This window comes from Aureibaculum koreense (genome assembly GCF_034296135.1).
Taxonomy (GTDB): Bacteria; Bacteroidota; Bacteroidia; order Flavobacteriales; family Flavobacteriaceae; genus Aureibaculum.
In genome coordinates, this window is sequence record NZ_JAXKVV010000009.1 from 57,672 (window position 1) to 115,342 (window position 57,671).

Genomic DNA, 57,671 nt, shown 5'->3' on the forward strand with positions numbered 1-57,671 from the left:
TATATGACATTATTCAATTGGAAAAACCCGAAGGTGTAATTGTACAATTGGGCGGACAAACCGCATTAAAATTGGCTGAAAAATTGGATAAATATGGTATCAAAATCATTGGGACTTCCTTTGAAGCTTTGGATTTAGCTGAAGATAGAGGTCGTTTCTCTACCTTATTAAAAGAACTGGACATTCCTTATCCCCGATTTGGAACTGCCACAACTGCGGATGAAGCATTAGCAGTTGCCGACGAATTGGACTTCCCTATTTTGGTAAGACCCTCTTACGTATTAGGCGGACAAGGTATGAAAATCGTTATCAACAAAGAAGAATTAGAAAATCACGTAGTTGATTTATTACGTAAAATTCCAAATAACGTATTGTTATTAGATCATTATCTTGACGGAGCTATTGAAGCAGAATCCGATTCCATTTGCGATGGCGAAGATGTTTACACCATAGGTATTATGGAACATATTGAACCGTGTGGCGTACACTCGGGCGATTCTAATGCTACTTTACCTGCTTTTAACTTAGGTGAATTTGTTTTGCAACAGATAAAAGACCATACCGTAAAAATCGCAAAAGCATTAAAGACAGTAGGCCTTATTAATATTCAATTTGCTATAAAAGACGATATTGTATATATTATTGAAGCCAATCCAAGAGCTTCGAGAACTGTACCGTTTATTGCCAAAGCTTATGGCGAACCTTACGTAAATTATGCTACTAAAGTTATGCTTGGCGATAAAAAAGTAAAAGACTTCACTTTTAACCCACAATTAAAAGGGTTTGCCATTAAACAGCCCGTATTCTCGTTTAATAAGTTCCCTAATGTAGATAAAAAACTAGGTCCTGAAATGAAATCTACCGGAGAGAGTATTTTGTTTATCGATAGCTTAAAAGACGACCAGTTTTATGAATTGTATGCCCGAAGGAAAATGTATTTGAGTAAGTAGGGAAAAAGTACGAGGGACGATTTTAGAGGTACGAGGGAAAAGATTAACGATTAACGAATATTGATTAACGATTTCTGAAATTAAAGTTCAAAAATCAAAATTCGTTAATCGTTGTTCGTTAATCAACTAAGGGATAATCAGTTCCTGCAAGGAACAGTCTAACATCTTTCAATTCCAGACTAATAAAATTATATCTTATATAGAATCTTCATTATCTCTCCTACTTTCTATATCTTCGCGTTATGCAACAAGAAAAAGCCTTGGCCATATTAAAATCGGGTAAAAATGTTTTTTTAACAGGTTCGGCAGGTACAGGAAAAACGTATGTGCTTAACGAATACATCAACTATTTACGAGCTAGAAAAGTGCCAGTTGCAGTAACCGCCTCCACTGGTATTGCAGCCACACACATGAACGGTATGACCATCCATTCTTGGTCCGGCATTGGCGTCAAAGAACATCTTACACAAGGGAATTTGGCAAGCATGAAATCCAAAAAATACCTTAAAAAGAACCTTGGTAAAGCAAAAATTCTGATTATTGACGAGATTTCCATGTTGCATAAAAACCAACTTAATCTTGTAGATAAAGTGCTACGGTATTTTAAGGAAAATCAAGAACCCTTTGGTGGTATTCAAGTGGTATTGAGCGGTGATTTTTTCCAACTTCCGCCAATTGGCAACTATGGAGAAAAAAGTAGGGATAAGTTTTCTTTTATGTCCGAAGCGTGGGTAAATGCTAATTTTAATGTGTGCTATTTAACGGAACAATACCGCCAAACCAATAATAGTTTAAACGTTATTTTAAATGAAATCCGTACCGGAAAGGTATCACAGCACAACTTGCAAACCTTAAAGGAAGCCACTGAACACAGCCTTAAAAACAAGGAAATACCCACCAAATTGTTTACACACAATATAGATGTGGATAGAATAAATACGGAACATTTGGTAGCATTAGAAGGTAGAACCAAAACTTTTAAAGCCTCATTCAAAGGAAACAAAAAATTAGTTGACACCTTAAAGAATTCCGTTTTGGCAAGCGAAAATCTACAATTGAAGATCGGTGCCAAAGTGATGTTCGTTAAAAACAATACCGAAAAGGGATTTGTTAACGGCACATTGGGAAAAGTAACTGGATTTAATGAAGATGGCTTTCCAAAAGTACAACTATCAAACGGTAGGATTATTACCGTAGAAAAAGAAGATTGGTCCATCCAAGACGACCACAACAAGGTGCTAGCCAGCTTTAGCCAGTTCCCATTGCGATTGGCTTGGGCAATTACCGTACATAAATGCCAAGGGATGACCTTGGACGAGGCTGAAATAAACCTTTCTAAAACCTTTGAACGCGGACAAGGTTACGTAGCGTTGTCGCGATTAAAACGAATAGAAAATTTACAACTAAAAGGTTTAAATGAAATGGCGTTAAAAGTTGATGCTTTAGCCCATAAAGCGGACGTTCGTTTTCAAGAACTCTCAAAAGAAGTGGACGAAAAATATACACTCGACGAATTAAAAAAAATGGCACCGCCATTTATTAGAAGTTGTGGAGGCACTACCAATGCAGAGGATATTGAAAAAAACAAGAAAAAAATAAAAGAGAAAAAGTCCACCAAACAATCTACCTATGAAGTTACATTGTCTTATTTAAGACAAAAGAAACCTCTTTTTAAAATCGCAAAAGAAAGGGGATTGACGGCAGGGACCATCTCAAGTCATGTCATTAGAATCCGCAAGGATTATCCCAAAGAAGATTTGAGTTTTTACAAACCCAAAAAGGCACTTTTTAACAAAGTAAAGAAAGTGTATGATCTGCAACCTAAAGATAAACCTTTAAGTTCAAAAACTATTTTTGATGCGTTGAACGGTGAAGTAGGTTATGAAGAAATTAAGTTATGTATTGCGTTTATGTAAAAATTATTTATCAATTATATAATTAAGTAAACCCATTTAACTCTCTCAAAATATGAATATTACTGATTTTATTGCTAACTTTCCCAAGTATTTCAATACAAATCAATACCCATGGAAATTGACCAGTAACTTAAATGAAATATTAGAAGCTATAATCCCTAAATTACAAGGAGATTTTAATATTAACAATGGAGTCGCCATACACAAATCAGTTACAATTGAAAGTAATGTTACTGTTAACAGACCATTTATAGCGATGGAAAATTGTCATATTGGTGCAAATACCTATTTTAGAGAAGGTGTTTTTTTAGACCAATCAGTTAAAATTGGTCCCTCAACTGAAATTAAAAGCAGTATTATCTGCTCAAATACGGCCATTGCTCATTTAAACTATATTGGAAATAGTATTATTGGTCAACATGTAAATTTTGAGGCAGGTTCTGTAGCAGCTAATCATTATAATGAAAAGATAGATAAGAAAATAATCGTCAAATTTAATAATCTACGCATTGAGACCGGTGTTATCAAATTTGGAGCTTTAGTTGGAGACAAATCAAAAATTGGGGCGAATGCGGTGTTGTCACCTGGGACTATTTTGGAAAAAAATTCAATTGTAAAAAGACTTCAATTAATTGAATAAAAAGCAGTTTTAAGTTTTTATATACAAAAAACGCACTTTTAATATAGATGAGCAAACGAAAAATAGAAATTACTAGAACTAAGCAATATGCCAATAAGGCAAGATCCATTGGAATCTATATTAACAATAAAAAGGTTGATACGATTAAAGATGGAGAAACAAAAACTTTTGAACTCGACGCTGAAGAGAATGATATTTATGCAAAAATAGATTGGTGTCAAACAGAACCACAAAAAATTATTACCAAAGAAAATGAAACGACAAGACTTGAATTGGGTTCAAACCTGTCAGGATGGAAATTATTATTGGCTTCTTATTATATAACCTTTAAGACTTCTGAATTTTTATATTTGAGAAAGAAATAAACAAATCGGGACAAGCATTAATCATTTCACTCTTTAACAACAATTTAAAACATAACAATCGCTTTTTTGTTTAGTTTTGCAACAAATAATTACCGTTGAAATATTTTTTGCTTTTAATTGTATTCATCACTTCATTCACTTTGCAGGCTCAGCAAAAGCGGATTCAGATTTTACATGCCGATAATTCCATTGAAGATCAAGATAAATACCCAAACCAAACCATTTTATTGGGCGACGTGGTTATTGAACACGAAGGTATAACCCTGCGTAGTAAAAAAGCGGTGCATTATAAACTTGAAAATTTAATTAGGGCTTATGGTAATGTAGTTTTAAATCAAGGTGATACCATTACCCAGACCAGTGATTACGTGCAATATGATGGTAAAACTAAAAAAGCAAAGTCTTGGGGAAAAGTTGTGTTGACCGACCCAGTAATGGTTTTAACTACCGATACCTTGGATTTTGATCGCGTCAAACAATTACTCTTCTACAAAAGTGGAGCAACCATTAAAGATACCGCCAATGTTCTAGTGAGCGAAAAAGGAAATTATTTTCTAAAAACTTCTAAATTTCAAGCACTTTCGGATGTTGTACTGACCAATCCTGATTATGTGCTTGAATCTGACCATTTGGATTATTTTACCAATAACGGTCAAGCATTTTTATATGGCCCTTCTACCATTACAGGAGAAGACAACCATATTTACACAGAAAATGGATTTTATGATACTCAAAAAGACATTTCGCACTTTACCAAAAATTCTGTAATAACCTATAAAAACAGATCCATTACCGCTGATAGTTTATATTATGATAGAAATTTAGCCTTTGCCTCCGCTACCAACAATATAAAAATGTTAGATACATTGAACAACGCCGTAGTACGTGGTAATTATGGTGAATTTTATCAAAAATTGGATTCTGCGTTTGTTATTAACAGAGCGGTTGCCATTACCGAAATTGAAAAAGATTCTATGTACGTCCATGGTGATACGTTATTGGTTACCGGAAAACCAGAAAATAGAATTGTTAGGGCCTATAACCGCGTAAAGTTTTTTAAAAGCAATTTAAGTGGAAAGTGCGATTCTATCCATTCCAATCAAAAAACGGGATTGACTCAATTGTTTAGAAATCCCGTATTATGGTCTCAAGAAAGTCAGATGACCGGAGACACCATTCATTTGCTTTCTAATCCCGAAACGGAAAAAATGGACAGTTTAAAAATTTTGAGAAATGCTTTTGTCATTCAAAAAGATTCAGCAGGCTACAATCAGATAAAAGGTAGAAATATTTTAGGGAAATTCATTGAAAATGAATTGGAAGATGTAAATGTAATCGGAAATTCCGAGAGTATATTTTATGCCAGAAACGATGAAGATGAATTGCTAGGCATAGATAAAAGCACATGTAGCAGGATAAATTTTAAAATAAAAGATAAAAAAATTAGAAACGTTACCTATTTTATTGATCCAGAAGGAAGTCTTTTTCCACCATCAAAATTATCCGAAAATGAACGAAAATTTCCAGGTTTTATATGGCGTGATGACGAACGACCTTATAAAATGGAAGATATCTTTATAAAAGATAGCGAAAATAAAGTCGATACAAAAGATAAACAATCTTTAGATGTAGAAAAGAATATTAAAAAAGTCGTTGAGTAACAAAAATAAAAGTCCTCTCCCCCCGCCCTCTCCCAAGGAGAGGGAGCTCGATTCTTGATATTTTTATATTTTTGTTAAATATTGCTATTTCGACTTTTAAAAAAGATGTCAATAGTAAAACAATTAAAATTTCATCATAAAAAATACATGCCAAAAGCTGATTTTTTTAAATATCAAGCACAAACTTCACCACATCCGTTAGCACTAGAAATTTCACATGCAGAAGGGTCTTATGTTTATGATACCAAAGGGAAAAAATATTTAGATTTTATAGCAGGAGTTTCCGCCAATAGTTTAGGGCATAATCATCCACAAGTTAGCAAAGCTATTGTAGAGCAAGTTAAAAAATATACCCATGTTATGGTGTATGGTGAGTTTGTTCAAAAACCTGCTGTTGAGCTTTGTAAATTGCTAACCGCTCAACTTCCAAGGCAAAAAGATTGGTCTGTATATTTAACAAATTCGGGTACGGAAGCTACCGAAGGAGCTTTAAAATTGGCTAAAAAGTTTACGGGCAGATCAGAAATTATTGCAGCCAACAATGCTTATCACGGTAATACGCAAGGTGCAATGAGCGTATGTGGCAACGAAAATCAGAACAGAGCATTTAGACCTTTAGTTCCGGGAATTAGATTTATCACCTTTAACGATGAGGATGAAATTAAAAAAATCACTTCAAAAACGGCCGCTGTTATTTTAGAAACGATACAAGGTGGTGCGGGATTTATTGTACCTCAAAATGATTATTTGGCAAAAGTAAAAAAGCGTTGTGAAGAAGTTGGAGCATTATTGATTTTAGACGAAATTCAAACTGGAATTGGAAGAACAGGTACTTTTTTTGGGTTTGAAAATTATAAAGTTACACCAGATATTATAATTACAGGAAAAGGATTGGGCGGCGGAATGCCCATTGGGGCTTTTATTGCTTCATTAAATATAATGGCGATTTTAAAAGAGAATCCGAAACTAGGACATATCACAACTTTTGGTGGACATCCTGTTATTGCAGCATCTGCATTGGCTACGGTTAAGGAAATTACTTCATCTAATATTATGGTCGATGTCTTGGAAAAAGAAAAATTGTTTAGAGAAAAACTCCAACATCCTTTAATCAAAGAAATTAGAGGGACAGGATTGTTATTAGCACTAATTGTTGAAACACCTGAATTGGCCTCACAAATTATTTTAAAATCGCTAGAAAAAGGCGTATTACTTTTTTGGTTACTTTATGAAGAGAGAGCCGTTAGAATTACACCTCCGTTAAATATTTCTGATGAAGAAATTAAAAAAGGTTGTGAAATTTTGCTTGATATTATGGATAATGTTAGTTCCTAAGGTTCATTTCGATGATCTTCATATCCTTCATTTTCAAAACCTTTTTCGAAATCATTTGTTTCAATATTATCTTTAGCTTCTTCTAAAATCTTCTGTTCATTCAACTTGTCTTCGGCTTCATTACGCTGAAGTACTTCCTCATCAATTTCATCTAACATCGTACCCATTTTCTTCTTATCCTTTATCATTGCCCATGTCATTAATAAACTGGTTGCAATAATTACAAAAAGTAAAATACCTGATTCAAAATTTTCAACTTGCCCCTCCACTGGAATATTATAAAATAACAAAATGGTAATCAGCCCACGAGGTGCGATAAACAATTGTGGAAAAATATCTTTACCAATAAAAACCCTTAAAATTAAAAAACGAATGATATAAATTGAGACAATAATTAAAAGACTTATACCAACTACGCTCAAACTTACTAAAGAGGCCAAAACAATAGTCAATCCAAAAATTACAAAGAAAAAAGTACGGACAACAAAAGCGGTTTCTAGAGTTATAATATGTAACTCATGGTAAATTTGATCGATTTTGCCCTTATCTAGAAATATTGCCGTTTTACCGGGGAAAAACAATTTTACATTGGCAATTACCAACCCAAAAATAAGGATAATGATTAATGAGGATAAATGGAATTTCTTTCCAATGGCATATAATAATAATAGTACCGCTATCAACAAAAACAACTTAGCTTGACTTTTAATTTTTTGAAAAATAAGGATGATGGCGTAACTGGCTACAAGAGCAATTATAATGGTTAAAACCGTAGTAAGTGCAAATTCTGTACCTCCAACAGCGTGTTCAGGATCCAATCCGCCAATCATAAAATAGAACATCATAATACCCATAATATCCGAAAAGGTACTTTCATAGATATGGAATTCTTTTTTCTTTTCGCCCAATCCGCTAACGCTAGGAATAATAATAGCACTTGATAAAATTGAAAGCGGAATAGCATATAACCACGCGGAAGCCATAGACATATTGTCAATGGTATTGTATAAAATTAAAGCCGCAACCCAAGCTGAGGCGACCAAGCCGAGCAACGCTATGGCCATTGACTTTAAAATAGGTATTATTTTTTCTCGTTTTAATTCCAACTCCAATGCGGCTTCGAGTACGATCATTATCAGACCGACCGTACCCAATATTTCTAGCGAAGGTTTAAAATCAACCTGATCGATTACAAAATAATCCATGGCAAATTTTAAAATTACACCAAGCATTATGAGCATTAAAACTGCGGGGATATTGGTTTTTTTTGATATTCCGGTAAACCAAAAAGATAAAATAATAATAATAGAAGCTTCAATAATTAAGTTGTACGAGGACAATATTTCCATAGAACAGGTTGGATTGATTATTTTTTAAAAATACTATTTAATCTTTTAATATTGAGCTTATTTTTACTTTTTGTGATACTTGTTTAAAGGTAAGACGATTACAAATAAAATAATAAAAATAAACAATAAAAGCATGCAAGTTTTTTAACCGATATGATATAAACTCGTTTAAATGTTAAAAATGTTAAGATTTGCTAAAATTTAGTTAAAATAAAATTTAAGAGTAACATTTCATTCTATTAAAAGTCTATTAGATGTAACATAAAAATTTAATCAAAAAAACACAATTATCATGAAAAAATTAAAATTAATCGCCCTGTCATTTGCACTTTTATTTGGTTCATTTGCTTTTGCCTCAACTATTGAACCAGATACTAAATCAGAAATCAGAAAACAAATTATTGATCTATTAAGTAAAACTGAAATTGACATTGATTCAAACGAATTAGTTGCTAAAGTTTCGTTTATGTTAAATGAAAAATCAGAACTCGTTATTATTTCGGTCAGATCAAAAAATGATTCAAAAAGCAATTCTGTAGTAGATAACTACATTAAAAAGCACTTAAATTATAAAAAAGTGAAGGTTAAAAAACTAAAAGCTGGTAAAGTTTATGAAATGCCTTTTAAAATTGTAAAATAAGTATGGATATATTAATAAAAGAGGTTGCATTTATATATGCAACCTCTTTTTTGTTTCTATTATGTTACTCTTTAATTAATTTATCCAATAAATTTCTAACTGCATCACTGTTCCAATTGGCAGCTCCGTATTCCAATAAAGCTACTTTTCCGTTTTTATCCAAAATATATGTTGTAGGAAGTGAAGCATAATCTATTTGTTGTGGAAGTTTTGAGATAGCATTATAGGTGGGAAAATCATAGTCGTGTTTTTTATAAAATCGAGCAACCTTAGTTTGATCTTCATTAGTTACAAAGAGGAATTCTATTTTATCTTTATAATCTCTATACAAACTTTTAATCATTGGCATTTCAGCAATACAAGGCGGGCACCAAGTTGCCCAGTAGTTTATAAAAACCACATTTCCTTTTAAAGATTCTAAATTTGTGTCATTTGCAGAAACTATACCTTTGAAACTGACATTATAAGTATCTAAAGAAGTTCTTTCTTCCAACTTTGCAACTGATGGTGTGAACATGAAACTTTTTACATAAGCAAAACCCTGTGTAAATTTGGCTCTAGTACCCAACCCAAATGGTGTAAAAAGGAAAATTATAAATCCGAAAAATAAAATATTAGATATTGTTTTTCTGTTGAACTTCATGTTTTTAATATTTACCTAGTTAGTTGTAAATCTAATGCAATCTTACAAAAACTAATAAAAAAGGTGCAACAAATGTTACACCTTTAAAAAACTTAAAACATTATACTAATTTTATCTAGTTACCGTTCCCGATGGAAATGAAGTATTATCAAAACTTAAATCGTAAGCTGTGGGAGCGGTTTCGTCACCCGCTGTACCTTTCAAAGGTTTTAATAAGAAAGGTGCGGGAGAATTGTCTGGTGATGGTTCAACCGAAATCACAACGGTCTTTCCTCTAATATCCAATGGAAATGTAAATCCTGTTGGAGCATTGTTAAAAAAATCTTCACCTGGTATTGGTGGTCCAGCATTTTCGGTTCCACTAAAAGAAGTGGCAGCACCAGCATTTTCATCAGCAACATCAAAGGCTGTAAATGTACCTGTTGATAATGGTCCTTGCCCGTCAATAACTACCCATCCTTCATATTTCCAACCCGCTTCAAGTGTTGGTAATGTAAATGCAGGGGAAGGTGGTGCACCGGGTGTACCAAACCAAATTCCGTTTTCGTCATTACCATTGTTACCTGTAGCCTCATCAGTTGGAGATCGCAAAAAGAATTTACCTGATGGTGTAGCTGTTGTAAAATCTCCTACCGTACCTACAGAGACTGTTGCTGAATTACCAGAAAAATCTCCAACAACCAATTTGGTATCAGATGGAGTTGCTGCAGCAGTACCTGTTTCACCCGCGGGCTCTATACTTAAAACAAATTTAGTTGCAGCATCAAGTTGTGCTGCATCCACAGCAAATGTTTGACCGGAATTAACTGCCGTAAAAGTTCCCGTACTTACCGGAGCTCCATTTACTATAATCCAACCTTCATAAACAAAATTTGAGCCCAAATCTTCTAAACCAGTTATATTAATTGTTAAATTTTTTGTTGAAGGGGAATTGTCATCATCTTTATCACATGATGTTAATAACAAACCAAAAGCTACTATAGCTAAAAATAAATTTTTTCTTGTCATAATTAAATTTTAATGTTAATAATGTCATCTAAAGCAATACCTGAACCTAAAGATATTCTTAAGACCTTTTTTTAAAATATTTATATGACAAATGTATAGTAGGTGTATTTTATAAAATGTTAGCTAGCTAACATTAAGCCACTTTTTTTTAGTATTCTTATTTCTTTTCTATGAAAACTCAAGAATTTTTCGTCTTTTAATTCATTAAGAATAATATTAAGTGTGGGTCTTGAAGTGCCGATTAATGAGGCAATATCTTTTTGAGTATAAGGATGCTCTATAATTTTGTCTCCGGTAGTTTCACAATCGCGACCATAATCTTCACAAAGTTCATTTAAAAATTCCAAGAGTCTGGTTTTGGTATCTTTAAACAGCAATAGTTGTATTCTACGTTCCAATCTTTTAATACGAAAGCCTATAAATTTATAAATTTTAAGGCTTATCGATATGTTTTCTCTCATTAATTCGAAAAGTGTATCTTTTGATACTGGGCAAATTGAAGTAGTATTATCTATAGATTGTGCAAACTCATTTCTTTTATCAATTCCTAAAATAGCTTTTTCTCCAAATATTTCCCCTTTAGTTAAAATTGCACTGATTATTTCCTCTCCATCTTCTGTATAGTGGCCAATCTTAACTTTTCCTTTATCAATCAAATAAATTTTATTAGCTGAGTCTTCCTCAAAGTAGATATAATCACTTTTTTTATAGGTGCTTAGTTTATGATTTGAAGTATAAGCCGGGTATTTATGAGGACATAAAATTTTAAAGAGATTTACGTCATCAAAAAACCAAATATTGGTATTCATAATTAATCTATTTTTTTGATTTATAAATATAGTCGGTAAGCTATACTATCACTTACATAAAAGAAAATAAAAAGTAGGCCATAAGCCGGATTCTGTATTTCAGTTGTCTGAAATCCTTATCATTTATCTACGTTATACATTACTGCATAACTTTAGCTGTTTACCCCTTGGAATTGGACGCGTAACCCTTACCCTTGCGGGACTCCAATATACGTAACATTGCATCTCATAGAGTTTACCTGATTTCACTACAGCCTAACTGTACTTGCTTTCTGTTGCACTTGTCCTTGGCTTACGCCAGACGGATGTTATCCGCTATGATACGCTGTGATGTCCGGACTTTCCTCCCCGAGTTCTCGGGGCGATAAGGTAGCCTACTTTGTTGCAAAAGTAGAACTAAATAAAATTATAATTATTGAAACTTAAAAAAAATCCCACCCTTTAATTAAAAAGAGTGGGAAAATTGCTATGAAAAAGAAATATTACTGAACTATTGCTCAGCAATACAAGTATAATAACGCGGTGTATTTATATTTATTGCAACTAACAAACAATTATTTAGAATATGTATAAATAATGTTTCAATTATCTAATAATCAGTAATATAAAGAATGTTAAAAAAGTAATTCCATAAAAAAACCCACTCTAAAATAGAGTGGGAAAATTGCTATGAAAAAGAAAAAGTGTCGAATTTTACAATCCGACAGCACAAATATATAAATTATATTAATAAAAACAGTAAATTTTTACCAAATAAATAATTTTATAACTTTGAGATTTATGAAAACATATCTTTTACCTTTTCAAAAAATGATTTATCCGAATTTGTAGGTATTGGTGCAAAGTGCTCATCATCTTTCATTGTTTCAAAAAATGCCTTTTGGTCTTTTGATAGACTTTTAGGCGTCCAAACATTTACGTGAATCAATATATCGCCTTTACCATAACCTTCTAAACTCGGCAGTCCTTTACCGCGTAAACGTAATATTTTTCCAGACTGCGTACCTGGTTCTATTTTAATTCTGACCTTACCGGTTAGGGTATCTATTTCTTTACTTTCGCCTAAGACCGCTTCGGGAATACTAACATACATATCATAGTGCAAATTATTACCTTCACGTTTTAGAAACTCATGTGGTATTTCTTGAATAACCACCAATAAATCCCCTGAAATACTATTTCCTGGGGCTTCATTTCCTTTACCTGAAACTTTTAACTGAACACCATCTACAACACCAGGTGGAATTTTAATAGAAACACTTTCTTCTTTTTCCACCAAACCTTGGGCATTAGACCCGCTTGGTCTGTTCTCTATCATTTCACCGGCACCTTGGCAAGTAGGACACGTAGTTGCCGTCTGCATTCTTCCCAATATGGTATTTGTAACTCTAGTAACCTGACCTTGGCCGTTACAAGTGTTACAAGTTTTATAGGTAACACCTTTGGCTTTTACCAAACGCTTTACTTTTACCTTTTTTTCAACGCCGTTTACAATTTCTTCTAAGGTTAACTTAACTCTTATTCTAAGATTACTTCCTTTTACTCTAGCTCCTCCTCTACTTCTACCTCCGCCACCAAAGCCAGAGAATCCGCCTCCACCGCCAAAAGCACCACCAAAAATATCTCCAAATTGGCTAAAAATATCTTCCATGTTCATTCCGCCGCCGCCAAAGCCACCTTGACCGCCTTCAAATGCTGAATGCCCAAATTGGTCGTAACGGGCTTTTTTATCGGCATTACCTAAAACCTCATAGGCTTCGGCCGCCTTTTTAAAGTTTTCTTCGGCAGTTTTATCTCCAGGATTTTTATCGGGATGATATTTAATAGCCATCTTACGATATGCCTTTTTTATTTCCGCATTTGATGCACTTTTATCAATGCCCAATATTTTATAATAATCTTCTTTCATCTGCTATTTTTTATCAATCTTTAAATGAATACCAAAGTTGAAACCAGTTATTGTCCTATAATCACTTTAGGAAAACGGATAATCTTATCTCCCAATTTATACCCCTTCTCAATGACTTCAATAATTTTACCCTTTAGTTTTTTAGACGGAGCTGGAATTTGGGTTATGGCTTCGTGAATTTCAGCATCAAATTTATCTCCTTGTTTAACTTCAACTTTGGTTAACCCTTTTTGCTCTAATGTTTTTACCAATTTTTGATAAATCAGTAGTACACCTTTTCGTAATTCTTCTGCCTCTTTATCATCTTCAATATGAGTCAAAGCACGTTCAAAGTCATCTAAAATTGGTAATAAAACTGTCATAACTTCCTCATTGGCAGTTCTAAACAATTCTATACGCTCTCTTGAAGTTCTCTTTTTATAATTTTCAAACTCGGCAAACAGACGTAAATATTTGTCCTTTTCTAGTTGGACTAATTCTTCAGTAGTAGGTTTTCCCTCCTCTCGTTCATCATTTTCGTTAATTTCTGACTGCTCCTCTTGTATTTGATCTGTATCTTGTATCTCTTCTTGATTTGTCTTTTCTTCTGTACTCATTGCTATGAATATTTAACATTAAAAAATTAGCTTGCAAAAGTACTGCCAATTTTTATGAAATGCCACAATGTCAGGGGAAAAGTTTGAAGACGGAAGCAAAAAAGGTGCGAGGTTAGAGGTACGAGGTACGAACGATTTTTTTAAGAATGGCTCTTGAGGCTGTCCGAAAATACAAGGTGCGAGATGCAAAACCATCAGAAACAAAAATTCCAATCTTAACTAAGTAAAACTGGAATTTTAAATATTTAATCTTAAATTTTTAATGAACTGGTTTAGACTTTTCGCATTTTAGCGAAAATTAGTCATTTTTTACCTAATTGAAGTCTTTTTTGAGTTACATAGCAGAGCTATGGAAGGAGAAAAAGGGAAAAAGTAGGTGGAAAAAGGCAATTTTTTAGCCAATGGAAAAAGTCTAAACCAGTTCAATTACTCCACACGAATAATTTTTGCACCAATAGCCTGTAAACGCTCGTCAATACGCTCATAACCTCTATCTATTTGCTCTATATTATGAATGGTTGATGTTCCTTTTGCAGAAAGTGCAGCAATTAATAAAGAAACTCCTGCTCTGATATCTGGAGACGTCATGGTTGTAGCTTGCAAATCATTTTTAAAGTTATGACCTATAACGGTAGCTCTGTGAGGATCACATAAAATAATTTTTGCTCCCATATCGATTAATTTATCCACAAAGAACAAACGACTTTCAAACATTTTTTGATGTATTAACAAACTACCGTTTGCTTGTGTTGCCACTACCAAAATAATACTCAATAAATCAGGAGTAAAACCAGGCCAAGGTGCGTCAGATACTGTTAGGATGGACCCGTCTATATAACTTTGAATGGTATAACCATTTTTATGCTCTGGTATATGAATGTCATCACCTTGACGCTCTACGGTAATTCCTAATTTTCTGAAAACGTTGGGTATAACCCCTAAATCGTCCCAGCTAACTCCCTTAATGGTCAATTCACTCTTGGTCATTGCAGCTAGACCAATCCAACTCCCAATTTCAATCATATCCGGCAACATTTTGTGCGTTGTTCCTTTCAATGATTTTACGCCTTCGATATGTAACATATTAGAACCCACACCAGTAATTTTGGCTCCCATTCTATTCAACATTTTACACAACTGCTGTAAATAAGGTTCACATGCAGCGTTATATATAGTGGTTTTGCCTTCCGCCAAAACCGCAGCCATAACGATATTTGCTGTACCTGTAACCGAGGCCTCATCAAGCAACATATATGTTCCTTTTAACTTTTTCGCCTCCACCCCATAAAAATGATCAGTTTTATTAAAGCGGAATTTCGCTCCTAATTTCATAAAACCTTCAAAATGGGTATCCAAACGTCTTCTGCCAATTTTATCGCCTCCAGGTTTCGGAATATATCCTTTACCAAAACGTGCCAATAATGGTCCTACAATCATTATGGAACCGCGTAAACCACTTCCATCTATCTTAAATCGCTCAGATTCCAAATATTTTAAGTTTACATCATCTGCTTGAAATGTATAAGAATTTTGTCCGTTTTTTTGAATTTTAACACCAAAGTTCTCTAGTAAATTAATCAATTTATTAACATCCACTATATCTGGAATGTTAGAAATTGTAACTTTTTCAGGTGTTAACAACACTGCACAAAGTATTTGCAATGCTTCGTTTTTTGCACCTTGTGGCGTTATTTCTCCTTTTAATTGATGTCCACCTTCTATTTTAAAAGTACCCATGTATTAGTTGTTGGTTATTCGTTATTGAGTTATTGGTTATTAGGTTTTTATGCTATTTCCAATTGAAGACTGGAAACTGAAAAACTACCTTTTCCTACGCCCCTTGTTTGATTTATTGCTTGAGTTGCTTTTACTCTTGTTTGAAGGTTTTTTTCTTAATAAATTTTTACTTTCAGATAAGGTTTCATCTTCAATTGATAAATTAATTTTTCCTCCTGATAATTCCTTTAAATGCTTAAAAATAATTACATCTTCAACCGTATCTTTATTCCAATTCAGATAACATTTTTTCATATGATTGGCAATAGTAAAAATAAGAGCATCTTTAAGTTCTCCATCTTCCCATGTTAATGCCGTATCTATCATGGTCTGAATATTATGACCGTAAAATTTATATTTCGAGGCTGCTTTTGGATAACTTAAACGCTCTGGATGGGCTGATAACTCTTCTTTAGAAGGTTTTGGGTATGGCGAATCTGCGTCTAGATTAAAATCGGACATGATAAAAAGTTGATCCCATAATTTATGTTTAAAATCGGGCACATCTCTTAAATGTGGCTGTAAATTCCCCATAACATCTATAATGGCATTTGCCATTTCGTTTCGTTTTTCTTTAGGTTCAAGTTGAATACAGTGGTTTACCAATTTTTGAACATGTCTACCATATTCTGGTATAATTAAGTGTTCCCTTTCGGAATTGTACTCTAAATCGTAATCAATCATTTTTTATTGTTGTTCGTTATTTTGTTAATGAGTTAATGAGTTAATGAGTTAATGAGTTAATGGAAAAAATGAATTAATTGGTGCTTCTCAATAATTATATAACAATTAACACAATAACTTATTGTTCATAGTGTATTCAGTTATTTCAGATTATTGAACATTTACCTAATAACCCAATAACTATTAACTTAACCATCAACCTAAAATCTTTAGTTTGGCAAATTGCAATAATAATTTTTTATTTCCAACAGAATCAAAGTTTATTTCAGCTTTTTTGTTTGAACCGACACCTTCAAGGTTAATTACCTCACCTTTTCCAAATTTTGTATGCTCAACGACATTACCTACCGTAATATTGCTATCAAATAAATTTTGATTAATGTTGCTTACCTTTTTTAGGTTCTTTGGTGTACTTATATGGATAGTATCAGGCGTTGATTTTTGTTTAGATTTAGGTTTTATTGTGTTTCTCTGCACCGGTTTCTTAAATCGAACTTTATCTTTAGGAACATCTCCAAAAATATCTTCATTTATAAATTTATTGATATTTGGTGACACTTTTGGCACCATAAAGTCGATATATTTATCGTCTATCTCTTCTAAAAATCGGCTTGGCTCACAATCCACTAATTTTCCCCAACGGTAACGAGAGTGAGCATATGACAAATAAGCTTGTTTCTCTGCTCTGGTTAAAGCTACGTAAAACAATCTCCGTTCTTCTTCCAGTTCACTTCGTGTGTTCATACTCATGGCCGAGGGGAACAAATTTTCTTCTAAACCGACAATATATACATATTGAAATTCCAAACCTTTTGCCATGTGTACCGTCATTAATGAAACAGTGTCCTTATGTTTGTCTTTTTCATTATCCAAATCAGTAGCTAGGGCAACATCCTCAAGAAAATAGGAAAGTGAAGTATCCGTTTTTCTTTCTTCTCCATCTTCTTTTTCCTCGTTTTGTTCGTCGATAAAATCCTTAACACCATTTAATAATTCTTGAACATTTTCTACCCTACTCACCGCTTCTGGTGCAGCATCTTTTTCAAGTTCCTTAATTATTTTGGTTTGTTTTACTACAAAATCGGCAATTTCAAAGGCGTTTTTTGTTTGTGCTTCAATTTGAAAACTTTTAATCATCGTTACAAAATTTTGTAACTTTAATTTTGTACCTCCATTAATTTTTACATCAACTTTATCGATATTTTCAATAATTTCAAAAATGGATTTTTTATAATGGTTGGCGGCAACACTCAATCTTTCAATAGTGGTTTGCCCCACTCCCCTTGCGGGATAATTGATTACACGTTTTAAAGCTTCTTCATCGTTCGGATTTACGATTAGACGCAAATAAGAAAGCACATCTTTAATTTCTTTACGTTGGTAAAAAGAGAGGCCACCATAAATTCGGTAGGCAATATCTTTTTTACGCAAGGCGTCTTCAATTGCCCTGGATTGAGAATTAGTTCTGTACAAAACCGCAAAAGATTCATTTTTAAGTTGATGATTCATCTTATTTTCAAAAATGGAATTCGCCACAAAACGACCTTCTTCCCCTTCGGAAAGCGTTCGCATTATTTTTACTTTTTCACCTTTGTCGTTATCTGTCCAAATTTCTTTGTCCAGTTTGGTTTTGTTTTTATCTATTACACTATTGGCTGCTTCTACAATATTACTTGTGGAACGGTAATTTTGTTCCAATTTAAAAATTTTAACCTCTTCATAATCACGTTGAAAGTTGAGGATGTTTTGAATATTTGCACCCCTGAACGCATAAATACTTTGAGAATCGTCGCCAACCACACAAATATTTTGAAAGCGATCCGCCAAAGCCCTAACAATTAAATATTGTGAGTGATTGGTATCTTGGTACTCATCAACCATAATGTACCTAAACCTATCCTGATATTTGGCCAGCACATCTGGAAAACGAGTCAATAACTCATTGGTTCTCAACAACAAATCGTCAAAATCCATTGCTCCGGCCTTAAAACAACGTTCCACATATTGATGGTAGATTTCACCAATTTTTGGGCGATTAGCCATCTTATCGGTTTCCTGTAATTCGGGATTGCTATAATAAGCCTTAACCGTAATCAGGCTGTTTTTAAAGGACGAAATACGACTAAAAACTTGTTTTGGTTTGTACCTATCCTTATCCAACTGCATTTCTTTGATGATAGCTGATATAAGACGTACCGAATCTTGTGTATCGTAAATGGTAAAATTTCTTGGGAAACCTAGTTTGTCAGCTTCAGAACGTAAAATCCTTGCAAAAACGGAATGGAAAGTCCCCATCCAAAGATTTTTTGCTTCGGTGTCACCCACCATTCTGGCAATTCTATTTTTCATTTCGCGGGCCGCCTTGTTGGTAAAAGTCAATGCCAAAATGCTAAAAGCGTCCACACCTTGTTTCATTAAATGAGCGATACGGTAGGTCAGCACGCGTGTTTTTCCAGAGCCTGCACCAGCAATAATAATCATAGCACCGTCTTTTTGTAAAACGGCTTCTCGCTGGGCTTCATTTAATTGTTCAAGGTAGTTTGTCACTAATGCAATTTTTTTGTGCATCAAAAATACGATTGTAATTGCGTTATCGCAATTTTATTGGGGAAAAAATTATGAGGATGGATTAATATGAGAATTGCAGTAAAAACATAAGTGCTATATAGCTTGAGTTTTACATAATATTTTTACTTTTCGTTGATTTTAAATCAAAAGAATTGACGACTTCTAAAATTCATTCAAACTTTCGATTTATATGCCTTTCATATCTGCTTTTCACATTGTAATGCACTGGCTTTTCTGTTCAGAATCTGATTTCAAGAACTTACTTTAATCAGTTTCAATTCTCTTTTTATTAATTCCAAAGCACCTAATTCAATTGGGTCAGGATTTTTGTCGGTATTCACAATATCAGTCGATAAATCTAAAATCTTAGTTTTATACTCAACCGTTTCTTTACTTACTTTTTTCAGTGAATCTCGAAAATCCTGACTTGGGCAATAAGTTCTCCGAATCTCGTTTTCTAATAATTTTTTGTCAAAATCCGCATTGGATTCGTCTATTATGAATTTCATAATTATTTCCCTTTCTTTTATTCTCAAATACCCGTCTGCTCTAGCAACAAAAGTTAATATCAATATTTCGGATTCTAATTCTTGGAAAATTTTTGTTATTCGTCCAATTGGTGAGTCTTGAAATCTTTCGGTAAAATACTGGCTTGGATTTTCAAAAATCTCTCCAGTTTCCATATCTGTCAATTGCTGTATTCTCGTTAATCTAAATGTCCTTTGGGCTTTTTTCTCGTGGCAATAACCCTTAATGACATAATCGTTGTTGGCTGTTTGGCTCACAGAATTCATTGTAATTCTTCTTTCGCTTTTCTGATCTTTTGAATCTATGTAAATGATTTGAGCCAAAGAATTTAATTTAATTGATGCAAAACCTTCAGGCAATTCAAAATCTTCTGTTGTTTCTTCTTCTGGAACATAAAAAGTGTTTTTGTCCGTTTTTGGTAGTGGTCTATTTTTTATTTCTCCATTTAGGATTTTTTGAACTTCGTCATCTTCAAATGAATACTTTCCCGTTTCTTTGCTGTGATTTCGTATTTTTTTAAAACAGCTTTTACAAGCACCATTCTCTTGTCCAAAACCCCAAAAAGAAACATTCTCTTTTGATAATTCTGTTTTGCATGTCGAACATTTTAAATCCTTATTGCTATTGAATTTAACTTGAAAATATTCGTTTGACATTTTTGAGAATCGAATACAATCGTAAAGTCCGACCAAAAATGGAATAATAGTCCAGCAGAACAATATTGATAAAATTCCTTTCCAATATTGTCCGAGATAAAATTTTTGAACTCCGATTCCGCCAAAGAGTAGGGATAATATTGTAGTTGTTTGTTTACTTCGCATTTGGTTGATTTTCAGTTTGTGCCTGATAAATATACAAACTCAGTATTTTTAGTAAATAAATTTATTACTCAAACTACCTCTCAACTTTATCAATCTTAAACGTCCAAGCATAGTTACTTTTGGGGTTATTTCGTAGTTTTTCAGGAATAATCACTTTAAAGCCTTTGCCCAGTTTTTTCCATTTTAACCTGGTTTTTGAGCCTAGCATGGTAATTTTTGTTCCTCTTTTTGGGGTAATCGATTCTACAATAATTTCAGTGGGCATAGCTGTTTCCTTCTCATCCGCCAAATAAAAGAAAAATACATTTTCTTTTTGGTTTTGAGTAAAACAGATATTTTTTTCCTTAAACGGTGCAATCGGTTTGGTGTTGTAAATGGCTGAACCATTTACATCCATCCAGTCTCCGTATTCTTTCAGCAAATCATAAGCTCCTTGTTGCCATTTTCCGTCAGGACCAGGGGCAACATTTAACAACAAATTACCTCCTTTGGCTACAATATCAACTAACATGTGAATACCCTCCCTTCCACTTTTATAAGTTGCATTAAACGTATGCGACCAACCACCGCCCGAAATAATACACGATTCCCACGGATAAGGCAATGTCTTTTCCGGCACTCTGTTTTCTGGTGTTAAATAATTTTGATTTTTACCGTGAACCGCTCTATCCACTACAATTAATCCCGGTTGCTTTTCTCTCGCTTTTACAACCAATTCGTCCATTTTAATATCTTGGTTTACAACACGGTGTTTGATAAAACCATTCCCTGATTTATTCTCATCAAATTTTGCTTTGTATGCCGCTTTAATTTCTTCATCAGACACTTTTGCAACCCAACCACCATCTAACCATAAAATATCTACTTTACCATAATCCGTCAAAAGTTCTAAAATTTGATTGTGGGTAAAATCAACATATTTTTGCCATTTTTCAGGGTATTCCTCTGGATCATAATTTACATTTCTATCCTGTGGAGGAAAATAAGGATCCCAATAGTTCTCATGATTCCAATCAGGTTTAGAAAAATAAGCTCCTATCCAAAAATCCTTTTCCCTAAAGGCATTAAAAACTTCTTTGGTAATATTTGCACGTGGATTTGTACTAAATGCACATTCAGGGTCTGTAACCTTATAATCCGTGTATTTAGAATCGAACATTGAAAAACCATCATGGTGCTTTGTGGTAAAAACCATATACTTCATTCCCGCGTCTTTAGCCGCGTTTGCCCATTTTTCAGGATTGAATTCCGTTGGGTTAAACGTCTTTTTTAGACCTTCGTACTCCTTTTTGTATTCAAAATAATTCTGAGGGTTTTCTCCTTTTTTGCGTTCGCACCAACCATAATCTTCAGGACAAAGCGACCAAGATTCAACAATGCCCCATTGACTGTAAGTACCCCAGTGCATTAACAATCCGAATTTTTTATCTTGCCATTCATCTAATTTCTCTAACACCAAAGGGTCGGTTTCTGGCACGTAGCGTTCATCTTCGTAAATAGCCTGCGAAAAGCCATACGTAGTAATAAGTAAAAACAATGTTATTAAGTTTAGTTTCATTTTATGCAGTTTAAGGGTTCTATATTTGTTTTTTATATTCATCGCTATGAGTTTAAAGAATTATATTTTCTACCACAAAAAGATTTCATCTACAAAAATCCATGCATCTTGTCCAGCACCTTCGTGCCAGCTTGGTAATTTTTTTGGGTTTTCGACAATTATTTTAAAGAATTGTGCCTCTGTATTTGGAATATTTACCGTGAACTTTTTTCTTTTAATCTCTCTATCTTGGTCTTCTCTAATAATTTTTAATTCTCCAACGGGTTTAAAGTTTCCATTTTTAGTATTAGATGCCAATACTTTTAACTTTGTGGGGAAAAGAATCCAACTACCAATATTTTCCAAGCAATTTACGGAAATATTATCCACTTTTTTTACCGATCCTAAATCTATAGTGGTGTTTACATCATATCCCAAATATCCAGTCCATTTACCGTCATTAAAAAGTGAGCTCGCTTCTTGAAGATCAAATAGTTTTCCAGCATCGGGATAGCGATTATCGGGACTTTTTTTAATAGTAAAATCCGTTACACGATGATTTATTTTAAAATAATCTTTTTGCAATACATTACTTGCCAGCCAACCTTTCTTAAAAGCTCTGGTCTTTAACGTTTTGGTTTCATCTATAATAATTGGTTTTTTAAAAATAGCAGATGTAGAATCCGGATCGTCTCCGTTAAGTGTATATCTAACGGTAACATTTTTAAATTTACTGTCAATATTTAGAGAAACCGTATCAACAAATAGCGTTTTTTCAGGAGTAACATTTGGCACATCCAATTGGCTCGTTTCTACAAAGCCCTCTTTGAGTCCACTATGAATAATTACGTCATATTCCATTTGTAGATTCATTGCCATTTCTTTGGTAACATCTGTTTTCCAAACATAAATGTTTTCGGGTTGTATTTCGGCTAATAATTCTTTTAACCCATTGTTGGTAACAGCTGTATTGAATAGATTTAGAACTTCTAAATTTTTAATATTCTTAATATTTTTGATGGATTTGTCGGTCACCTTAGTATTATCTAACCTGAGCATTTTTAAATTTTTCATTTTCTTAAAAACACTGGTCATGTCATCATTAATATTTACATTGCTAAAATCTAACTCTACAATTTGCTCTTTAAGTAATGATAAGCTATTTACTTGACTTTTAGTTATGTCATTATTTAAAGCTTTAACACTTAGTTTAGAATTTCCAGGCACTAATTCAAGGACTCTGAAACCTGCTTCCGAAACTTCAGCAATGTCAGCACTAGATGCCCTAGGAATAAACGTCTTGTCAAATACCAAATATTTGTTAAGTAGTTTACCGAGTGTATCATTTTCAGCAATATTATCATAAGTTCCACTAAATTTTAACCCACTATCAATCCAATGTTTTAGTAACCAAATTTCATCTTTAGTCAATTGCGGTTTACCTTCTGGTGGCATATGATCTTCGTCAGAAATGGGCAATAACAATTGTTTATATAGCAAACTTTCATGTGCGTTACCTGCAACCAAAACCTCTCCACTTTCACCACCCTTTAAAATAACATCTTTGGAAATCAATGAAAGTTCACCTTTAGTTTTTGTGGGATTATGGCATTGAATACATTTATCGTCTAAAATTTTATAAATTACATCATTAAATACTTGTAAACTATCAACTACTTCGATTGTAGGTTCTTTCTTCGCTGGGCCAGCATATTCGGTCAAAAAATTATCACCATGGGTTAACACACTGCCATAATGACCTGCTACGGTCAAACTAATCATTGTAGCTATAAAAAAAGGTAGTACCAATTTTTTAGCAACTAGGGTATTTTTTGCACTAACAAAAAAAAGTATAGATGCTAAAATTGCAGTTAGTATTCCAGTATAAAAGTGAATATCCAATACTTCTTGACCATAACCACCTTCTAGTGATAAAAAATAACCTAGAACACAGGTTAAAATTGCCGTGATAGCTGAAAAACCTAGGGCATAGGTAATGATTTGTTGTGGATAATCTTTTCTTACCCGACCAATTATATCCACAAAAAAAGTAAGTGCCAACGCTCCAATGGGCAGATGCAATAACACAGGGTGAAATCTACCAAGAAACAACAATATTCTCGGAGCTTCTTCACTTTGCTGGGCGTTTAGAAAAAATCCGCTAAGCAAAAAACAAGATAATAAAAAGTGTTTTTTATGTATCATTTGTTAATGCTTCAATTAAAAATCCATTCGTCCATAAATAACCACGCCTTGTTCCCATTACCTTCGTGCCAATCAGGAATTTGTTCCACATTTTTAATTGAAATATGTAGTGTACTTACTTCTTGATTAATTGGCACAGTAAAATTCATCATTTCCCTATCTGTTAAGGTTTTTAAAGGTTCTAATTGAAAAGTAAGTTTATCTTTCTCATTTACAATTACTTTAATTTCAGAAGGAGGAAAAATCCAAGAGCCAGGATCGTTTAAATAGCCAATATCGATCGATTTTAAATATGTTTTCTTATCAAATTTTACGGTCGCTTTGGCAATAGTATCAAAACCCATCCACTGCGAATTATTATATTCCAATGATGCTTTTTTACCATTAATTACAGTGGTATTTCCAGAACCTAAATATTTTTTATTCACGTTTGTAAACCATTCAATACTATTAGCCGAATGTCCTTTTTGATACAATTTGATGGATGCGGTTTCACTAGCTTTAAAATTGTTATGAAACGCTTTGAATTTAAGTTCTTTTGGTTCTTTAACCTTTATTTCTCCTGAAAATTTTGTTGATTCTTTTGTGGGTTCTGTGCCATCTTCAGTATAAAAAACGGTTGTACCGTCAATATTTCTATCCGCCTTTATGGTTACAAAAGAATCAATTACCGTATTTGAAGCGATTATTCTCGGTTGAACCAATTGTACTTCTTCTTGTTGTAAATAATTTATTTTGGTTTTTTCATTTTTACAACTAAATATAAATAGGTATAAAAATAACATTCCAACAATTTTCCGCATCATACTCTTGTCAATTTTATGGGATAAGTTTGTCCAGAATTCCATTGGGCAACATAAACATTTTCGTCCTCGTCTATACAAACATCATGTGGATATTGAAATAATCTGATAGTCTGATATAACTCATTTAATTCATTGTTTTTATAGGTTGGTGCAGTTGCTCCAGGGCAAGAAACTACTTCATTTTTTTCGTTCATAATCAATAAAAATCCTGAATCTGCATTCGGTGAGTCCTTCGATTTTAAAACAGCAAAATAAATATCGTTATTATGAATTACAGGCCGGCAAATTAATGCTCCTGGCACTTTAATGGATTCCAAAAACTTACCGTCCAGACTAAAACGTTTTAAAATATTCATTTCCCGTGCTGAAATCAATAAACTTGGATTTTTAGCATCTCTATTATCATAACAGATTCCGTGGGCATTTAAAAACTGACCATCTTCTGTACCTTTTCCTCCAAAAGAATTTAGGAGTTCTCCTTTATGGTTGTAATGCGTAATATATTGGTTTCCATAACCGTCTGCCACATAAAAATCACCATTTTCAACAACAGTTGTCTCGGTCGGTTTATATTCCTCTTTGCTTTTGTAGTTGCCGGTATCAACTGGATAATCTAATTCAAAAATCACTTTTCCGTCAATTGTGGTTTTAATAATTTGATGACGTTCGTAATCGGTAATCAACAAGAAATCCTCTCCGTTTTCTTTTACCAGTGTTAAACCATGAGCTCCAGGATATTCCGTTCCCCAAGTTTCTAACAACTTGCCAGATTTTTCATAAATAATAACATTATTCTTTGTGTGATTGGTCAACAACACAATTCTTCCTTTAGAATCTTGTACCATTTCATGACAATCTTGTACCGGGGTTTTTAACGGGTCTAGATTACCCCATTTCATATTCACTTTGTATTGGTGTGAATTGTGGCCAATAATTAAATCATCATATTTATCTGCGGTAAAAGCACTTGCAAATGTTGGGTAAGCCATTATGCCTAAAGATAAACAAGAGGATTGTTTTAGAAATTTTCTACGATTATAGGTGTTGGGCATTAAGATTTTGATTTTTATATACCTAAATTAAAGTTTAGAATTTTTATATTAATTTAATTAGAAACCTGCAAGGTTTTTGAAACCTTGCAGGTTAACGTAATTTTATTTTATTAGGCCAAAACATCATGCACTACATGACCGGAAACATCTGTCAATCTATATCTCCGTCCTTGATGTTTGTGCGTAAATTTAGTATGATCTATACCCATTAAGTGCATCATGGTAGCTTGTAAGTCATGTACATGCATAGGGTCTTTTACAATATTGTAACCAAAATCATCTGTTTCTCCGTAAGAGAATCCAGGTTTTACTCCTCCACCAGCCATAAACATGGTAAAACATTTAGGATGATGGTCTCTACCATAATTAGTGTCCGTCAACGTTCCTTGACTATAATTGGTACGGCCAAATTCGCCTCCCCAAACTACCAAGGTATCTTCTAACAAACCACGTTGTTTTAAATCCATAATCAAAGCTGCCGTAGCCTGATCCACGTCTTTAGCCTGACCTGTAATTTGAGTTGGTAAATTTTCATGTTGATCCCATCCCATGTGATATAATTGCACAAAACGAACATCACGTTCTATCAATCGTCTTGCCAAAAGACAATTGGCCGCGTATGTTCCCGGTACCATTGAGTTAGCACCGTACATTTGTATAATATGTTCTGGTTCATCATCAATATTCATTGTTCCTGGTACAGAAGTTTGCATTCTATATGCCATCTCGTATTGAGCAATTCTACTGTTAATCTCTGGATCGCCAAATTCTTCCTCTTGTTTTTGATTGAGTTCGCTAATATGATCTAGCATTTTCCTACGGTCTTCTCGCGACATTCCTTCAGGGTCTTTTAGGTACAGTACAGGATCTTTACCTGACCTGAATTGAACACCTTGATGTAACGAACTTAAAAAACCGTTACCCCAAAGTCTTGAATACAATGGCTGAGAAAATGGTCTTCCGGTACCTCTAGATAATAATACCGTGAACGTAGGCAAATTTTGGTTTAAGCTTCCTAAACCATAACTAAACCAAGAGCCCATACTAGGTCTGCCAGGTTGTTGCGAACCCGTTTGAAAGAATGTAATTGCAGGGTCGTGATTGATGGCTTCCGTATGCATGGATTTTACAAAGCACAGTTCATCAACTATCTTTGAAGTATATGGCATTAATTCACTAACCCAAGCTCTAGATTCACCATATTGTTTAAATTTAAAATTACCACCGACCAAAGGGAAATTGGCTTGACCAGAAGTCATTCCTGTTAATCGTTGTCCTTTACGAACAGAATCCGGTAGATCTTCGCCCCTCATTTTATTGAGTAAAGGTTTGTAGTCAAACAAATCCAACTGTGAGGGTCCTCCACTTTGGAATAAATAAATTACACGTTTAGCCTTTGGGGCAAAATGAGGTAAGTTCATTCCTGCCAAAGGTGAATCAGCCGCCTCAACAATAGAAGAAAAAGGGTCTAGCATAGACGCTGCGGCCAATCCGCCAATACCCAACCCCAACTTTTTGAGGAAATGCCTTCTATTATTATTTATAAAATGTTTAGAGAGTTCTTCCATAATATTATCCTTTTACAATGGCTTCATCAAGGTTAAAAACTAAACTAGTCATCATAGAAAGTCCATATAATTTTTCGGCCTTAATAGATTTATGCTCATTAACCAGTTCTTTTATTTTAGTTGCTTCATTAGCATCATAATTTTCTTCTGCATTATTTAAAAAAGTTATTAATTTTTCTTTTTCTTCAGCATCTGGTTTTCTTGATGTTAGTTTTCTGAAAATATGTTCAATACGCTGTTCGTCCGACAGATTATTTCCTTCTTTTAAGGTGTTTAGTGCCAACATTTGTGCGGCTTCGATCAAAACAGGATCGTTTAACATAACCAATGCTTGAAGAGGAGTACTTGTTTTTTGCCGTTTTACTTCGCATAAGTCGCGACCAGCAGCATCAAAAGTCATCATTGATGGCGGTGGAACAGTTCGTTTCCAGAATGTATAAAGACTTCTACGGTATTGGTTTCCGCCAGTATCCATAAAATATTTTGTTAGCCCTTGTCCAGAAGTGGTTTCTTCCCATATCCCCGGAGGTTGATAAGGTTTAACACTTGGTCCTCCAATTTTATTAACCAATAAACCGCTAACAGCCAAAGCATTATCCCTAATCATCTCAGCAGTTAATTTATCTCGTGAAGCTCTTGCCAAATATTTATTGTTAGGATCTATTTCTAGCAATTTACCATCGGTTTTTGAAGTTTGCTGATAGGCTCTAGAAAGTACCATTCGCCTCATCATTTTCTTCATATCCCAACCTTCTTCCCTAAAAGTTACTGCCAACCAATCCAGTAATTCGGGATGTGATGGTAGATCTCCTTGATTACCAAAATCGGCACTACTGGAAACAATTCCTATACCAAATATTTGTTGCCACATCCTATTTACGGCAACCCTTGCGGTCAAACTATTTTCTTCACTAAATAACCACTCCACCAGCCCTAGCCTGTTTTTTTGATATTTACCTTCAAACGGTGCAACCATTTCGGGTGCGGCCAATTGAACTTCATCGGTAGGAGCATCATAAGCACCACGGTTCAAAATATAAGTTTTCCGCTGCGGTTTATTATCCCGCATTACCATTGGCTTTGCTTCTTTAATGCTATCCGGCATATTTATAAAACTAAGTGCCTCTTTTATTTCCTTTGGAGTGATAGTAATATTAGGTTCGGGAATTTCGTCATATCCAATCAACCCTTTTTCATCAACTTGATTAAAAAAACCATAAAAACTATAATATTCTCTTTGAGATATCGGGTCATATTTATGATCGTGACATTGGGCACATTCCATCGTCAACCCTAACAAAGCTTTTGATGTGGTATTTGCCCTGTCCAACACATATTCCACACGGTATTCCTCATCAATAACACCACCTTCTTGTGTAATTTTATGATTTCTGTTGAAACCCGTAGCAAGTATTTGTTCCAAACTGGCATCTGGCAATAAATCTCCTGCCAATTGCCATTTTATAAAATCATCATAAGGTAAATTTCTATTAAAAGCACTGATAACCCAATCTCGCCAAGGCCACATAACACGTTCTAAATCATCTTGATAACCATGCGTATCAGCATATCTGGCAATATCTAACCAATTGGCAGCCATCCGCTCTCCATAAGCCGTAGAAGCTAATAATCTATCCACCACTTTTTCATAAGCATTGGGGCTATCATCGTTTAAAAAATTATCCAACTCCTCAATACTTGGTGGTAAGCCGGTTAAATCAAAAGAAACACGTCTTAACAGTTTTTCTTTACTTGCTTTTTCGGAGGGTTGCAATCCTTTTTGCTCCAAAGTTTTAAGAATAAAATTATCAATTTCATTTGTCACCAATTCTGTTTTGGCAACCTCAGGAACGTCTCTTTTTACAGGAGGCACAAATGCCCAATGGTCTTTCCATACAGCACCCTGTTGAATCCATTTGGTTAATACTTTACGTTCGTATTCAGTTAAAGATAAATTTGAAGTTACTGGTGGCATCCTTTTTTCAATATCAGGATTATTGATACGAAATACCATCTGGCTATTTACCGTATCACCAGGAATAATTGCATGTCTGTCCAAATCTTTACCAATAGCTGCAAAGGCAGTCTCTTTAAGGTCTAGCCGAAGTCCCGCTTCTCTTGTGCCCTCATCTGGGCCATGACATAAATAACATCTATCCGATAAAATCGGTTTTACATCAAAAATATAGTCAACAGTTTCTGGGACTTTCATCTCAGCAGTTGTGTAGTTGTTTTCCGTTGTATTGTTTAATGTGCTATAACCTTCACTGTTATCTTTTGTTATAAATTTAAAAAGTAAAACGAGCAAGAACGGCACTATAAAATACAGCACCCATTTTAAATATCTATTTCTCTTTTTATTGGACATACTTTAGGAATTTGATAGCAGTTTAGTGAAAAAATTCTATACGTCATTATTTTTTCGACCAACGTATTAATTTTCAGTCCTTAAAGATATAAAATATTGGTTAATTTAGATGGTGGTATAAATTTTTAAATAATAGTTGTTTTGTAGCTTTACTTTCAAGATTATTAATTTAATTTAGAAAAAATAAAACTCAACTATTAATTGTAAGATTCTCAGCAAGAAAAGACCATCAAATTTTGGACAAACTCATCGATAAAAAATAAAATCTCATTAACCAACACAAAAAACCATGTACACTAAAAAAGTATTTCCAGCTAAAGAAATGATAAAATGGACGAAATTCGAATCGTTCCTTTTTTTGGTCATAGGAACCATTTTTGTAATACTTATAAAATATTTAGGATTAACTTGGCTAAAAATACCTTGGGCACCCATCGCTGTAATAGGTTCTGCAGTTGCATTTGTAATCGGTTTTCAAAACAATTCGGCTTATGGTCGTATTTGGGAAGCACGTAAAATTTGGGGTGGTATTGTGAATACTTCGCGTACGTTTGGTGTGTATGTACAGGATATGGTAACAAACGAACATTCAGTAGTTAAACATACAGAAGAAGAATTACAGCATGAAATAAAAACATTAACTTATAGACACATTGCTTGGATGACCGCCTTACGCCATGCCATGCGACAGCCCAAACCTTGGGAAACGGCGAATACTGATAAGGGCAATAAAAAATGGACAGATATGATTGGGGCACCTGAAAAAAGGTCCACATTGCAAGATGATTTAAAACCCTACTTATCGGCTGGTGATTTAGCATACACTTTATCTAAAAATAATAAGCAAACCGCATTACTTTACTTACAGTCGCATCACTTAAAAAAATTAAAAGAACAAGGTGTTGTTTGGGAATTTTCATTTTTAGAACTGGAAAGTCTAGTACAAGAACAGTTTACACTGCAAGGCCAAAGTGAACGTATTAAAAACTTTCCATACCCAAGACAATTTGCCACTTTGAACCATTATTTTATGTGGATTTTTGTAATGCTTCTTCCCTTGGGTATTGTTCCTCAATTTGCCGAAATTGGCAATGACATTGCGACCAACTTTCCAATAATGAGCAAATACTTTATTTGGTTTTCAATACCCGTTTATGTTCTAGTTGCTTGGGTTTTCCATACTATGGAACGTATTGGGCGAACTGGCGAGAGCCCTTTCGAAGGTTTAGTGAACGATGTGCCTATTTCAACCATTGCTAGAGGTATTGAAATTGATTTGCGTCAAAATTTAGGAGAAAGCGAAGAAGAAATTCCAGAACAATTTCCTGTAATTTACGATACTCAGATGTAGTTGGAAATACTAAATTTATTCAACCAATTTATTTCAAAATTCTTAAGTGAACGGTTAGATAACTATTATAATTTTGAAATGTCAATAGATTTCGTTGGATAGAAGATGTTTAATAAATATTTTTTTACAAATTTTCACACCACTTACAACCAATAAAATCTTGCTAAAAATCCCGATAAGGTGCTTCCAACAAAGCATTTACCTCCTCTTCTGCAAATTTAGCATTCTCACTGTCCCAATTCAAGGTTTTATTTGGGAAACGACCCGCAATAACACCTAATAAAATAGTTTCTGTTAACCTTGAAGCATAAGAAAATGGTGCTGAACATTCAGTTTCTCCCAAACAGGCATCTACAAATTCATGATAATGTTTTTTCCCTTCTGATGCGTAGTCCCTAATGGGTTTACCCATATTATGTTCTTTTTCTATTGCAGCAATTTCTTCAGATATATCTACATATTTACCGTCCACAATTTTTCTTGGCAATTCCATAAAGTGAGGTAATAGTAAACGTCCTTTTTCACCAATAAACATAGCTCCTTGTCCTGGTAATTTGCCTTCGGCCGTGGCTTTTGTTTCTAGTGACATTTTCTCATCCAACGAAGCCTCTTTTTCTTTGTCTGCTTTACCTTTTATGGTATTATCTCCTGGCAATTTGAAATCTTCGTGGTCTTTTGGTGCTCCAGATCCGTCATACCAGACCCATTTTAGCGTTTCTGCAGTATGTTTTGTTTGTGGGAATTCATAAGTCACAATATTGTTTTCGGGAAATCCAAAACCATTAGGCTCCCTGCATTCATTCATAACCGTTTTAGGAACGTCCAATTCCAGTGCATTGTACGGGGTATCAAAAATATGAACACCCATATCACCTAAAGTTCCGCAACCATAATCTAATAATTTTCTCCAATTACCGGGATGGTAAAAACCTTCTTTATAAGGTCTTTCTGCCGAGGTACCCAACCACAGGTTCCAATCTAAGGTCTCAGGAACTGGATCTGAACCTTTGGGTTCAGGGCCGTTATAACCCCAATTTTTCGGTGACCATGCACGTACTGTATGCACTTTACCAATAATACCCGATTGAATAAGCAATGTTGCCAATTTGTAATCATAAAACGAATGGACTTGAATTCCCATTTGCGTAATCAAGTTGTTGTCTTCAGCTTTTTTCCGCATTGCCCTTGCTTCTGAAACATGATGCGTCAGCGGTTTTTGGCAATAAACGGCTTTACCTTTATCCATTGCCAACATTGAAGCGGGAGCATGTGTATGATCTGGTGTTGATACAATAACGGCATCTATTTCATCAGCCATTTCTTTAAACATTACCCTATAATCTGCATATGTTTTTGCATTTGGATGTAATTTTTTAGCGGCTTCCAAATAATTGGTGTCAACATCGCACAAAGCAACAACATCTACTTTATCATGGGATGAAATATCAGCTAAATCTGCCGCACCCATATTCCCTACACCTATATGGGCGGTCCGTAAGCGTTCCAATTTATTTAATACAACCTCTTCACCTTTGTTTTCCGCTTTTGTTTTACACATCACTAAAGATGGTGATATGGCCAAGCCCATTGCACTTAAACTACTTATTTTTAAAAATTCTCTTTTATCCATGATGTGTAATTTTGATGTGTAATTTTACAATTTTTTTATTTTAATGTTTCGTAACCATAAGGGACTATCGTGATCTTGAACAACGATGTAGCCAGACTTAAAAGTGCCATATTTTGGAGAATCTTTCCACTTACCCTCTTCTTTTCGCTTTTCCCAATCTTCTGACCAAGGCACAAACTCAAGCAGTTTTTTACCATTTAACCAATGTTCTACTTTTTCTGGTGTAAAAATGATACGAGAAGTATTCCATTCCATAGCTGGTTTTACTATTTTTTGACTCAAATCTGGTACATGCATGGCATAGTCAGCTCCCGTCTTCTGCCATTCTTCTAGTTTCGCGTTATTAATTTCTTCCCATTTTAAATCATCTAGCATTTGATATTCTGGTGACACCTCGTATGGCGGCCAATCACCTTCTTTTACATGATACATAATTCCACTATTTCCGCCTTCAGGAATCTTCCATTCCCAATACAGCTCAAAATTTTCAAACTCTTCGTCTCCATAAAGAATATCTTTGCCGCCCTTGTAATCTTGTTCCAATCCCAATTCGGTATCAAAAGTTAGAACACTATCCTTTACTATCCAGCCCGGAGGCATAGCATCACCATTATAGGCTCGCCATCCTTTTGTACTTACACCGTCAAAAAGATGGATCCATTCTTCGGATGCTTGGGTTTCTGACGTTTCGACTTCATTGTTTGATTCATCTTTTTTAGCCTCTTTTTTACAAGAATAGGCTATAAAAAGGATTAATAAAATTGTTGTTAGTTTTTTCATTTTTTATTTAGATTTAGTTCTAAATTTTAAAAATACACCCCTAGCTCCTTTGAAGAGGGAAACTACTAGGTGTATTATTAAAGTTTAATTATACATTTATATTTAACCTTTAATCAAAGAACATTACTCCACCAAAACCTCATCAATAAACAACCAGACGCTTCCGCCAGTTGGAGTTTTATTTAAATTAGTTGCTTTCACTTTTACATATTGTGTTCGTTGCTCTTCAAAGTTTACAATAAAATTTTTAAGTTCAGAATCAGCATTTTTGGCATAATTTCTTTCCCTTTTACCTACAAATTTAAAATTTTTCCCGTCGTTTGAAGTAAATACTTCAATTTTTGTAGGATAATAGATTCCTGGGCCTTGATTTTCCATTGCACCGACCGAAACTTTACCAACCATGGTCGGTTCTTCCAATTCTATTATTACTTCCATATTGTCTTCTAACCATGCCTGCCATTGTCCGTCGTGGAAATTTTTTGAACCTCGCAATGCATTTACCAATGTGAACTCGCCTATTCCTTTATAGCTATCGCTATACGGAATTAAATAATTCACTTTTTTTGCTACTGCTTTATGAAATTTAATAGTATCTGTAAATATCTTGCCTATAGGTTTGCCATCTTCGAACATGGATGCTTTTATGGCGGTGGTCTCTTTAATTTCAATAGGATCTTTATACAGTTTCGCGTCATTACTTATTACTTCATCTCCCAGTACGTATCTTATATCAGAATTTGGAAATTCATTTTTTAGCACCATATTCACGGATTTATTTTCCAAATCTACCTTCATATCGGCCGTTACCAAATATGCACTTTTAGCGTAATTTATGTTTAAGGCTTCGTAACGTTTAAATTGAATTTTTAATCTCTTGGTAAAGTCGTTCCAATCCAATGATGCCTTAGGAGACCAAATAGTTTCGGATAACGCAGCCAATCTTGGAAATATCATATATTCAGAATGGGAAGTAGTGGGAATATATTCCGACCACAAATTGGCTTGGGCACCCAATATATGCTGGGATGCTTCCTTGGGCATATTTTCAGGAACTGGATCAAATTTATATACTTTATTTAAAGGTACATATCCGCCCTGAGCAATTGGTTCAACGCTTTGTGGGCCTTGATAATGGTCAAAATAGCAATGTGAACCCGGTGTCATAATTACATCATGCCCTTGTTCTGCCGCTTCAATACCGCCCTTGAAGCCTCTCCAGCTCATTACGGTAGCTTCAGGAGCTAATCCGCCTTCTAAAATTTCATCCCAACCAATTAGTTTTTTGCCTTTGCTATTTATAAATTTTTCCATACGTTTTACAAAATAGCTTTGTAATTCATGGACATCTTTCAAGCCTTCGGTTTTCATTCTTTTTTTACAATTGGAACATTTTTCCCATTCCGTTTTTGTAGCTTCATCTCCACCAATATGTATATATTTTGATGGAAAAACTTCTATTACCTCTAATAAAACATCTTCTAAAAACTCGAAAGTGGTTTCCTTGCCAGCACAATAAATATCGGTAATTGGCCAAACACCACCCGATGGTACTGCTACTGGTTTTCCGTGGCAGGTTAAATGCGGATAAGCTGCCATAACGGAAGTAACATGAGCTGGCATTTCAATTTCGGGAATTACCTCAATATTATTTTGAGCAGCATACGCTACAATTTCCTTAAGTTCTTTTTGAGTTAAAAATCCACCATAAGTTCCTTTTTCATTCGGGTCATTATCATCTCTTGCATTCCAATGTTTATCTTCTTGTTCAACCCGCCAAGCACCAACTTCGGTCAGTTTTGGATATTTTTTTATTTCCATCCGCCAACCTTGGTCATCAACCAAATGTAGGTGCAATACATTCATTTTGTGCATTGCCAAACGGTCAATGGTTTTTAAAATGTATTCTTTAGGGAAGAAATGTCTAGACAAATCGAGCATTAAGCCTCTATGGCCAAACCGTGGTTTGTCTTTTATTTCAAGTGCTGGTAAAATTAAATCCACACTTTTCTCACTGTAAACTTCAGCGGGCAACAGTTGTAATATAGTTTGTGTACTGTATAAAAATCCACCAAGACTACTGGCTGAAATGGTTACTTTATTATTGTTAATAGAAACTTCGTAAGCTTCGTTTTCCAGACCTTCTTTTAATGCAAATTCAATACTATTTTCCGTAGAAGTTTCACCAAAAGTTACTTTATTTCCGGAAGATTTAAGTTTGTCCATCAACACATTAGCCACAATTTTTAAACTATCATGAGCAACAATTTTTGTGTTATTGTCAATACTGAACGAACCTTCATTTAAAGTTAGCTCAACTGGTTTTGGAATAATATTGATATCATTGTCCGTAAAATTTTTGTTTTTTTTACTTTCTGCACATGAGAATATGCTTATTACAAAAATTATAATTAAAAAGTGTTTCATTATCACATATTATTTTAATTAAATTTAAAACCCTTGTCTAATCTTTAACAATTATTTTACCATCTTCTTTAATGATAATTGTTTTATCCGAAAAGGGACTTTTAGCACTAATATTATAACCTGTTAAATGAATATCAATAGCAAATTCAATATTCTCATTATTTACGGTAAAACTTGAAAAATCTAAACTCTCTAGTGAATTAGCCCATTTGCCATTTTTACTATAATATGATTTTTGTGCTCTATACAATTCTGCCAATTTCCATTTAATATGTTCATCCGCTGGGATTGTAAATTCATCCTTTTCTCCAGCTTTTTTGGTAGAAAAATAAACATAGCCCCATTTTTCTGGTTCGTGCATATTTATTACGCCCATTGGTGACCATACCCAATTGTACTCATGTAAAAAATCGCCTTTTTTGTCTTTTTTACGATAATATCTGTTTTCGATTAAATCAAAATCCCAATTGACACGTGAAAAGTTAACCCTCCAAAAATCATCACGAGGCACATTATCCTCAAAATAGGATTTTCTAAATGTTTTCCATGGGATTGCTATTTCCACCGTCCAACCTTTATCCGTATCGTTAGGATTATTTAAAGTTCCATCAATTTGAACCGCTGTTTTTAAACCTGTAATATTCCAATCGTTAAGTACGGGCTGATGTTGTTCTCTATAAGGTTTGGTAACAAATAATTCCCAAACCGTATTTAGGGCATTGAGTTCAATTTCAAAATAGTTATGTGTATCACCATCAGGATCGACAAACACCTCAAAATCATTATTATAAAAGATGATAGTATCTCGTTGTTTTAAGTTTGCCCAAACGTGTGGTTCTTCTATTTTGGCAAAAATGTAATAATACTCTTCGTCCCATAACATTTTTACATTGGTTTTGTAGGTTGGTTTTTTAATACCTTCAATATCAATAAAATTTTCCGACCAAGGTACGTTTTCCCAAACTTTTTCATTTGCCAGGCCATCTATTGACATTTTGTCGTTGGTTTTATAAGCAATATGAGTTCGTGGTACTAATTGTTCGGTTTGAGCACAGCTGGTAAGTATTCCGATAAAAACGAAAAGAGTAAATATTTTAAATTGTAGTTTGTTCATAATGTAAGAAGCCCCTCCCTAGCCCTCCACTCAAGGGAGGGAACGCATTGGTGCTATAATTTATATTTCTATTATTTATTCTAATTCTCTGCGTATCTGTTAAACTCTGTGCAATGAACTTTCGATTTAGACCTACAAGGTTTTGGAAACCTTGCAGGTCCCAACTAAAGACTGTTGTCTTTAGTAAACTGAACTACTTCGCTCAATTTACCAAAAGCCAATGCTACTGAGGTATCCGCGGCACCATAATATACTGCTAATTTATCCGATTCACTGTCATGTAAAGCTGCACAAGGGAAAACAACGTTGGACACATCGCCAACCATTTCATAATCCATTGCTGGACCTAACAAGTAATCTCTTGTTCTATATTTTACTTTGTCCGGATTGTCTTTTTCTATAATTGCCGAGCCCATGGCATATCTAAATCCGTTACAGGTATTAATAACACCATGATAAATCATTAGCCAACCTTCATCCGTTAAAATAGGTATTGGCCCTGCTCCTATTTTGGTACATTGCCAAGCACTTTCTTCAAAAGGGGTTGCCTTCATGACAATTCTATGTTCGCCCCAGTATTTCATGTCGGGACTGTAACTAATATAAATATCGCCAAAAGGCGTATGGCCATTATCACTTGGGCGGCTTAACATGGCAAATTTTCCATCAATTTTTTGTGGAAATAAAACACCATTTCGGTTAAATGGCAAAAAGGCATTTTCGCATTGAAAAAACTCTTTGAAATCGAATGTGTAACCGATTCCGATTGTTGGTCCGTGATAGCCATTGCACCAAGTAATCCAATATCTATCTTCAATAAAAACGACACGTGGATCATATTTATAGGAAGATTCTATCATTTGGGTATTCCCCGCTTTAAAATCTATTTTATCGTGATTAATGTCCCAATTTATGCCATCTTTACTAAAACCGGCAAAAATATTCATTTGTACAGCTTTGTTATCACATCTAAAAACACCTGCGTATCCGTCTTCAAAAGGTACTACAGCACTGTTAAAAATACTGTTGGAACTAGGAATATCGTACCTGTTTATAATTGGGTTTTCTGAGTATCTCCAAATAATATCATTGCTCCCAGCAGGTTTGTCTTGCCAAGGAATGATACATTTCGGATTAATGGTTTCGGATTTTGTATTCAATACTTTTAATATTTATTGTTATTATTTATTGCACTAAACAGGGCAATTATCTTCTTTTATAAAAATAAGATTAGGTCAGATTTTAATCTTTAATTTTCCTTACTTTATCTAACCATGTAAATTTAAGGATTATACTTGTAATAACGAAGATTAACAGAGCAATTAATGCTTTAGGATAATCTCGTATTAAAAAATAAATCGGTAGTACAATCATACTTGATTGCCAGATAATTCCGACAGCACAATTCATCATATCTAATCCAAAATGATTATTCTTTACAGTAGCTTCATCATCCTTTTTTAATTCATTTAAGACAGGCTTCCATAAGCCCCATGGCCTTACATTTTTGTAAAATGCTTTAAGTACTTTCATATCTGTAGGCTTACTTAAATAAGTACCTAAAAACGAACCTAACAAAGACACTCCGAAAATTATTGGGAATAGGTAAATTGCATGTACATGAGCCATATCGAACAGTAATGTTCCTTCAGAGAAATTATCTTTATTTTGATCCATGAAGAATTGTAAACTAGCCACAATTAAGCCAGATAACATTCCCCAAAAGTAACCCCATCCGTTAAAACGCCACCAGACCCATTTTAAGAAATTAGCCGCCACATAACCGCCAAATAACGCACTGGTAATCCACAAAGTTAATGAATTAATAGAATCAGCAAAAAAGCCCATAAAAACACCAAGAGCCACAACCGCGAACGAGGCAATATGACTGGCCTTTATATAATGTTTTGGAGTGGCTTTGGGCTTAAAATATTTTTTATAAATATCATTAACTATATATGCTGGACCCGCATTTACAAAAGCTGAAAATGTAGACATAAAAGCAGCTAACAACCCAGCCAACAACAAGCCTTTTATACCAACAGGGACATGGAAATTAATTACTTTGGGCAATATAACCTCTAAATCAGCTCCTGTAAAATTTGGATTAGCTACCATCTCCGGAGCTAACACAACTAAAGCAATCACCGCTATACCTCCAATTAACAAATACCTTGGTATAAATAGTATTAAATTGGTAAAACCTGCCATATAAGCGGCCTCTTTTACTGTTTTAGTGGACAAAATCCGTTGCATGTCAAAACTAGGTACTGGACCAGCAATACTGGCAAAAAATCCTTTGAAAAGACTCATACCGATTAACGCTCCGAACATTTTATAGCCTTCGGAATCAATTAAATTATTAAATTCCTGAAATTTTCCATCCCAATGTGAGCCTAGCTCCCAATCGAAAAATACATTTTTCCATTCAGGGGTTATTACACTAGCAATTTCCAAATCGGAAAATGCGAAAAATGCATATCCTGCTACCAAGATACCCGCAATTACCATAATCCCATATTGCAACACTTCGGTAGCTACAACAGAAAACATACCTCCTTTTATGGTATAAATAGTAGTTAGCACAATTATAATCAATGCGTAGGATTGTTCTGAATTGAACAAAACGGTGTTGCCAATTTGTAGGGTCATATCCCATGGCAAAATCACGGTCATAAACTTACCTACACCCTCAAAAAAGTAAGCTATAAAACCTACTGCTGCCACAATTGCAAATATGGCAACAATTAAATGTGAGGCCCTGCCAGGCCTATCATCACCAAAACGTGTTAAAATCCATTCAGAGCCAGTCATTATATTAGACCTCCTTATCCAAACTGCAAGGAACATCATTACAAAAATCTGATTCCATATAGGCCATAGCCACATAAACATAAAGCTTTTTACCCCATAAAGAAACAAAATACCCACCATCCACGCAGTACCGGAAACATCGAACATTCCCGATCCATTACTTAATCCTAAGAAATACCATTTGATATTATTGCCCCCTAAAAAGTAGGAATCTAAACCCTTTGAGGCTTTTTTGCTTACCCATATACCCACAAACAAGGTTAGTAGAATATAGGCAATTATAATGCTTACATCGATTATATCCATTAGTTATTTAGCCATTTTATTAGGTTTTATACCCTTTTCTAGTTCCAATTTACCACTAGCCATAAGCTCTTTGTGGATTATATCTTCCGGTATCCTTTTTAGATCGGAAAACTTTAAGTAAAAGAGATTGTCTAAAATTTATTTGATCAAGATCAAGAATAAAAATATAGATTTAAGATGCCTCATTGTTAATATTAATTATATTTATCATTTCTGAAAAAATAATAATTGCTATATATAGTATAAAAATGTACAAGTTTATCCTTATCAGAAATAAAATTAGACGGATAACATAACAACTACGTTAAACATCACAAAAGATTAAAAGAATGTCCTTGATTAATTTGAACAATATTTCCAATTCACCCTATCACACAAGAATTACTTGGAAATACCATGTTGTTTTTTGGTTGGCTTATTTTACCGTAAATACATTACGCTGGGGGAGTTATTACGATGATTACCTATATTCTTTACGCTCCAATTTAGTTGGTTTTCCCATACACATGACACTGTGCTATTTGAATGTTTATGTATTAATGCCTTTTTTAGTATTCCGTAGAAAATACTTAATGTATATATTAGCGATATTTGCATCCATTTTTATTATGGTTACAATAAAATTTAACCTAACTTATTATTTTTTAAATACAAATGTTTGGCCAGAAGGCCCTGTAGTTACCAATTCTTTGACTTTTAATTATGTTGTGGATATGATGATAGGCGAATTGTACGTAATAACATTTGTAACGGCAATTAAAATAACCATGGATTGGTTAACTGAACATAAAAGGCTGACCGATCTTGAAAAATTACAGTTGGAAACGGAATTATTGTTTTTAAAAACACAAGTCTCCCCACATTTCTTTTTTAACACACTCAACAACATCTATTCCCTATCAATAGAAAAATCGGAAAAGACCCCAAAGATTATTCTAAAACTTTCAGAGCTGATGCGTTATTTACTTTACGAAACGAAGAAGAAAAGGCAAAGTTTAGAAAAAGAAATAATTTGCCTTCAAAACTATTTAGAAATTGAACGCATACGTCATGGAGAAGGTTTAGAAGTGAATATGGAAATTAGCGGAGATATTTCGGGTAAAAAAATTGCACCAATCTTGTTGCTTTCTTTTGTTGAAAATGCTTTTAAGCATGGAGCAAATAAAAATATTGGAAAAGTTAAAATTGATATTGATTTTAAAATTAAAGAAGATTTTCTTTTCTTTACCATCACCAATCCAACTCCTGCATATTCCGAATATGAACAACGCATGAATACCTCTGGCGGAATAGGTTTGAAAAATGTGAAAAAAAGATTAGCTTTAGGTTACAAAAAAGATCAATACGATTTAAAGATCAAAAACGATCAAAATTTATTTACAGTAAAATTAAAAATTAAAGTACAATGAAGGTAAAATGTTTGATTATTGATGATGAGCCTTTGGCAATAAATGTTATTAAGAATTATTTGTCACAGATTAATGACGTAATTTTAATTGATACTTTTAATAACGCCGTTGATGCACTTAACTTTTTAAAAAACAATGACGTAGATCTTATTTTCTTGGACATTAATATGCCATTATTAGATGGCTTAAGTTTTATTAAAAGTTTAGAAACCAAACCACAAATTATAATAACTACCGCACATGAAGAATTTGCGGTAGAATCTTTTGAACTTGATGTTTTGGATTATTTAGTAAAGCCAATATCATTTCCAAGATTTTTAAAAGCTATGAACAAAGTTTTTAAAATTTTTAGTGATAAGACTTCTCCTAATTTATTACAAGATAGACCCTATCTTTTTATAAAAATAGACAAGAAAAAGTTAAAAAAAATATATTTGGATGAACTTTTGGTTATTGAAAGTCTTAAAGATTACCTGAAAATAACTACCCAAACAGATAGATATATTATACACCAAACACTAAGTAGTTTTACCGATCAGCTTCCTTCGGACAACTTCATTAGGATACACAGGTCTTACACTATTGCTATAGACAAAGTTGATACTATTGAAGGCAATAGTGTTGAAATTGCCGGTATTAGATACACAATTGGAAGAACCTATATTGACGAGGTTAAAAGTAAAATATTAAATTTATAACACTAAAACATATAACGTTTAAAGGCTTCAATCGCTGCATAATCTGCCAAGCCAAGATCGTTATATTTTTGTGCGGTCAATTTATTTCTATCTTCCACCCTTACCCAAAACTCCCTGGAATCATCGCCTTGAAACATAACGCCATCCTTTTGAGATTGATGATAAAAAATAGCCGTTCTCTTTTTTAGTACTTGATCAGGGCTCATAGGTACAGCCATTTCAATCTCGTACGTTTCCCATTCGTGCCAAGCACCTCTATACAACCACACCCAACAATCATCCATAAACTTTTTTGGCTTTAACTTATCAAGTGCCATAAACAGAGCATCCAAACAAACTTTATGTGTACCATGAGGATCCGCTAAGTCTCCGGCAGCATATATTTGATGTGGCTTTACTTCTTCAATTAAAGAGGTCATAATTTTAACATCTTCCTTAGAAAGTTTGTTCTTTTTAATTGTACCCGTTTCGTAAAAAGGAAGGTCTAAAAAGTGAACATTTTCATCTGGTACATCTAAATAACGTGTGGCTGCAATTGATTCTGCCCTTCTGATCATACCTTTTAATTTTCTGACTTCTAAGGTATCAATACTATTTTTTTCTTTATTGTTAATACTGGTTATTACACTTTCAACATCATTAGACAACTTTGACATAAACTTACAGACCTCGGCAAATTTTAAAGCCTCCGTATCCGCAACCGCTATGTTACCCGAAGTTTGGTAAGCAACGTGTACTTCGTGACCTTGCTCAACCAATCTATCAAAAGTACCACCCATAGAAATGACATCATCATCGGGATGAGGACTAAAAATGATAACCCGTTTTTTTGCTGGATTTGCCCTTTCAGGCCTGTTAGTATCATCTGCATTTGGTTTTCCTCCTGGCCATCCCGTAATACTATGTTGCAAAATATTAAACATCTTGATATTAAGGTCATAAGCTGCTCCTTCTTCTACCAATAGGTTAGACATTCCGTTGTCATTATAATCCTTGTCCGTAAGCTTTAAAATTGATTTGCCCAACAATTCACTTAACCAAACCACGGCTTTTCTTTTCAAATGCTCGTTCCAAGTTAACGAAGTTACCAACCAAGGTGTCTTAACACGTGTTAATTCAGAAGATGCATCTGTATCTAAAACAAAAGTGGTATTATGATGAGTTTGTAAATAAGTTGCAGGTATTTGAGAGGACATTTCGCCTTCTATGGCTTTTTTAATAACACTTGCTTTGTTTATGCCCCAAGCCAGTAACACTATCCTTTTTGCTTTTCTAATAGTAGCTATGCCCATGGTTATTGCTTTTCTGGGTACTTTGTCTATACCTAAAAAAGCGGGAGCAGCATCAGCTCTAGTTACGTAATCTAAAGTAATAGTTCTTGTTCCTGAATTAAAATGTGAACCTGGCTCGTTAAAACCAACATGCCCGGTTCTGCCAATACCTAGCAATTGAAAATCCAAACCTCCAACATCATCTATTTTCTTATCATAAGACATACAATATTTGTATATATCATTTTCTATGGTTCCATCAGGAATATGTACGTTTTCGGGCAAAATATCTATGTGATTGAAAAGGTGCTCGTGCATAAAGTAGTGGTAGCTTTGGATGTTTTCCTTTTCCATAGGATAATATTCATCCAAATTAAAAGTAACCACATTTTTAAAACTTAAACCCTCTTCTTTGTGCATTCTAACCAATTCGTCATAAACATTAATTGGGGAAGAGCCCGTGGCCAAACCCAATACACATTTCTTGTTTTGTGACTGTTTGTTTTTAATTAAATCAGCAATTTCTCTTGCAACTAAAATTGAAGCATCGTTTGAACTTTCAAAAATTACATTATGGATTTTCTCAAACCTGGTTTCTTCAAATTTACCTGCTTCTTGATGATTGATAGATTTTTTTTGCATCTATAGATGATTTTTAGTTAGTTTGTAAAATTAAAAATATATTATAATCTTATATTCAAAATTCGACGAACTGCTTATTAATATCGTTTAAAATGGTTTAACAGAATTTTTTTATACACTAAGGTGTATTTAAATATTAGATGAAATATTTTTATAACTATCATTTTAATTCAACTATAATTTGCCAAGAAGTTTAAAACAAGAGCCTAGTTATAAGGTCAATTGACGAACTGGAAGATATAATATAGTTCTATTTATTACAGAAAATTGGATTTCTCTAACCTGTACAAATTTGGATTAGTTTAGATCAAAAATCTCGATCGAATCCATTGTACATTTAGCCGATTTCCTTTAAATTTATTAAATATTGTAATGGTATCGCTAAAAATTTATTTAAAAAAGGCTTATGTTTGCCTTACGGTTCTGGTTTATCAGAGCCTGAGTTTGAAAAAATAATGTTAACAATTAAGAATAATTTGCTTTTATAAAATGCTAGTAATTAATTCTTTCATAAGATAATAATATGTTAATAACTAACGTTAATTAATAGCAGAAAAAAATTAATATCATAGTAAATAACTCTTATTTTTGCAAAAAAAAATATAATGATAAAAAAATCGAATTTATCCAACCTAAAAAAAAGTGGATTAATAATCGCTCTTACATTATTAATCTCTTCTTGTGGTAGTAAACAAGACATTGTCTATTTTCAAGATGCGGATCTTGCAGCAATAAGTAGGCCTATTGAAAATTATAGTCCAATTATCAAACCTGATGACGCTTTAACTATTACCGTTTCCTCCTTAGATATACAAGGGGTAAGACCCTTTAATTTAACCGCTGTTTCTTATACAGGCAATGACGGTGATATTGACAGAACTACTTTACAAAGTTATTTGGTTGATGCCAATGGTAACATAGACTTTCCTGTTTTAGGTACTTTAAAATTAGCTGGTCTAAATAGAATTCAAGCTACAGCAATGATAAAAGATATGCTAAAGGAGTATTTAAATGATCCAATTGTAATTATAAGAAATGTAAATTTTAAAGTATCTGTTTTGGGCGAGGTAAGAAATCCTGGCGTATTTACAATTCAAAATGATAGAATTACTATTTTAGAAGCTTTAGCATTAGCTGGAGATTTAACTATACAAGCTGAACGCCATAATGTAATGGTTATTAGGGAAGAAGGAAATAAAAAAACATATAATAGAGTTAATTTAACTTCGGAAGAATTGTTTAATTCACCAATGTACTATCTTACGCAGAATGATGTTATTTATGTTACACCTAATGACTCTAGGGTAAGAGGGGCTACAATTGGACCGAGTACAAACACAACTTTGTCGGCAATTAGTATTTTATTAACAGCCGCTGCCATTGTAGTCAGCATTACCAAATAATTTATTTAATTTTTTGTAAATGGAATTTGAAAAAATCAATGGTATCCATGATGATGATGGGAATGAAAATAACCTAGATCTTAGAGAACAAATAGAAAAATATCTAAGACACTGGAAATGGTTTGCTTTAGCCGTACTACTTTCTTTTATTTATACATTTTATACTCTAAACTTTACAAGGCCTAGTTATGAAGCTATTTCTAAGATAAAAATTAAAGATGAAAGTGGAGGTGATAAATCTACCCTTTCCGTTTTTAGAGATATGGGTGTCATGGGCAGTGCTACAAAAGATAAAGTTGAAGACGAAATAGAAATTATTAAATCTAAAACTTTAGTATCTGAGGCTATAGCATCGTTAAAGTTAAATATTCAGTTTTTTACTGAAAAGAATAAACTCAGCAACTTTTTGGATAATAACTTAGGATTTCATACTGAATTTTATGAAAAAGAAAATTATGAAAATCCACCTTTAGCACTTAATTTCTTTATTAGTGATTCTGCTCTAAGTAAAGTTGCTGCTAATTTTATAATTAAGATTAATTCTGCAAATCAATATACGTTTAGCACTACAGATAAATCAATAGTAAAAACACAATCATTCGGAGAGAAAATAACCACTAATTTTGGAGATTTAATTATATTACCAATTGTTGACTTACTAGAGAATAATCTTATAGGTTCTAATATACTCGTAAATATTACCCCTATAAAAGATTTAACTAATGCTTACCTTGAGGGTTTAGTAGTTGAACCCGTTGCAGAATTTTCAAATGTTTTAAGTCTAGCCGTAATTAGTAGTCACAAAAAGAAAGCAGAAGATTTTTTAAATGAGTTAGTACATAGATATAACCTTAGAGCTATTAGACTAAAAGAAGAACTCTCTGAAAAGACTTCAGAGTTTGTTAGTGAAAGGTTACAAAAAATTTCAGAAGAATTAGCTGATGTTGACGAAAATGTTGAAAGTGTAAAATCTAAATACGGAGCATCATCCGTAGCTTCAAGTGCAGGATTAAATATGGAGTTTGCGAAACAGATAGAACAACAAAAGAATCAAACTAGTACACAGCTAGATCAAATAAAGCAAGTAAAAGAAATTGTTGCTACAAAAGGTGAAAACGAAATGATTCCGAGTGTTGGCATTAATGATCCCAACGTATCTACTAGTGTCGCAAAGTATAATGAATTATTAACTGCCAAAAAAGCTAGACTTAAAGGTGGTAATACGGAAAGAAACCCTATTGTTGTTGCCTTAGACGATCAACTTAAATCTCTTGAAGCTTCTATAAATAAAGGGTTGAGTAATGCTGAATCATCAACTAAAATTGCCTTAGACAATTACAATCAACAATATAGTATTGCTCAAAGTAGAATTTATGGAACTCCTGTTCAAGAAACGCAAATTAGAGATGTAACACGTAAGCAACAAACAAAAGAGCAGCTATATTTGTATTTATTGCAAAAAAGAGAAGAAACTGCAATCACTTTAGGAGTTGCTGATCCGAACGCCAAAATTATTGACAAAGCCGAAAGCTTACCAAATAGAGTTGCACCAAAAAAGAAGACTGCCTTTTTATTTGCCTTATTGGTCGGGCTATTAATTCCATTTGCCATTTTTTACGTCAGAGACATTCTCGATTCTAAAATACATACAAGAGAAGATATTGAAAAAACTTTAAGCATTCCTATTATTGCAGACATTCCCAAACTTGAAGGTAAAAAAACCAGATATTTAATTAAAAAAGAAGATCATTCCGGTATTGCTGAAGCATTCAGAATTCTTAGGACCAATATAAGCTTTATATTACCAAAAACCGCCGATAATAGTGATGGTAGGGTTGTTTTTGTAACATCATCAATTGCTCATGAAGGAAAGTCTTTGGTCGCTACAAACTTAGCCACAGCTCTTTCACATGCCAATAAAAAAACATTAATCTTAGGATTGGACATTAGAGCTCCAAAAATTGAACCTTATTTAGGTGTAAGGAGTAAACAGGGGGTTACAAATTATATTATAAACTCTGATATTATACCCGAAGACATAATAGTTTCAGCACCTGATAACGAAAATCTTGATATTATTACATCTGGAGATTTAGCTCCAAACCCTGCTGAACTATTGATGAACAAGAGAATAAAAGAATTATTTGATTTTGCCAAAGAGAATTATGAATACGTAATAGTAGATACTGCCGCGTTTAGCATGGTAACCGATACCTTGTTATTAAGTAAATTTGCAGATGCTTTTATATATGTAATTAGAGCCAATTATCTAGACAAAAGAATGTTAAAATACATAAGCTTCTTGCACAAAGAAAAAAGACTGCCCAATATGGCTTTATTGCTAAACGGTGTTGACCACAAGAAAACTTATGGCTACGGTTATGGCTATGGTTATGGAACAGCTTTTGAAAATTCCCAAAAGAAATGGTGGCAATTTGGTAAATCTTAACACCAAATAAAAAAGCTGGAAGTTATAAATAACTTCCAGCTTTTTTATTGCTTTTGAAAAGTTGTTTTAAATTTTTAAATTTTTGTCATAGGGTATAGCTGATAATATATACTGTATAGCATTTACTCTAGCAATGGTTTTTCTATTAGCTTTTATAACTTTAAATGGAATTCCACCATTTTCGGTATTTTCGAACATCAATTTTTTATACTTTGTATAAACATCCCAAAGCTCTTGTGCTTTTTCATCTACCGCAGTCATTTTCCAGTGTTTTAAAGGGTCGGCCTTTATTTCTTCAAAACGTTCTGCTTGTTCGGATTTTGATATTGACATATATATTTTCACCAATATAATACCAGATTCGGTTATCATACGCTCGAAATCATTAACTTGATTCATAAATATATGATATTCCTCTTCGGTACAAAATCCGTTGACAGGTTCAACAACTGCCCTATTGTACCAGCTTCTATCAAAAAAAACCATTTGTCCGGCTTTTGGAAACTGGTTTACGTAACGTTGAAAATACCATTGTGTTTTTTCTTCTTCCGTCGGTTTGGGTAAAGCAATTATCCTTATATGTCTTGGATTTATCCGTTCCGTAATCCTTCTTATGGCTCCACCTTTGCCAGCAGCATCTCTTCCTTCAAATACAACAATTATCCGTTCGTTATTTTGAATTGCCCAAGTTTGTAATTTAACCAGTTCAACTTGAAGCTTTTTTAATTTTCTCTCATAATTAATAAACCGTAATGCCTTAGAAACATTGTAAGGTTCTTTGGCCAATAAGGCCCTCAAACCTTTTTTCGAGTTTAGTTTTTTTACATCGGCCTCTTTTAAGTTTAGTTTTTCCATAAGTTGTTAGTAGTCAATTTGTTCTGCAGACCTGTAATATCTCATAATAATATTTGGGTCTGGCCATAATGTGGTTAGAGCCTTATCTTTATCGGGATAATCAAATTGTGACAGTACATACCTCATACTTTCCAATCTTGCCGTTTTTTTATCATTGGCTTTCACAATAATCCAAGGACAATAGGTGGTGTGTGTTTTACTGAACATTTGTTCTTTGTAAACTGTATATTTATCCCACAGCTCTTGTCCTTTTTGATCAACGGGACTAAATTTCCATCTTTTTAACGGGGTTTTTAATCTTGAATCGAATCTTGCTTTTTGTTCTTCTTTAGATATTGAAAACCAAAATTTAATAATCTTTACACCGTCTTCATACAGCATGTGCTCAAATTCTGGAACTTGTAGCATAAACTTTCTATACTGTTCATCTGTACAAAACCCCATAACAGGCTCTACTACCGCTCTATTGTACCAACTTCTATCGAAAAAAACAATTTCCCCAGGGTTAGATAATTCTTTAATATACCTTCTAAAATACCATTGTCCGCGTTCTACTTCTGTAGGCTTTGTTAAAGCCACCAAATTCATGGAACGAGGATTTAAATGCTCCGTAAAGCGTCTAATATTACCTCCTTTTCCAGCAGCATCTCTACCTTCAAAAATAACGACAACACGTTTTTTATTTGTAGACACCCATTGTTGCAGTTTAACCAATTCTATTTGCAATTTTCTTAATTCATCTTCATATTTTAAATTTTTTAAAATTGAATCAATATTTTTACCTTTCTTATTGATCAATGCCAGCAATTCCTCATTTGAGGAAACACTTTCAAAATCTTCTTTAGTCAGTTGCACTTCGGTGTTGTCCATGTATTTTATTTATTACAATCTTGTTTTCTTCTGGTATCAATTATATAAAATATTTTCCAATTTCCCTCACTTTTAAATAATTGAAATGAATTTACGCCACAATGGCTAAATTCGTCATTTACATAAAATTCATAGGGTGTCCAAGCATTGGCCATATTTCCATCAACTTTAATATCATAAGACAGTATTTTTTCTTGAATTTTAGTTGTTTCTGGGTTAATGGTAGCAATGCTTTTTAAAAAATCGCTAAATTTTACTGACTTAACTTCGGTCTTGCCAATAGTTTGCATAATAATGTTGTCCTTTGCAGTTCCTTTTATCATTAAAGTATCACCTGCATGCAATCCATCAAAAAAGGTATGTATTACTTCCCTAATTTTATCACTATCATTGGATTGAGCTATAATTGGTTTACAAAAAGACAATAAAGCTAATAGGCTTAGAAATAATTTATTCGAAATCATCTCTTATTTTTTAAAGCTTACTATTGTTTCACTAATTATTGAAATACAATCGTTAAGTTGCTCTTTCGTAATAACTAATGGTGGTGCAAACCTTATAATGTTTCCGTGCGTTGGCTTAGCCAATAAGCCATTCTCTTTTAAGGCTATACAAATGTCCCAAGCGGTTGAACTGTCTTCACTATCGTTAATTACAATAGCATTTAAAAGTCCCTTGCCTCTGACCAGCTTCACTAAATCTGTCTTTTCAATTAATTCTTCCATCCCTTTTCTGAAAACCTCTCCCAATTTGAAAGCGTTTTCAGCTAGGTTTTCTTCTTTTACTACTTCTAATGCCGCCATAGCAACAGCACAAGCCAAAGGATTGCCACCAAAGGTAGAACCATGATTCCCTGGTCTGATTACTTCCATAATATGATTATCAGCCAATACGGCCGAAACTGGAAAAACACCTCCAGAAATGGCTTTACCTAAAATTAAAATATCAGGTTTTACATTATCATGATTTACAGCTAAGAGTTTTCCTGTACGGGCAATTCCGGTTTGAACCTCATCTGCTACAAAAAGTACATTATTCGCTTTACACAATTCATAAGCATTTTTAATATAATTTTCATCTGGTACATAAACGCCAGCCTCGCCTTGAATGGGCTCTACCAAAAATGCGGCTACATTGCTATCTTTTAAAACTTCTGCTAAAGCGTCGATGTCATTATAAGCTATAGATACAATCCCTGGAGTAAATGGTCCAAAATTTTCTATTGCCACAGGATCATTGGAAGCAGAAATAATAGTTACCGTTCTACCATGAAAATTATTTTGACAAACGATTATTTTAGCTTTGTTCGATGGAATTCCCTTTTTTTCATAACCCCATTTTCTTGCAATTTTTATAGCGGTTTCTACTGCTTCAGCACCCGTATTCATAGGTAATACTTTATCAAAACCAAAATACTCTGTTACATACTTTTCGTAAGGCCCTAATTGATCATTATAAAATGCCCTTGAAGTTAATGTAAGTGTTTTTGCTTGTTCAGTTAATGCTTTTATAATTTTTGGGTGACAATGACCCTGATTTACTGCCGAATATGCAGATAAAAAATCGTAATATTTCTTTCCTTCTACATCCCATACATATACACCTTCTCCTCTATTTAGCACAACAGGCAAAGGGTGATAGTTGTGTGCTCCATATTTGTCTTCTAACTCAATTGCTTGTTGCGAAGAAATCTGCTCTTCTACTACCATTTCTTTTAAATTTTAAATTTAACACTCAAAATTCCTTCTTTTGGGAGAGAAATCATCCATTCGGAATAAATTATGTTGTTTTTACTGGTCTAAACATAAAAAATAAACCGATTATAACCAAAGGAATACTCAACAATTGACCTGTATTTAGGTTTACATTGAACAAAGTTTCTATACCTCCCTGCCATTCTTTATAAAATTCGATTATAAATCGGAGAGACCACAACATAACCATAAAGACACCAAAAATGTATCCTAATTTTTGTTTCTTATCAGTTTTCCAGTAGATATACCAAAGGATTAAAAAAGTAATCAAATACCCTACGGCTTCATAAATCTGGGTGGGGTACCTATTGGGTACCTCTGCCAAGGTTTCTTTAAAACGAGAACTGTTAGCTATTAAATCATAAGCTTTTTCAACACTCTTGGTTTGTGTAATTGCCATTGCCTTATATTCGCTGATATCGTTTCTAATAAATTTAAAGCCAAAATCCGTTCCTGTTTCTTTACCAACAATTTCAGAATTGAACAAGTTTCCTAATCTTACGAACATTGCACCCAATGCAGTTGGGATAACCAACCTGTCCAATGTCCACAATAACGGTTTTTTTACGACCTTTTTACTATAAAAAAACATAGCAATAATAATACCTATTGCTGCACCATGACTTGCTAAACCTTGAAAACCTGTATATTCAAAAGGGTTTAACTTAAAAGGTAAAAAAACCTCGGTCAACGTGTAATCTTCTTCATAAAAAAGATAATGACCTATTCTCGCTCCTAAAAGCATGGCAATAACCGTATAAATAAAAATAGAGTCTAACTTATCTAATGAAATGTTGTCTTTTATATAGATCCGTTTCATCAATTGAAGCCCAACAACAAATGCCAACACATACATTAAGCTATAATATTTAACAGGAAAAGAACCTATTTTAAAAATATCGGGATTAAAATTCCAGTCAACGGCAAGAGAAAATAGCATACATTAAATTTTGACCGTAAATATAGGTATTGTTGAATAATTAAATGATTGAAAAATCAGATAATTAAATGAGGACAAGATTTTTAACTCTTAATCTTATTAAATTAGAATCTTTTTCTGGAAAATCAGAAAAATATGTAGCATTTTTCAGGAAATGTTTGAATAATCTACATTCAAATGTTAATTTTTAGTTAAAAAAATAGTTATAATGCAACATAATTAAACTTTAAACGTCTTACTGATTCAAATTAAAAGCAAAAAATTATGAAAACTTTAAAATTAAGTTTAGAAAACACAAATGGAACTGTTTGGAACAGAAAAAGACGTTATAGATAAATTGTATTTATCTATCACCAAACGTAAAAAGGGATAAGTCTAGATGTTGACTTATCCCTTTCTTTTTTTATTTACTAGTATTAATTCGACCTAATACTGCCTGACCCGCTTACTTTGCTATTTGTTTTAGGATTGCCTTTATAACTTACATTACCAGAACCTGAAACTTTGGCATCCAGCTCTTCTTTTACGTGAACGGATACATCGCCAGAACCTGCTATGCGAACCGAAGCGTTGTCAGTAACCAAATCATTGGCATCTACATCTCCAGAACCAGAAATGGCACAGTCAAAATTCGTAGCAGAGCCGCTTAGATTCATATCGCCAGAACCTGAAATTGCCGATTTCAACGAGTTTACCTTTAGTTTTAAGGTAAAATCACCTGCTCCTGATAAAGCTGCTTTAAAATTATCGGCCTCAATAATATCATTGGAAATGACATCTCCCGAACCAGCTAATGCTACTTCTTCAATATCCTTAAATGGAATTGTAATTAATATCTTTTTTGTGGTTCTAACATTAATTCCTTTTTCCCATTTAATTTTCAAATGGTCACCATCAACTTCGGTAATTAAATATTCCAATAAATTGTCCTCAGCTTCAATGGTTATTTTACCTTCTGCACCTGCTACCAATTTAACATCAAAAGAGCCTGAAATTCCTATTTTGTCATAGTCTGATACTGTTCTTGTAGTATTAGTTACATTACCGTTACCTTTAACCTTTTTCAATTGAGCATGAGAAGGCATTGCAAACAATACAATTGCGAATAAAATGATTAATTTCTTCATTGTTTTGAGTTTTTTAGATTTAATGTTTTAGTTGTTAATTCAAGTTTTTAACCCTTCCGCCCTTAAAAATTCTTCAATCTTAAAAACGGCATTTAGGCACCTCCCCTTTTTCAAGGGGAGGATTTTTTGTTTTCTATTTTTAATTTGTTCTATAAATTTGTTCCTATTAAGGGGCAATTAATAAAAGGTTACACTACCGTAACCGGAATCTATTTTAATTGTTGAGTTGGAATTAGATTTTCCATAAGATCCTTGATAAGATTTTGAACTTGATTTAACAACTTTACTGGTAAAATTCACCATATCATCATCATATTTAAAACCTCCATGACTTAGTTTTATATCAAAGTTAAAACCTTTGTTTTTCGGAACTCCAATTTTTATACCTGTATAACTGCCATCAATTTCAACAAGATCAAATCCATCTAAGAGTTTTTCAATTTTAATAGCACCATAATCTGCTTCTACCATTGCTTTTTTGGAAATTGTTCCCATTTTTAACGATAGATAATCCCCGTTGCCTACAACATTTACAGCTTTATCTATTTTAAGACTGCCATAATCACAATTATAATCGAGGTTTTTAACATCTTCAAAAACTGTGGTGGTATAATCGGCATTCAAATCTATTTTTCCAGCTTTTTCTACGGTAATTTTAGAATAGTCGGCATTTATTGAACCACCGTTCATTAAGCCAATAGTAGAATTATTAGTATAATCTATATTAATACTATTGTTATTGCTGTGAAGGTCTCCTATAATAATAGAACCGTAATCGCAATTAATCGAACAATCTCCTTTAGTTTCATTCAGAGTTATGTTACCATAATCATTTCGTAAATCTGTATGATTTGTTACAGGCACTTTAACTTTATAATTTATTTGATAATGAATATTGTTGTCTTTACCGCAACCCCAACACCATGATGATGATTTTTTTTCAATTATCGTTTTTGCGGAAACCTCGCTTCTACTCCCTTCAAATTCTACATCTATCATACTCAGGCGTTTGATAACTTTATCTTCGTCATTGCCAGATACGGTAATTTTTACTTCAATTTCAACTTTATTACCGTTCCATGAAACAACATCAATATTGCCATATTTGTTATCGATTTTTAAAAGGGCATTACTGTTTACCGTGTATTCCTTTTTAATGGTTTTGGTTTTTTCATGTTTATGCCCTTTGTTTTCATTGGCTTGAACCGCCAAAGGGATACATAATAAAAATAATACTATTTTAAGTAATTGTGTTTTCATTTTGTTGTATTTTTAATTGTTCGATTTCATCAATTTGCTGTAGTAAAAACTGTAAAACTTCTATGCGTTGCTGAAAATTAGCGATCATGGCATAGATTACACGATTGTCTTCGTTACTGGTCTTTAATTCAACCTTTAATGACTCGTATTCTTTTTCTAAAATATCGAGCTGAGCCAAAGCGTCATCAATAACTTCTTTATTATCTGCATTTCGTTTTGAGGCTACCTGTTTCAGTTCATTTTGTATGGTTGAAACAAAAAAGCTTTGTGTTTCTTGCATTTCCGGAGAAACATCTGCTAACTCCAAACCTTTGGGTTCGGGCTTAAATGTGTTAAACCCTATACTAAAGATTAAAGCAATTGATGCCGCCACGGCCAGCCATTTCCAAGTAGTTGGATTCCACTTCGGTTTTTCAGGTTTTTGTTTTGCAAGTCTTTCTTCAAATCTGAGAAAGTGGCCCACTTCAGGTTCTTCCGTATCGAATTGATCTCTCAACTCTAAAAATTTTTCTTCTAATTTATCCTTATTATCGTGCATAATCCGTCTTTAATAATGTTCTTAATTTATTTTTCGCCCTTGAAATGGTAGTTCTGGAATTCTGATTGGTTATCATCATAATTTCAGAAATCTCTTCGTAATCATAACCTTCAATCAAATTTAAGGTCAGGGCAATTCTGTAATTGTCTTTTAATTTATTTATTCCGCTAATTATTTCTTTTGGGCTAAGTGCTTCATAATTTGTATCTTCAATACTTTCATCTGTCTGTTCTTTAACCACATCTAACGGAACTTCTTTTATCTTACTTTTTTTTCTTAAATGCGTTATACTTTTATTGATTACTATTCTTTTTAACCAAGCCCCAAAACTTACTTCTGCTTTAAAAGTGCTCAATTTTTCAAATGCAATCAGAAACGACTCTTGCATTACATCTTCAGCTTCAAAGCTGTCTTTTAAAATCCTTACCGCTGTATTATACATTGCTTTGTAATACAACTTATAGATCTCGAATTGAGCACTTTGCTTTCCATTTTTGCACTCACGCAAAAGTTGGGTTATATGTTGATTATTATGTTGCAATGTATCGTTTCTAGTTAAAAGACAATGTACGTTTTAAATTGTTACAGTTTTGTTAAAAAAAGTTTTATTGGGTTATAAACAATAGGTTATTTATTATGGTTTTAGGTTAGAAATATAGAGGTTTTGGTATATTTGTTTGATTTAATTAATAAAAAAGAATCTTGAATAATAACGAATATTTAGATTTAGGGAAAGTAACACTTATTGATTCCTTTATTTCAGAAAAAACTCTTTCTGAAAGAATTTCAATTAGTAGCAAAGACAATTCATTAAATTTTAACCTATTTGCAAACTTGATTCAAAAACCGGTTGGATATGACGAATTTTCAAAATATAAAGGGTTCCATATAACATTTGAGACTTTAAGAGAACATTTAGGGTTTGAAAAAAACAAAAAGCCTGGTGATTTTGACATTCTTTTAATACCTTTTTCAGATGAGAAAATATACTTTGAACGTTGTTGTGCTATAGAAATTAAGGTTGTAAGACCAAATAGAAAAAATCCAAAAAAAGCACCTAATTCATATGGTATCAAACAAATAAACGGTTTAATAAAAGATGGCTTCCCTCTAATCGGTTTAATTCATATTTGTATGACTGAACCTTTAAAAGAAAATGAAAAACAAACTATAAAATTAGATCTGACGCCTTTCGATATGGACAATCCAGCAAATAATGATAAATTTATGGAAAGTACAATTAATGTTAAATATGATCATTTCTCTCAATATTCAGCTGAAAATCAAATGAAAAAGCTATTATCTAAAGACATTCCAAAATATATTGGACTTATTACTGTGGGTGTAAACCTTACTGATAAAGGAAAATTATTGACCTCTTTTAATCACGACTTTAATAATGGATATTCTTCTGGGTATTTTAATCCATATAAAAAATTAGAAACAATAAACAAAATTGAATCATTTTTTACAGAAAATAAAGACAAGTTTCAAATTGCCAAAAAATAATAAAAAAACCTGCTCTGTTGAGCCCATGACTTAAAATAATCTAAATCCATAAATTCCAGACCTCTTTCCTCATTGGCACAACAATTGAAATATACTTATTGCAAATACATTTATAACTATTTAAACAATTGATTATTAGTCAATTATTTATTTAACAGCAATGTATTATTTTATTAAAATAACCGTTTAATGTCATATTGACCTATATATACTTATGAGTGATCCAAAATTTTTAAATATTGACAGTTTGTCACTTCAACATATGCTTGACGAGGATTCGGAGTTGATTCCTTTAATGACACCTGAAGATGAAGAAGAAATAAAAAACGAAGCCATACCCGAGGTATTGCCCATTTTAACCCTAAAAAATACGGTATTATTCCCAGGCGTAGTTATTCCTATAACTGCAGGCAGGGACCAATCTATTAAATTGATTAAAGAAGCCAATGCCGGTAATAAAACCATTGGTGTGGTGGCACAAAATAACGAGTCGGTTGAAAACCCATCACGTAAAGATTTACATAGCATTGGTACTGTGGCTAGAATTTTACGAGTGCTAAAAATGCCAGACGGTAATACCATGGTAGTAATTCAAGGTAAAAAACGCTTTGAAGTGGGCGAATTTGTACAAACCGAACCGTATATAAAAGCAACAGCTAAAGAATTGGTAGAAGAAATTCCTAATAAAACAGATACTGAATTCAACGCCATTATTGAATCTATAAAAGATATTGCGTTAAAAATTATTAAGGAAAATCCGAATTTGCCTTCAGAGGCTTCTTTTGCTATA

46 protein-coding genes and 1 other RNA gene (2 of these 47 cut by a window edge) are annotated in these 57,671 nt (G+C 33.4%); 14 read left to right on the top strand and 33 right to left on the bottom strand.

All coding sequences use genetic code 11. The features are described from left to right. The 6 genes from carB to UMM65_RS09940 all read left to right on the top strand — a co-directional run. Positions 1-950, top strand: the final stretch of a protein-coding gene (gene carB / locus UMM65_RS09915; protein ID WP_321976355.1) for a carbamoyl-phosphate synthase large subunit. Its footprint begins 1,900 nt before the window's first position; the window shows 950 of its 2,850 coding nt (coding positions 1,901-2,850); its start codon lies off the left edge, out of view; the stop codon is at positions 948-950. Between the two features lie 242 nt (positions 951-1,192). Next, the gene (locus UMM65_RS09920) at positions 1,193-2,866 is read left to right on the top strand and encodes an AAA family ATPase (RefSeq protein WP_321976356.1); all 1,674 of its coding nucleotides are present in this window, start codon (positions 1,193-1,195) and stop codon (positions 2,864-2,866) included. Positions 2,867-2,918: 52 nt separating this feature from the next. Beyond that, a complete protein-coding gene (locus UMM65_RS09925; protein WP_321976357.1) occupies positions 2,919-3,506 on the top strand; it encodes an LbetaH domain-containing protein in 588 nt (195 codons plus the stop codon). Positions 3,507-3,553: 47 nt separating this feature from the next. Further along, positions 3,554-3,871, top strand: coding sequence for a hypothetical protein (locus UMM65_RS09930; RefSeq protein WP_321976358.1), 318 nt, complete (start codon positions 3,554-3,556; stop codon positions 3,869-3,871). Between the two features lie 95 nt (positions 3,872-3,966). Beyond that, positions 3,967-5,532 (top strand): OstA-like protein, encoded by a 1,566-nt coding sequence (locus UMM65_RS09935; RefSeq protein WP_321976359.1) that lies wholly within the window; start codon positions 3,967-3,969, stop codon positions 5,530-5,532. 105 nt (positions 5,533-5,637) lie between these two features. Further along, positions 5,638-6,867: an aspartate aminotransferase family protein gene (locus UMM65_RS09940; protein ID WP_321976360.1), complete on the top strand. Its 1,230-nt coding sequence runs from the start codon at positions 5,638-5,640 to the stop codon at positions 6,865-6,867. Here UMM65_RS09940 and UMM65_RS09945 read toward each other — a convergent pair. Next, a complete protein-coding gene (locus tag UMM65_RS09945) occupies positions 6,864-8,216 on the bottom strand; it encodes a cation:proton antiporter domain-containing protein (protein WP_321976361.1) in 1,353 nt (450 codons plus the stop codon). The two genes, UMM65_RS09940 and UMM65_RS09945, sit on opposite strands and share 4 nt — an antisense overlap. A gap of 292 nt (positions 8,217-8,508) precedes the next feature. Here UMM65_RS09945 and UMM65_RS09950 point away from each other — a divergent pair, with 292 nt between their 5' ends. Beyond that, positions 8,509-8,856, top strand: coding sequence for a hypothetical protein (locus UMM65_RS09950; RefSeq protein ID WP_321976362.1), 348 nt, complete (start codon positions 8,509-8,511; stop codon positions 8,854-8,856). Between the two features lie 64 nt (positions 8,857-8,920). Here the strand turns inward: UMM65_RS09950 and UMM65_RS09955 are convergent, their stop codons facing one another. The 16 genes from UMM65_RS09955 to UMM65_RS10030 all read right to left on the bottom strand — a co-directional run bounded on the left by UMM65_RS09955 (position 8,921) and on the right by UMM65_RS10030 (position 29,734). Continuing rightward, a complete protein-coding gene (locus UMM65_RS09955; protein ID WP_321976363.1) occupies positions 8,921-9,499 on the bottom strand; it encodes a TlpA family protein disulfide reductase in 579 nt (192 codons plus the stop codon). Positions 9,500-9,610: 111 nt separating this feature from the next. Further along, complete coding sequence (locus UMM65_RS09960) at positions 9,611-10,507, bottom strand: anti-sigma factor (protein ID WP_321976364.1); 897 nt, start codon at positions 10,505-10,507, stop codon at positions 9,611-9,613. Positions 10,508-10,626: 119 nt separating this feature from the next. Continuing rightward, positions 10,627-11,316, bottom strand: a complete 690-nt coding sequence (locus tag UMM65_RS09965; protein WP_321976365.1) for a Crp/Fnr family transcriptional regulator — start codon at positions 11,314-11,316, stop codon at positions 10,627-10,629. A 66-nt stretch (positions 11,317-11,382) separates the two neighbouring features. Further along, positions 11,383-11,697: RNase P RNA component class A (rnpB, locus tag UMM65_RS09970), an RNA gene on the bottom strand. A 397-nt stretch (positions 11,698-12,094) separates the two neighbouring features. Then, positions 12,095-13,225: a molecular chaperone DnaJ gene (dnaJ, locus tag UMM65_RS09975; protein WP_321976366.1), complete on the bottom strand. Its 1,131-nt coding sequence runs from the start codon at positions 13,223-13,225 to the stop codon at positions 12,095-12,097. Positions 13,226-13,272: 47 nt separating this feature from the next. Next, entirely contained in the window at positions 13,273-13,821 is a 549-nt protein-coding gene (locus tag UMM65_RS09980; RefSeq protein ID WP_321976367.1) for a nucleotide exchange factor GrpE, read from the bottom strand. Positions 13,822-14,247: 426 nt separating this feature from the next. Further along, complete coding sequence (gene murA / locus UMM65_RS09985) at positions 14,248-15,558, bottom strand: UDP-N-acetylglucosamine 1-carboxyvinyltransferase (RefSeq protein WP_321976368.1); 1,311 nt, start codon at positions 15,556-15,558, stop codon at positions 14,248-14,250. A gap of 84 nt (positions 15,559-15,642) precedes the next feature. Beyond that, positions 15,643-16,281 carry a DUF4290 domain-containing protein gene (locus UMM65_RS09990; protein ID WP_321976370.1) on the bottom strand — a complete coding sequence of 213 codons (639 nt, stop codon included), beginning with the start codon at positions 16,279-16,281 and terminating at the stop codon, positions 15,643-15,645. Between the two features lie 195 nt (positions 16,282-16,476). Next, a complete protein-coding gene (locus tag UMM65_RS09995; RefSeq protein ID WP_321976371.1) occupies positions 16,477-18,828 on the bottom strand; it encodes an ATP-dependent helicase in 2,352 nt (783 codons plus the stop codon). Positions 18,829-19,100: 272 nt separating this feature from the next. Further along, the gene (locus tag UMM65_RS10000; RefSeq protein ID WP_321976372.1) at positions 19,101-20,198 is read right to left on the bottom strand and encodes an NINE protein; all 1,098 of its coding nucleotides are present in this window, start codon (positions 20,196-20,198) and stop codon (positions 19,101-19,103) included. Between the two features lie 73 nt (positions 20,199-20,271). Beyond that, positions 20,272-21,756, bottom strand: coding sequence for an alpha-L-fucosidase (locus UMM65_RS10005; protein WP_321976373.1), 1,485 nt, complete (start codon positions 21,754-21,756; stop codon positions 20,272-20,274). A 69-nt stretch (positions 21,757-21,825) separates the two neighbouring features. Then, a complete protein-coding gene (locus UMM65_RS10010; RefSeq protein ID WP_321976374.1) occupies positions 21,826-23,940 on the bottom strand; it encodes an FN3 associated domain-containing protein in 2,115 nt (704 codons plus the stop codon). An 11-nt stretch (positions 23,941-23,951) separates the two neighbouring features. After that, entirely contained in the window at positions 23,952-24,746 is a 795-nt protein-coding gene (locus UMM65_RS10015; protein ID WP_321976375.1) for a chitobiase/beta-hexosaminidase C-terminal domain-containing protein, read from the bottom strand. Next, on the bottom strand, positions 24,743-25,798 hold the full coding sequence (locus tag UMM65_RS10020; RefSeq protein WP_321976376.1) for an NHL repeat-containing protein: 1,056 nt from the start codon (positions 25,796-25,798) through the stop codon (positions 24,743-24,745). Before UMM65_RS10020 ends, UMM65_RS10015 begins: the two co-directional genes overlap by 4 nt. A gap of 110 nt (positions 25,799-25,908) precedes the next feature. Beyond that, positions 25,909-27,366, bottom strand: coding sequence for a DUF1501 domain-containing protein (locus UMM65_RS10025; RefSeq protein ID WP_321976378.1), 1,458 nt, complete (start codon positions 27,364-27,366; stop codon positions 25,909-25,911). A gap of 4 nt (positions 27,367-27,370) precedes the next feature. Further along, positions 27,371-29,734: a PSD1 and planctomycete cytochrome C domain-containing protein gene (locus UMM65_RS10030; RefSeq protein WP_321976379.1), complete on the bottom strand. Its 2,364-nt coding sequence runs from the start codon at positions 29,732-29,734 to the stop codon at positions 27,371-27,373. A 289-nt stretch (positions 29,735-30,023) separates the two neighbouring features. Between UMM65_RS10030 and UMM65_RS10035 the strand changes: the two genes are divergently transcribed. Then, entirely contained in the window at positions 30,024-31,085 is a 1,062-nt protein-coding gene (locus UMM65_RS10035; protein WP_321976380.1) for a bestrophin family protein, read from the top strand. A 163-nt stretch (positions 31,086-31,248) separates the two neighbouring features. On the opposite strand, the gene UMM65_RS10040 is transcribed toward UMM65_RS10035, so the two are convergent. From UMM65_RS10040 to UMM65_RS10065, 6 genes are all read right to left on the bottom strand, one after another. Further along, on the bottom strand, positions 31,249-32,715 hold the full coding sequence (locus UMM65_RS10040; RefSeq protein ID WP_321976381.1) for a Gfo/Idh/MocA family protein: 1,467 nt from the start codon (positions 32,713-32,715) through the stop codon (positions 31,249-31,251). Positions 32,716-32,739: 24 nt separating this feature from the next. Further along, a complete protein-coding gene (locus UMM65_RS10045; RefSeq protein WP_321976382.1) occupies positions 32,740-33,495 on the bottom strand; it encodes a 3-keto-disaccharide hydrolase in 756 nt (251 codons plus the stop codon). 123 nt (positions 33,496-33,618) lie between these two features. Continuing rightward, positions 33,619-35,922, bottom strand: a complete 2,304-nt coding sequence (locus UMM65_RS10050) for a glycoside hydrolase family 20 protein (protein WP_321976383.1) — start codon at positions 35,920-35,922, stop codon at positions 33,619-33,621. Positions 35,923-35,959: 37 nt separating this feature from the next. After that, positions 35,960-37,036 carry a carbohydrate-binding family 9-like protein gene (locus UMM65_RS10055; protein ID WP_321976384.1) on the bottom strand — a complete coding sequence of 359 codons (1,077 nt, stop codon included), beginning with the start codon at positions 37,034-37,036 and terminating at the stop codon, positions 35,960-35,962. 164 nt (positions 37,037-37,200) lie between these two features. Continuing rightward, entirely contained in the window at positions 37,201-38,175 is a 975-nt protein-coding gene (locus UMM65_RS10060; RefSeq protein WP_462976391.1) for a glycoside hydrolase family 130 protein, read from the bottom strand. A 103-nt stretch (positions 38,176-38,278) separates the two neighbouring features. Further along, on the bottom strand, positions 38,279-40,156 hold the full coding sequence (locus UMM65_RS10065; protein WP_321976387.1) for a sodium:solute symporter family protein: 1,878 nt from the start codon (positions 40,154-40,156) through the stop codon (positions 38,279-38,281). Positions 40,157-40,485: 329 nt separating this feature from the next. Between UMM65_RS10065 and UMM65_RS10070 the strand changes: the two genes are divergently transcribed. After that, positions 40,486-41,565, top strand: a complete 1,080-nt coding sequence (locus tag UMM65_RS10070; protein WP_321976388.1) for a sensor histidine kinase — start codon at positions 40,486-40,488, stop codon at positions 41,563-41,565. Next, positions 41,562-42,263, top strand: coding sequence for a LytR/AlgR family response regulator transcription factor (locus UMM65_RS10075; RefSeq protein WP_321976389.1), 702 nt, complete (start codon positions 41,562-41,564; stop codon positions 42,261-42,263). Before UMM65_RS10070 ends, UMM65_RS10075 begins: the two co-directional genes overlap by 4 nt. A gap of 2 nt (positions 42,264-42,265) precedes the next feature. Here UMM65_RS10075 and nagB read toward each other — a convergent pair whose 3' ends face one another. After that, the gene (nagB, locus tag UMM65_RS10080) at positions 42,266-44,176 is read right to left on the bottom strand and encodes a glucosamine-6-phosphate deaminase (RefSeq protein WP_321976390.1); all 1,911 of its coding nucleotides are present in this window, start codon (positions 44,174-44,176) and stop codon (positions 42,266-42,268) included. 605 nt (positions 44,177-44,781) lie between these two features. On the opposite strand from nagB, the gene UMM65_RS10085 reads away from it, so the two are divergent. Next, complete coding sequence (locus tag UMM65_RS10085; protein WP_321976391.1) at positions 44,782-45,579, top strand: polysaccharide biosynthesis/export family protein; 798 nt, start codon at positions 44,782-44,784, stop codon at positions 45,577-45,579. A gap of 19 nt (positions 45,580-45,598) precedes the next feature. Beyond that, complete coding sequence (locus UMM65_RS10090; protein ID WP_321976392.1) at positions 45,599-48,028, top strand: GumC family protein; 2,430 nt, start codon at positions 45,599-45,601, stop codon at positions 48,026-48,028. 66 nt (positions 48,029-48,094) lie between these two features. On the opposite strand, the gene ppk2 (UMM65_RS10095) is transcribed toward UMM65_RS10090, so the two are convergent. From ppk2 (UMM65_RS10095) to UMM65_RS10135, 9 genes are all read right to left on the bottom strand, one after another. Beyond that, positions 48,095-48,883 (bottom strand): polyphosphate kinase 2, encoded by a 789-nt coding sequence (gene ppk2 / locus UMM65_RS10095; protein WP_321976393.1) that lies wholly within the window; start codon positions 48,881-48,883, stop codon positions 48,095-48,097. Between the two features lie 6 nt (positions 48,884-48,889). Continuing rightward, positions 48,890-49,753 carry a polyphosphate kinase 2 gene (gene ppk2, locus UMM65_RS10100; protein ID WP_321976394.1) on the bottom strand — a complete coding sequence of 288 codons (864 nt, stop codon included), beginning with the start codon at positions 49,751-49,753 and terminating at the stop codon, positions 48,890-48,892. 5 nt (positions 49,754-49,758) lie between these two features. Continuing rightward, positions 49,759-50,217: a nuclear transport factor 2 family protein gene (locus tag UMM65_RS10105; RefSeq protein WP_321976395.1), complete on the bottom strand. Its 459-nt coding sequence runs from the start codon at positions 50,215-50,217 to the stop codon at positions 49,759-49,761. Positions 50,218-50,220: 3 nt separating this feature from the next. Next, complete coding sequence (gene rocD / locus UMM65_RS10110; RefSeq protein WP_321976396.1) at positions 50,221-51,462, bottom strand: ornithine--oxo-acid transaminase; 1,242 nt, start codon at positions 51,460-51,462, stop codon at positions 50,221-50,223. Between the two features lie 70 nt (positions 51,463-51,532). After that, positions 51,533-52,447 carry a prolipoprotein diacylglyceryl transferase gene (gene lgt, locus UMM65_RS10115; protein WP_321976397.1) on the bottom strand — a complete coding sequence of 305 codons (915 nt, stop codon included), beginning with the start codon at positions 52,445-52,447 and terminating at the stop codon, positions 51,533-51,535. Positions 52,448-52,863: 416 nt separating this feature from the next. Then, a complete protein-coding gene (locus UMM65_RS10120) occupies positions 52,864-53,574 on the bottom strand; it encodes a head GIN domain-containing protein (protein ID WP_321976398.1) in 711 nt (236 codons plus the stop codon). Between the two features lie 177 nt (positions 53,575-53,751). Then, positions 53,752-54,834 (bottom strand): hypothetical protein, encoded by a 1,083-nt coding sequence (locus UMM65_RS10125; RefSeq protein WP_321976399.1) that lies wholly within the window; start codon positions 54,832-54,834, stop codon positions 53,752-53,754. After that, the gene (locus UMM65_RS10130) at positions 54,815-55,372 is read right to left on the bottom strand and encodes a hypothetical protein (protein WP_321976400.1); all 558 of its coding nucleotides are present in this window, start codon (positions 55,370-55,372) and stop codon (positions 54,815-54,817) included. Before UMM65_RS10130 ends, UMM65_RS10125 begins: the two co-directional genes overlap by 20 nt. Then, positions 55,362-55,913: an RNA polymerase sigma factor gene (locus tag UMM65_RS10135; protein WP_321976401.1), complete on the bottom strand. Its 552-nt coding sequence runs from the start codon at positions 55,911-55,913 to the stop codon at positions 55,362-55,364. Before UMM65_RS10135 ends, UMM65_RS10130 begins: the two co-directional genes overlap by 11 nt. A gap of 161 nt (positions 55,914-56,074) precedes the next feature. Between UMM65_RS10135 and UMM65_RS10140 the strand changes: the two genes are divergently transcribed. Both UMM65_RS10140 and lon read left to right on the top strand, forming a co-directional pair. Continuing rightward, positions 56,075-56,881, top strand: a complete 807-nt coding sequence (locus UMM65_RS10140) for a hypothetical protein (protein WP_321976402.1) — start codon at positions 56,075-56,077, stop codon at positions 56,879-56,881. A 214-nt stretch (positions 56,882-57,095) separates the two neighbouring features. Then, positions 57,096-57,671, top strand: partial view of an endopeptidase La gene (gene lon, locus UMM65_RS10145; RefSeq protein ID WP_321976403.1) — the beginning only. 1,851 nt of this gene lie beyond the right edge of the window; the window shows 576 of its 2,427 coding nt (coding positions 1-576); the start codon lies at positions 57,096-57,098; its stop codon lies beyond the right edge, outside the window.

Coding starts and splice junctions, on each gene's coding strand:
- UMM65_RS09920 (WP_321976356.1), top strand. CDS start 1,193: ATGCAACAAGAAAAAGCCTTGGCCATATTAAAATCGGGTAAAAATGTT.
- UMM65_RS09925 (WP_321976357.1), top strand. CDS start 2,919: ATGAATATTACTGATTTTATTGCTAACTTTCCCAAGTATTTCAATACA.
- UMM65_RS09930 (WP_321976358.1), top strand. CDS start 3,554: ATGAGCAAACGAAAAATAGAAATTACTAGAACTAAGCAATATGCCAAT.
- UMM65_RS09940 (WP_321976360.1), top strand. CDS start 5,638: ATGTCAATAGTAAAACAATTAAAATTTCATCATAAAAAATACATGCCA.
- UMM65_RS09945 (WP_321976361.1), bottom strand. CDS start 8,216: ATGGAAATATTGTCCTCGTACAACTTAATTATTGAAGCTTCTATTATT.
- UMM65_RS09950 (WP_321976362.1), top strand. CDS start 8,509: ATGAAAAAATTAAAATTAATCGCCCTGTCATTTGCACTTTTATTTGGT.
- UMM65_RS09955 (WP_321976363.1), bottom strand. CDS start 9,499: ATGAAGTTCAACAGAAAAACAATATCTAATATTTTATTTTTCGGATTT.
- UMM65_RS09960 (WP_321976364.1), bottom strand. CDS start 10,507: ATGACAAGAAAAAATTTATTTTTAGCTATAGTAGCTTTTGGTTTGTTA.
- UMM65_RS09965 (WP_321976365.1), bottom strand. CDS start 11,316: ATGAATACCAATATTTGGTTTTTTGATGACGTAAATCTCTTTAAAATT.
- dnaJ (WP_321976366.1), bottom strand. CDS start 13,225: ATGAAAGAAGATTATTATAAAATATTGGGCATTGATAAAAGTGCATCA.
- UMM65_RS09980 (WP_321976367.1), bottom strand. CDS start 13,821: ATGAGTACAGAAGAAAAGACAAATCAAGAAGAGATACAAGATACAGAT.
- murA (WP_321976368.1), bottom strand. CDS start 15,558: ATGGGTACTTTTAAAATAGAAGGTGGACATCAATTAAAAGGAGAAATA.
- UMM65_RS09990 (WP_321976370.1), bottom strand. CDS start 16,281: ATGATTGATTACGATTTAGAGTACAATTCCGAAAGGGAACACTTAATT.
- UMM65_RS10000 (WP_321976372.1), bottom strand. CDS start 20,198: ATGCGAAGTAAACAAACAACTACAATATTATCCCTACTCTTTGGCGGA.
- UMM65_RS10005 (WP_321976373.1), bottom strand. CDS start 21,756: ATGAAACTAAACTTAATAACATTGTTTTTACTTATTACTACGTATGGC.
- UMM65_RS10010 (WP_321976374.1), bottom strand. CDS start 23,940: ATGATACATAAAAAACACTTTTTATTATCTTGTTTTTTGCTTAGCGGA.
- UMM65_RS10015 (WP_321976375.1), bottom strand. CDS start 24,746: ATGATGCGGAAAATTGTTGGAATGTTATTTTTATACCTATTTATATTT.
- UMM65_RS10020 (WP_321976376.1), bottom strand. CDS start 25,798: ATGCCCAACACCTATAATCGTAGAAAATTTCTAAAACAATCCTCTTGT.
- UMM65_RS10025 (WP_321976378.1), bottom strand. CDS start 27,366: ATGGAAGAACTCTCTAAACATTTTATAAATAATAATAGAAGGCATTTC.
- UMM65_RS10030 (WP_321976379.1), bottom strand. CDS start 29,734: ATGTCCAATAAAAAGAGAAATAGATATTTAAAATGGGTGCTGTATTTT.
- UMM65_RS10035 (WP_321976380.1), top strand. CDS start 30,024: ATGTACACTAAAAAAGTATTTCCAGCTAAAGAAATGATAAAATGGACG.
- UMM65_RS10040 (WP_321976381.1), bottom strand. CDS start 32,715: ATGGATAAAAGAGAATTTTTAAAAATAAGTAGTTTAAGTGCAATGGGC.
- UMM65_RS10045 (WP_321976382.1), bottom strand. CDS start 33,495: ATGAAAAAACTAACAACAATTTTATTAATCCTTTTTATAGCCTATTCT.
- UMM65_RS10050 (WP_321976383.1), bottom strand. CDS start 35,922: ATGAAACACTTTTTAATTATAATTTTTGTAATAAGCATATTCTCATGT.
- UMM65_RS10055 (WP_321976384.1), bottom strand. CDS start 37,036: ATGAACAAACTACAATTTAAAATATTTACTCTTTTCGTTTTTATCGGA.
- UMM65_RS10065 (WP_321976387.1), bottom strand. CDS start 40,156: ATGGATATAATCGATGTAAGCATTATAATTGCCTATATTCTACTAACC.
- UMM65_RS10070 (WP_321976388.1), top strand. CDS start 40,486: ATGTCCTTGATTAATTTGAACAATATTTCCAATTCACCCTATCACACA.
- UMM65_RS10075 (WP_321976389.1), top strand. CDS start 41,562: ATGAAGGTAAAATGTTTGATTATTGATGATGAGCCTTTGGCAATAAAT.
- nagB (WP_321976390.1), bottom strand. CDS start 44,176: ATGCAAAAAAAATCTATCAATCATCAAGAAGCAGGTAAATTTGAAGAA.
- UMM65_RS10085 (WP_321976391.1), top strand. CDS start 44,782: ATGATAAAAAAATCGAATTTATCCAACCTAAAAAAAAGTGGATTAATA.
- UMM65_RS10090 (WP_321976392.1), top strand. CDS start 45,599: ATGGAATTTGAAAAAATCAATGGTATCCATGATGATGATGGGAATGAA.
- ppk2 (WP_321976393.1), bottom strand. CDS start 48,883: ATGGAAAAACTAAACTTAAAAGAGGCCGATGTAAAAAAACTAAACTCG.
- ppk2 (WP_321976394.1), bottom strand. CDS start 49,753: ATGGACAACACCGAAGTGCAACTGACTAAAGAAGATTTTGAAAGTGTT.
- UMM65_RS10105 (WP_321976395.1), bottom strand. CDS start 50,217: ATGATTTCGAATAAATTATTTCTAAGCCTATTAGCTTTATTGTCTTTT.
- rocD (WP_321976396.1), bottom strand. CDS start 51,462: ATGGTAGTAGAAGAGCAGATTTCTTCGCAACAAGCAATTGAGTTAGAA.
- lgt (WP_321976397.1), bottom strand. CDS start 52,447: ATGCTATTTTCTCTTGCCGTTGACTGGAATTTTAATCCCGATATTTTT.
- UMM65_RS10120 (WP_321976398.1), bottom strand. CDS start 53,574: ATGAAGAAATTAATCATTTTATTCGCAATTGTATTGTTTGCAATGCCT.
- UMM65_RS10125 (WP_321976399.1), bottom strand. CDS start 54,834: ATGAAAACACAATTACTTAAAATAGTATTATTTTTATTATGTATCCCT.
- UMM65_RS10130 (WP_321976400.1), bottom strand. CDS start 55,372: ATGCACGATAATAAGGATAAATTAGAAGAAAAATTTTTAGAGTTGAGA.